Raw genomic sequence first — 47,317 nt, 5'->3', positions numbered from 1 at the left:
GCCCCCCGGCCCCCCCCGTCCCCCCCCCCGGGCGGGGGGAACGCGTGGGCGGGGCGGGCTCAGGCGCGACGCGGCGGACCCGAAGGTCGGCGGCGGCGGTTCATCAGCCGGATCTTGCGGACGGTGGTGATGACGCCCGCGACCAGCGTCCCGCCGTACAGCCACCCGGCCTGCACGGCCAGCGCGGTGACCACGGCCATGACCTGCCCGCCGATGCCGCCCGCCCCGCCGGAGATCGGCACGACCCCGACGGCGTAGGCGATGGGCACGCTGATCGGTGCCGTGACCAGGTCGGCGCCCCGTACCCACAGCGCGGTCAACGCACTCACGGGCAGGAAGAGCAGACCGTAGACGACCGCCGAGCCGTCGAACAGCAGCCAGTCCAGCGATCCGATCACCAGCATCACGGCCGAGGCGAAGAGCCCCGCGCCGAGTCCGGTCAGCCGCGGGTTCGGAAACCTGCGCAGGGCCTGCACCACCGGCGGCACGGGACGGCCCGGCCGGGGTTCGGGCCGTTGTCCCGGGCGCCCGGGAGTTCCGGGGCCTGGGCGCCCCGACTTCCCCGGACGGGCCGTGACGCGGTACACCGCGGCGCCCTCGATGAGGGCGCCCTGCGGGGAAACGGGGGCCTGCGGCCGCGGCCGCCTCGACGGGGTGCCTGTCCTCTGCTGCTCCACGGGACCAACGTAGGTCGCAAAGTGCGATGAGTACGTCGTAGGACACGCCCTTTGGGTGACCTTGGTGGAGAGTTCGACGTAACGGACGCGTGACGGGCTCCGGCGCGGCGCCCGTAAACTGGGGGATCGGCCCACCCCGGGCCCGGCTCCGGCCGTCAGCCAGTGCCCGTTCCCAGCAGTCCCCACTCCAGGAAGTCGCCAACGTGTCGCTCACGATCGGAATCGTCGGTCTGCCGAATGTCGGCAAGTCGACCCTGTTCAACGCCCTGACCAAGAACGACGTGCTGGCGGCCAACTACCCGTTCGCCACCATCGAGCCGAACGTCGGCGTCGTCGGCGTGCCCGACGGGCGTCTGACGAAGCTCGCCGAGATCTTCAGCTCCCAGCGGATCCTCCCGGCGACCGTCGACTTCGTGGACATCGCCGGCATCGTCCGCGGCGCCAGCGAGGGCGAGGGGCTCGGCAACAAGTTCCTGGCCAACATCCGCGAGTCCGACGCGATCTGCCAGGTCATCCGGGCCTTCAAGGACGAGAACGTCGTGCACGTCGACGGGAAGGTCTCGCCGAAGGACGACATCGAGACGATCAACACGGAGCTGATCCTCGCGGACCTCCAGACCATCGAGAAGGTCCTGCCGCGGCTGACGAAGGAAGCCCGTATCAAGAAGGACGTGGCTCCGAAGGTCGCAGCGGTCGAGGCGGCCAAGGAAATCCTCGAGAAGGGCGACACCCTCTTCTCCCAGGGCATCGTCCAGGGGTCCGAGAACGCCGAGCTCCTGCACGACCTCCACCTGCTGACCACCAAGCCGTTCCTCTACGTCTTCAACGTCGACGAGGACGAGCTGACGGACGAGGCCTTCAAGGACGAGCAGCGGGCCCTGGTCGCCCCGGCCGAGGCGATCTTCCTGAACGCCAAGCTGGAGGCGGACCTGGCAGAGCTCGACGAGGAGGACGCGATGGAGCTCCTCCAGTCGGTCGGCGCCGAGGAGCCCGGCCTGGCGACCCTCGCCCGTGTCGGCTTCAACACGCTGGGCCTGCAGACCTACCTCACGGCGGGCCCGAAGGAGTCCCGCGCCTGGACGATCAAGAAGGGCGCGACGGCACCGGAGGCGGCGGGCGTGATCCACACCGACTTCCAGAAGGGCTTCATCAAGGCCGAGGTCATCTCCTTCGCCGACCTGGTGGACACCGGCTCGGTCGCCGACGCGCGGTCGGCGGGCAAGGCCCGCATGGAGGGCAAGGACTACGTGATGCAGGACGGCGACGTGGTGGAGTTCCGCTTCAACGTCTAATCCACTCGACGAAAGGCCGTCTGACCTGCTGCGGAGCGGGTTGGGCGGCCTTTGCGGTCCGCACAGAGTCCGCAGCGTGCTGACTTCGGTCAGCGCGCGGGGGAGCGGCTACGCCGCTTCGTCGACCTGTGGCCGGGCATCGGCGGACTGGTCCGCGTACGCCTTGTCGACAGCGGCCCGGGTTCGCTCCTCGGAGTCGGGCCACAGGTGGGTGTAGATGTTCAGCGTCATGGCCGCGTTGGTGTGGCCGAGGCGCTCGGAGACCGTCTTCACGGATTCGCCGTGCTTGATGAGCAAGCTGGCGTAGTGATGCCGCAGGGCGTGAGGTCCGGTGCCCTTCGCTATGCCGGCCTTCGCGCAGGCGGGCCGCCAGGAGGCGTCCATGAAGTGCGTGTAGACCACGGGCCCGCCTTGCGGCGCCGTGAAGATCCAGCCCTCGGGCCCATCGGCGGGGAAGTCCCGAAGATGGGCCTTCATCGCATCCACCGCCATGCGAGGGAGCGGGACCGTGCGGTGCGAGCGAGCGGTCTTGGGCGGGCAGACGTACACGCCGTGCTTGGCGGTCTGCTGGATCTGCTGCTCGACCGAGACGGTCGCGTGCAGCAGGTCCACGTGTTGGAGCTGGAGGCCGAAGAGCTCGCCGGGGCGGAGCCCGGTGGCCGCGCCGAGTAGCACGAGGCCCTTGTAGCGGGTGGGTATCTCCTCGGACAGCGTCCGCACCTGCTCGACGGCCAGGGGCACGATCTTCTTCCGTGGTACCGAGGGCAGTTTCGCCTCGGCGCACGGGTTGTGGGGGATCATCCGGTCACGGACAGCCGCCCGGAAGACGGCGTTGACAGTGTTGAAGACCGTCCGTGAGGTGCTGGCAGCCAGCCCGTGCGTGGTGGTCAGGTTGGTGACCCAGCTCTGTACGTCGCCGGGCTTGATGGCGCCGAGTGCCCGCTTCTCCCAGGCTGGGTAGACGTAGCAGCGCAGGTGCTGGGCCACCGCCTTGGCCGTGGAAGGCCGGTGCGGCTGGATGGCCCGCCATTCCTCCGCGTACTCCTTGAAGGGCTTCTTCGCAGACCGCGGATCGACGTACTGGCCGGTGACCAGGCTAGCCGTGACCTCGTCGATCCACCGCTGGGCGTCGATCTTGCGGTCGAAGTGCCGGGCGTGCTCCTTGCCGTCGAGGTCGCGGTAGCGAGCACGCCATTTGCCGTTGGGGCGCTTCTGGATGTTGGCCAAGTGGCCTCTCCTTCGTGTCGGTTGTCAGTAGTGGCCGCCGTCCTCGATGTCGCTGCTGAGCGTGCGAGCGTCGCGCTCGTCGCCCATGAGGCGGAGGCACTGCTCGTGGATCGCCCGCGAGCTGTCGGGGTGGGCCTTGATGTGGTCGGCGATGGCGACCACGGCTTGGTGGAGGCGGTCGCGCGCGTCGCGGGTCTCGTAGAACGCTTCGACGGCCTCTTGGACGAGTCGCCGGCTGGCGATGTCGAGCCCCTCCAGGGGCGGTGACATGAGCTCTTCGAGGGGGAGCTCGAAGACGCGGGTGAAGGCGAGGGCCTCGTCGAGATTGATGCGCCGACGAGGCGTGCCGTTCTCGATGCGCCAGACGGCAGTCTGGTTCATCTTGACGCCGGCTCTGGTCACCCGCTCCGCCAGCTCGGTCGTGCTCCACCCTCTGACCTCGCGCTCCAGCGCCACGCGCGCGGCCACGTTCCCCTCGCTGTAGAGCAGCGGCACCTCGCCGCCCTCGGGCCTGTCGCCTGCCATCGAACCTCCATCGTCACCGTCGCTATCCCAATTGAAACATGAGCTTCCCGATTTGGGTAACCGTCGATCCTGGGGTACAACTTTATGCAGATCGAATCGCCACCTAGCCGAATGGGAATGCATGCGATACCTGACCACCGCCGAGGTCGCCGAGCGCTACCGCACAGCCGAAAGCACCGTCCGCTACTGGCGCCACATCAAGAAGGGGCCGCTCGGCATCAAGGTCGGCAAGCGGGTGCTGTACCCCGAGGTCGAGCTGCTGCGCTACGAGCGCACGCTGATCGACGGCCGAGACGAGTGGGGCCTGGCCTCGTGAGCCGCCGGCAGCCCCGGACACAGCAACGGCCCCCGGCGCGCCAACGCCGAGGGCCGGAGATTCCCCTGCACGTCGCCCATCCCTGAACGAACGAACCGGTGAGGGGCGGGACCTTGCCCGTCCCGTCCCTCACCTGAGAGGAACGTCTATGGAGGACTCTACGTCCCCCGCCACCTCGAACGGATCCGAGGTTGTCTGGCCCGCTGCCGCGGTCCCTGGCCAGGGCATTCCCTGGCGCGACGGGGACCGAGGCGGGGACCGAACGGGGTCACGGACCCCTGCCGCACGCGCCAGCGGCGATGCTTCGACGGGTATTCCGGTCGGGGACCGAAGCACCCCCAGCGCGGAACATGTGCTGGTCAGTGCCTTGGGGACCGGTCCCGCGGGAGCGGAAGTCGGGGACCGGGCGGAGACTTTCGGTTCCCTGGTCCCCGAACCCGGTCCCCGAATCCCAGGCGAGCACGCCGTGCTCCGAGCCGATGGTGAGGGCCACGGTCCCCACGCATCTGCGGGGACCGTGGCCCCCGACGGCGGATCGGGGGCCGGGGACCGCGCCGGTGCGGGCGGCGAGACGGCCGACGAAGGAGCCGCGCTGCTGGATGACCTACGTGCGGCTATCGGTCGGTACGTGGTGCTGCCGAGCGACGAGGCTCTGATGGCGGTCACGTTGTGGGTGGCGGCCTCCCATATCCAGCCCGCCCTCCAGCACGCGCCACGGCTGGCGGTCGTGGGGCCGACCAAGGGATGCGGCAAGTCCCGCGTCCTGGATGTACTCCACGAGACCGTGCACCAGCCGATGATGACGGTGAACACCTCGCCGGCAGTGGTCTTCCGCGTCATTGGCAAGAACCCGCCGACGCTGCTGGTGGACGAGGCCGACACCATCTTCGGCCCCAAGGCCGGCGACAAGGAGGACCTGCGTGGTCTGCTGAACGCCGGGCACCAGCGCAACCGGCCCGCCTGGCGAATCTCCGGGCCGGAACACAAGCCGACGGCGTTTCCCACCTTCGCCATGGCTGCGCTCGCTGGGATCGGCGACCTGCCGGACACGATCATGGACCGGGCGGTCGTCATCCGCATGCAGAAGCGCAAGCCGGGCGAGCGGATCGCCCCGTTCCGCTCGCGATACTCGCTGCCCGAACTGCACGCGCTGCGGGACCGGCTGACCGCCTGGCTGGCCCCGCTGCGGAGCACCGCCGCGGGCTTGGTTCCGCAGATGCCGGTCGAGGACCGCGCCGCCGACACGTGGGAGCCGCTGGTGATCGTCGCCGACCTGGCTGGCGGGCACTGGCCCTCGCGGGCCCGTGCCGCCTGCCTGGCAATGACGCGCAACGAGGTGGTCCAGGACGAGCAGACGACGCTGAAGACGCGGCTGCTGCGCGACGTCCGCCGCGTGTTCGAGCAGGACGGCCACAAGGTGGCTCTGCGCAGCCAGGACCTGCTCGCTGCCCTCGTCCAGGACGCCGAGGGGCCGTGGGCCGAGTACGGCACCAAGGGCCTGAACGCCTACCACCTGGCCAACCTGCTACGGGACTTCGGCATCAGCCCGGCCAACCACCGCTTCGAAAACGGCAGGCAGGCCAAGGCGTACGCCCGTAACCAGTTCCTCGACGCCTGGGCTCGCTACTGCCCCGACCCCGCTCAACCGGCCCCCGCAGCCGACGAGGTCGCGCTCGCACGGCCAACCCACGGCAAGCCGCCCGCCCATCCGTCCGGGACGCTGCCCATCGGCCCGCCCGGCGGCCCTGCTGGCCCCAAGCCCACTCGCTGACACCAGCTGCGTATCAATCCGTCGCATCCGTCCCCGCGCAGGTCAGCGCGGGGACGGAGTTCCTTGCCGATACGGATCACTCCGTACCTGCGACCGTCTCCGTACCTGCTCTGACCAGCTACGGGACGGATGCAACGGACGTGACTAAGCCCCACCCCACACGACTACCGGAGCACCATGCCCGAAACGAGCACCGACAACGCCCCCACCCGCCGCCGCAAGGGGCTGTTCGGCCTGCCCCGCCGATCAGCAGCAAGCTGGAGCGAACGAGCCTCTAACGAGGCTTCGTCCGCGCTTGCCCCCGCCCCAGGGGTGGCGGAGGAGAAGGTCGAGCGCCAGGGGGCGCCCGAGTCGGAGGAGGGTATAGCCGAGACCAGCTGTCAGCCCGCAGCCGACTCCGTCGCCCCTCGCACTCAGCCGCCGGCCGATGTTCAATCGCTCGCCGAGCAGCCCTCCTGGCGGGATCCCGACGCCCCCGTCCTGCCCGCACTGATGAACCGCAAGCGCACCGTGGAGAAGCGCGACCAGGAGAAGACCATCCGCTTCACGCGGACCGCGGTCCGCGTGATCAGCGCCGCCGCCCACCAGCGCGGTCAGAAGTTCGCCGGATTCGTCGGCGACGCCGCGCTCGCCGTCGCCCTCGGCAAGGCGGGGCTGGTCGGCAGCCCGGAGGACGATCCTCTCCGCCCGCTGATCGAGGCCGTCGAGGCACACACGGTCGCGCTCAACCGCATCGGCAGCAACCTCAACCAGATCACCGCAGCTATCCACCGAGGAACAGTGCCCGAGCGTGCCGAGGCGGTGCTGGACCGCGTTGAGCAGGCGGCCGAGAACAGCTACCGACTGATCGACCAGCTCCTGGCGGAGGGCTCCGCGCATGGTTCCTGACATCTCCACCGGTTCCGACACCCGCGGGCTGATCGCCTACCTCTTCGGCCCCGGCCGACGCGACGAACACACCGACCCACACATCGTCGCCGCCTGGGACATGGCCGGCGCCCCCGACCCCGGCCGCAACCCGACAGCCACCTACACCCAGCTCGCCAAGCGCCTCGACCACCACGTCGACCTGCGCACCCGCGAGCTCGACGGCAAGAAGCCCGCGCAGCACGTCTGGCACTGCCCCGTCCGCACCGCACCCGGCGACCGCTACCTCACCGACACCGAGTGGGCCGAAGTCGCCCGCCGCATCGTCCACGCCACAGGCATCGCCCCCGAAGGCAACGAGAAGGCATGCCGGTGGATCGCCGTGCGCCACGCCGACGACCACATCCACCTCATGGCCACCACTGTCCGCGCCGACGGGCGCCGCCCGCGTACCCACCGCGATGGACAGCGGGCCCAAGCCGAATGCCGCAAGATCGAAGCCGAGTTCGGCCTGCGCCGCCTGAAGTCCGGCGACCTCACCGCACCCCGCACCCCCACCGGCGCCGAACGCGCCAAGGCCGAGCGCCAAGGCCAGACGATCACGGCACGGCACTGGCTGCGCGAGCAGGCGTACGCGGTCGCCGCCGCCGTACGAACCGAAGCCGACTACTTCACTGTGCTGCAGTCCCTCGGCATCAAGGTCAAAACGCGCCTCGGACCTGAGACAGGTGACGTGATCGGCTACAGCCTCGCCGCCCCCGGCGACACCAACGCGGCCGGCGAAGCCGTCTGGTACGGCGGCTCGAAACTCGCCCCCGACCTCTCCATCAACCGCCTACGCGAACGCCTCCCCGACCAGGAGATGGCCGACCGCCCCCGGTACGTGGCGGACCGCACCGACCCATGGCGGCACACCACCACCGTCATACACGCGCCACGCACCGTCCTCGACTCCGGTGACGATGCCGCCGCCCAGGGCCACCTGGCCGCCTTCGGCGACGCCCTATGTAGCATCGCCAGCGCCACGACCGGCCCACACCGGGCGGAACTACGAGCGGCGGCAGTGGCGTTCAACCGCGCCCGCCGCTCCGCCACCCGCGCCGACCACCAGGCCGCCACCGCCCTGCGCAAGGCCGCCAAGGAACTCGCCTACGCCTCCAACGAGCCGGGCGGGCTCGCCATCGCCCTGCTCTTCGCCACCGTGCACCTGGCCCGCGCCGCCGCCAAGTGGCACGAACAGCGCGGCCACGAGCAGCAGGCCGTCGCGGCCGAAGAAGCCTTCCGCCACCTCCAGGCAGGCTACCAACAGGCCGCCACACCCGTCCTGGCGGACTTGGCCCGCCGCGCACCACGAGCAGCGACCGCCCGCCGCTACGAGCATGACGTTCGCGCGGCCCTCCCCGCCCACGCCGACCGGATCCTCGCCGACCCCACTTGGACTGCCCTGACCACCACCCTCGCCCACGCCGAGACCGCCGGCCACAACCCCCGACGCCTCCTGGCCGAGGTAGGCACACAACGAGAGCTCGACAGCGCCGAGCACCCCGCCGAGGTCCTCAACTGGCGAATCACCGCTCAGCCGAACCGGCGGACGCAAGCGGCTTGGATGCGAAGCACCACCAGCGGCACCTCGGCCATGTCCGCCACGCCACACCCTCCGGCCACACCAGTGGCCATGAGGCCCGAAGAGCGCAGTCGACAACGCTGACCCTGGTCAGATGCCCCGCCACGCCTCGTGGCGGGGCATCGGGTCCGGCTCAACGGCAGAGCTCCATGATGGTGTCGTCGAAGTCAGGAAACTCCTGTGCGGCCTGCGCGATGATCGCCGCTGCCGACGCACGGCGGTCCGGAGCGAATTGCTCCGCGATAGCCGCCAGGTCGCGATTGACCCGGGGAACCCAATCCGGCTCGGGCTCATACGAGGTGCCTGCTTCCCACGGGCCGAAGCCGTCAGCCAGCAGCCACAGGAAGGCGCCCAGGTCGCGAGCGACAACGCCGGTCTCTCCTTCGGAGCCCAGAAAGACAACCGGCTGCTCGACCAGTTCCCGACCTGGACGAACCAGCCAGAACGCTGCGTTCCCGCCGGTGCCGTCCTGGCCGAATACACGGAAGTCGTCGCCGTTCAGTTCGCCGTTGCCTGTCCATGCGCGGAACCACTCGGTGGTCTCATCGGCACTCAGGAAGGACTTGTACGGTTCGAAGTCGACACCGTCCTTGCCAATGCACTCGAGCCGGACCGCCATGGCAGCGGCAAGCGCGGCGGGGAACTGGCGATCTCCGTTCGCGATCATGCGAAGAGAGTAGCGATCGGCTTGGGCTTGGCAGCACCGCCTGCTCCAGGATCGCCTCGGCCGAAACGAGGCTGAACGACAAGGTCAGCCATCGTCGTCCACGCCTCCTCGCAGTCCCCAATCGTCAAGGCCGGAGTAGATCACTGCGATGCGGCCCCTGGGGAAGTCGAACGCCGTGGCCTCCCCGCTATAGAGGGCTACCAGCGAGTCGGGCCCTCTCCACCAGGTGTCCGCCAGGCCCATCACCTCGCGCACCGACGCATATCCGCTCAGGTCGATGCCATCGACGTCATCGCCGACAAGCTTGGTGACCTGCCTTGCCCACATGGATGCGTGGTGAGCCAAGGCAAGCGACTCCACCCAGCCCTCGATGGTCGCGTGGAGGGGCGCCCATTCATCTCCCTGGATACCGAACTCACCAGACGGACTGATCATGAATGAGTAGGGGACTGCGGTCCGCTGCATCCCGGCTTCGAACCACCACCCTGCGGAGTCTGCTTCGGGCGAGTTCGGATCGAGGTACTTGGGGCCTCCGTCGTACCGCGGTGCGGGTGGCAAGAGCAGACCGCCCCATCGCTCTTGGTAGGCCGCCATGCGATCGATCACCGCTGCTGGGATGTCCCGCTCAAGCCACCACTGCCTGTGCCCCTCGACGGGGCGAACGTCGACCTTGACGCCATGCGCGGAGACAAAGGATCGCGCTCGTCGGGTCAGGCCGTCGGGCACATTGTTGATGAGGTGAAGATTCACGCGAGGGACGCTACCCAGTAGCTGTGGGGAGAGCATGCCCGGGCCAGCCTCCGTACCCAGAAGCGGCTCTCCCCAGGTCCACGGCCCTATTCCGCACGTCTGAATGTCCGAAGCTGCCGGTAGACGCCAGCGGACAAACCCCGCGCTCCTCGGCGGTCGCCCACCGCCACCTACCCGGCCGGGCACTGACACCAGCCGGTCTTCCGGTATCCGCACGCACTACAACATCGCAGTGCAATAGTTCTGTGACCTGATCAACACAGCCAAACCCGCCACACTTCGGAGCCGTCATGCGTAAGCCAGCCCTGTCCGCTGCCGCCCTCGTCATCGCCTTCGCGGCCACGACGGCATGCGGGTCGGGGAGCGATCAGAAGAACGACCAGCCAAAGAACACCACCACTGCAACCGCTGGCGTCCCGACCAAGCCGGCGGCGAAGGAGCTCACCGCCAGCGACGCCTTCAAGGCCCTTTCCGGCAAGGTCGCGTCCGCCAAGCTCTCGGGTGTTGTTACCGAGGACGACGACCCGAACCACCTCCTCGGCCGCCCTAACCAGTACACCAGCAAGGTCACGTTCACGGACTCCCGCATCAAGGTCGACGACGTCGCCGGCGCGGAGCCCGGCAGCGTCGGGCTCGGAGGAGCGATCGAGGTCTTCACAACCGCAGCCGACTCCCAGGCCCGCGCCGACTACATCCAGAACGTCACCAAGGGCATGCCCATGCTCGCCGAGTACGACTTTGTCAGCGGCACCGTACTCATCCGCGTCAGCCACTACCTCACCCCGACCCAGGCCGCCGACTACAAGGCCGCTGCCGCCGTCCTCGGGTAGGCGTCACCACGCCGGCGGACCTGTCAATCGCTCCCCTCTGGGCGGACGCTGCAGGGAGCCCGAACGGCTCGTCGACACGATGAAGGCCGGACCCGACGAGGCAATGGCCCACGAAGTCGCCGTCGGCTTCGATAGCTGATCACGGGAGCAGATACGCCGGGGCACTCTGGCATGGCGCTCCGGCCCCTCTACGCCCCGCCCCTGACTCCTCGGGCGGGGCGCTGCCGCACGGTCCTGTCAGGAGCGGCGCTGACCATCCACATGCCGGGCGAGCTCGTGTATCGCGAGCTTTGCCTGGAAGAGCTCCCGGCGCTGCTCATGCGTCAGGTGTGCAGGCAGAAGGTCAACCTGGTCCCAAGCTGCGCTTCTCAGCTGGCGAGCCAAGCCGAGCTGCCGGTGCCTCAGGGCAACCTTCAGGCCGAGGAGGCTCGCATCCAACTGCTTGAGGACGGTCCGCTGTTTCTTCGGCAACTTCTTCCGCGGCGTCGGCTGTGCCGCAGATCGCCGCTCTTCCCAGGCCGGGCCCCCTGTGAGCAGATGAACTCGAGGTCGACCCCTGTGCGTCATGAACTCTCCTCGCAGGCCATGCGGCATGTCCGAGGCCAGTGTCCCCCGTACCAGTCGTCAGGCGGCGCGGGCTGTGGGTAACTGCGAGACCCACGTCGTGAGCTCGGTCAGGTGCCCGGGCTGCAGCCCATGATTTGGGTCGGGCTGAACGAGAAGAGTTGGCGCTCCCTTGGCAGTGCGCTCCGCCGCCCATTCATGGTCGAGGCCGGTGAAGTCGTCGTCGATCCAGACGGCGGGGGCGTCGCCCAGCCAGGCGTCAACGTGGTCACGCTTCCACAGGTAGCCGTTGGGGTGGCTGGTGGTGATCTGCGGATGCGGGAGATCGACGTACGACAGGGTTGGAAGGCCGAGGAGCGGGCCGATGAGGGTGGGGGCGTCCTGCCGCCAGCTGGTGCACCAGACCGGGGTGACCAGGCCGGTGCGGATCACGTCCATGAGCATGGGGCCGTGGGCAGGGTCGAGCCAGACGGTGACCGGGTTGTCGGCGCTCCGGCCGGTGGGGACGACGTCGTGGCGGGCGTGGGTGGCCGGGGTCGAGCCGTCCGCGTTGGGGAAGGGTATGAGGACGCCGTCGATGTCGAGGAGCAGGTAGGGCGGGCGCATCAGTTCCTCCGGGGGAAGCCGGGGCGAATGGCTGGTCAGAGCTTGCGGGCGCGGATCAGCAGGGTGGTGGGCCAGTGGCCCATGCGGGGGTCGTTGAACTCCTGGGCCGAAGTGAGCCAGAAGCCCGCCCGGCTGAGGTGCCTCTCCCAACGGTCGGTGTCGAACTCCCATCGGGCGATGGGGAGCCGGGTTCGGTCGGGGAGGGTGACGTGGTCGCGGCGGGGTCGGTCGTCGCCGGAGGGGCTGCGGCCGCCGCGCTGCGGGTGGGGGACAGAGAAGGCCAGCACTCGTCCGGGCGTGAGGCGTTGGGCGATGGCCGGGAGGAGGAGCTCGGGGGCGACGAGGCCGATGGCTCCGAAGACGGAGTAGATCGCGTCGAACTGCTCGTCGGTGGCGTGCAGGTAGTGCAGGGCGTGGCCGGCGACGAAGGTGAGGTTGTTCAGCCGTCCGTAGTGGGAGCGGGCGCGGCGGACCTGGAGGCCGACCAGGTCGACACCGGTGACGCGGGCGCCGTGGCGGGTGGCGAGGTGGGCCGCGTTGTGGCCGGGGCCGCAGCCGAGTTCCAGGAGCCGCTTGCCGTGCAGGTCAGGCCCGAGGACGTCGGCGCCGGGTCCTTGGCCGGGTCTCGTGGTCCACTCCATCCGTGCGGGTACGGCAAGCGGTTCGGCAAGCCCAGCGTTGGTGCTCTGGAGGGCATGGGCGTGCCAGGGGGATGCCTGGGCGAGCACGTCAGATCTCCAGGAGGCGGAGGACGTCGGTGAGGTGGCGGCGGACGGCCTTGAGGTAGGCGGGGTCGGTGGCCGGGTCGTTGATCCAGCGGACGGCCTGCTCCATGAACCACTCGACGGCCCACATGCGGTGCCAGCCCAGGGCCCAGGTCTCGGCGGTGAGCCCGCCGCGTGGGGCGAGGGCGTCGGGAGTGCCGCCAGCGGTGACGTACTGCTCCAGGAAGACGCGCAGGCGCACGGGGTGCGGGGGCTCGATGGTGCCGTGCCAGCTGGCGAGGTCGAGCAGGCCGGGGCCGGTGAAGGCGCGGGCGAAGTCGAGGAGCCGCCAGCCGCGCTCGCCGATGTGGAGGCTGGTGGGGTGGAACTCGGAGTGCACCCAGCCGAATGGTTCCAGCGTTGCTCCGGCCGAGCGGGCTTCGGCGGCCTTGGCGATCCGGTCGAGTGCGTCCTCGACGTCGTCGGCGTCCTGCCACCGGTCGGCCTTGCGCAGCTGTTCGAGATGTTCCAGCGCCCGGGCCGGAAGTGCGCGCAGGCGCTCCTGGCCGAGGACGGGCAAGGGCGGAGCCGTACGGGTGCCGTGCAGGATCACGGCCGCGGCGACGCCGTCCAGGTCGTCGGCCTCGCGTACGGACGGTCCGAGGTCCTCCATGAGCATGCCGAGCCAGCCATCCAGGACGGCGGAGGCGTGGACCTGGGGGACGGGTACGCCGAGGGTGTGGGCCAGGCGGAGGGCCTGGTCCTCGCTGTCGAAGGGCTTCTTGGCGTACTTGAAGATCGCCGTGGTGCCGTCGGGGAAGGTGACGCGCTCGACGCCGGACATGGACCACACGCGTACCTCCTCCCGTACGGCGGTGGTCTGGCCGGTCGCGGTGAGCAGGTTGTCGAGGAGTTCGGCGCTGGGGTTCGCGGTCACGGGAGGGCTCCGGGGAGGGTGGTGGCGTCCGGGGCGGGCGAGGGATGCCAGCCCGCCCCGGAGCCTGATCGGGTGGGTTACGGGGCGGGGTTCACGCGGTGGGCGTAGACCTGCTCGATCCAGCCCGCCTTGAACGCGGCGAGGTCGTCGCGGAAGTTCGCCATCGAGGCACCGTAGGGCGCGACGACGCCGCCGGACTGGTCCGGCACGGACTGGCAGCCGTGCACGAGCCGGCCGCCGAGGGCGGCGTGGGCCTTGATGGAATCGATCCGGCGGTGCTCGTTGAACCAGCCGCCGTGGTAGACCTCGTCGAGCATCCCGCCCATCTCGTCGTCCAGGTCGAAGACGACGGACGTGGCGGCGGGGAAGAACCAGCACGGGCCGACGTTGGAGATGTGCCCGTCCAGCTCGACCTTGTTGAGCGCCATGAGCGTGGCCGCCTCGCGGAGCATCCGCAGGTGGTCGGCGGTGATCTGCGGCAGGCCGAGGCTGGCCAGGTGCTCCTCGCGGAAGAGGTACGCGTACACCTCGTACGCGGTGGCCAGGACGCGAGCCGCGTCGGAGGTCGCCTCGCTGTGCTGCTTGATGAAGTCGAGCGCGAGCTGCTCGACCGCGCTCTCGGCCGTCTCGTCCACGTCCAGGAGCAGGGACTTGACCAGCTCCCAGTCGGCGACGAGCCAGGTGTTCGACTCGAAGCGGAAGAAGTACTCGACCGGGTCGATGGTGATGCGTCGGCCGTCGACCTGGATGCCGGGCAGGCGGCTCCAGCGCGGGTCGAACGCCTCGGGCAGCTCGACCGTGATGGCCGTGGTGTCGATGGTGGTCACCGTGTCTCCGTCTCTGATAGGCCGGGTTCGGGCACAGGAATGCCCGAGCCTGGTGTGGGCGTACGGAACTTCGGGGTGCCGCCCGGACCCAAGGGGGAGCCTGGATCACGGTCGCGCCGTTCCGGGCGGCTGCTGATAAGTGAACCGGTGGTCACGCTCAGTGGGTACGGTGGAAGGCAGTTGAAGCGGTATACGCGGTTTACAGCCCCGGAGTGGAGGCGATCGTGGCGGCGCAGAGAGATCCCAACTCCCTTCTGCGCGACGTCATCGCGGCGGTCGACTGCACCTACGAGGTCCTCGCCAGAGACGTGCGGCGCATCGCGGCCGAGAACGGCGAGATCCTCCAGACCAACAAGTCGGCTATCTCGCACTGGGTTAACGGCACCCGTGCCCCGTCCGGCCGGGTAGGTCAGTACCTGGCCGAAGCGCTGTCCCGCAGAGCAGGGCGCACGGTCACCCAGACCGAGATCGGCCTCCAGACAGGTGATGCCGAAGAGCCGGCGGAATCCGACCCTGTCCTCGCGGTCACCGACCTTGGCCGTGCCGACGTCGAGCGCCGCCGCTTCCTCGCCATCGCGGCCTTCACCACCGCCGGCGTCGCCATGCCGCTCGGCTACGACCACGAAGCCACCACCCGCATGCTCCGCGCCCGCACCGGCACGTCCCTGGTCGGCGCGGAGGACGTGGACGTCGTGCGCCACATCACCGCGGCCTTCAGCGCCGCCGACGAGCGCCTCGGCGGCGGGCATGGACTGACCACCGTCACCGCGTACCTCGCCGACACAGCCGCCCCCATGCTGCGCGGACGCTTCCCCAGCGAAGCCTTACGCCGGGCCGCCTTCGGCGCCGTCGCCGAACTCGCCTACCTCGCTGGCTGGAAGCACCATGACCTCGGCCAGGAAGGCGCCGCCCAGCGCTACTACCAGGTCGGCTACAAACTCGCCTGCGAAGCCGACCCCCACGGCCACGCCGCCTGGATGATGCGCGCCCTCGCCCACCAGGCCCTGAGCCTCAAGCAGCCACACCACTGCGTCGACCTCGTAGAAGGCGCCCTCCGCACAGGTCTCGGCCACGTCGACGGCCAGACAGAAGCGCTCCTCCACATCACCCACGCCCGCGCCTACGCCGCCACCGACGAGAACGCGTCGGCCGCACGCGCTCTGCTCGCAGCCGAGGACGCCCTCCTACGAGACGATGGCCCCCAACCCACCTACTCCCGCGTCAGCGGCCCCGCTGCCGGCACCGTGGCCAGCCACACCGCCCGCACCCTGACCGACCTGGCCGACCACATCGGCACCGAGCAGCAGCACCGCGACGCCCTCACCCGCTGGGACCCCGACAAGTACAAGCGCGTCCACGCCCTCACCCACGCCGACCTCGGCGACAGCCTCGCCGCCCAGGCCCGCGCCGACGAAGCCGTCGCCGCCTGGACCCAAGCCCTGGTCCTGATGGAGGGCATGACCTCCGACCGCACCCGCAAGGCGATCACCTCAATCCGCTCCACTCTCGCGGTCTACCAGCGCCGCCGCGTTCCCGGTGCTGTCGATCTCGCACGCCGCGCCCGCGAGGCCCTCGCCTAACATGCCCAACAACCCGCCCGACGAAGGGAACACCGTGACCCAGCAGACCGACGACCAGCCGAAGGCCCTCAAGCCGGCGCTCGAATCGATGACCCTGCTGGTCGCCGCGGTCATCGTCCATGACAAGGCCACCAACCGCGTCGTCCTCCTCCAGCGCAGCGAGAACGCCAAGTTCGCCCAGGGAATGTGGGACCTCCCCGTCGGCAAAAGCGAACCGGGCGAACCGATCACGGAGACGGCGGTCCGCGAGCTCTACGAGGAGACCGGCCTCACGGTGAAGCCCGAGTCCCTCAAGGTCGCCCACATCATCCACGGTGCCTGGGGCGTCGAGGCCCCCAACGGCTTCCTCACGGTCGTCTTCGCCGCCCACGACTGGACCGGCGAGCCCGAGAACCGCGAACCGCGCAAGCACGCCCAGGTCCGCTGGGTCGACACCGACGCCATCCCTGAAGCCTTCGTTGACACCACCGCCAGTGCCCTCCACCACTACCTGAATGACGGCTCGGAGGTCTCGCTGGACGGCTGGTCGGCAGCGTGAGCATCACGCTGCTTCACCTCATACCCAAGGACCCGCACTTTTCGCCTGCACCGGCTGCGAGCGAGGCTGCGCAAGCCCGGCTACGACAACTGGTTCCTGAGGCGTTGGGCGGTTACGACGTCTGGGACATCCCCGGCACAGCCTTCATTGATCCCGGGGAGAACTGGTGTGGTGTCCGGTGCCCCGTATGCGGCTCCGACATCGAAGACTGGTGGGGCGACGCGATGGACATGGCAACCCTTCCGGACGGCCATTTCGACGCGCTTGCCGTGACGATGCCCTGTTGCTCTGCCCAGACGGACTTGAACGCCCTCGACTACGTTGAGGCTGCGGGTTTCGCCAGGTACAGCCTCGTCACCACAGACCCAGAATGCGAGCTGCCACTACCACGAGCCAGCATCCAGGCGTTGGAGGACCTCTTGGGCACGGACCTGCGACAGGTCATCGCCCGGTACTGACGTCAAGCGCTGGCTTCGCTATGCGGGGCTGCTCGGAAACAGACGCTCGTACGGCAGGTGATCGTCGTCCGGTACGCGAGGCACGTAGTCCGGGGCCGTGCGCGCGGCCACAGCCAGCAGGCGAGCGGCAAGCTAGACGTTGCGAAGCACAGTGCGCAATGTGGCAGGAAGGCTGTCTCGTTGGACGCCGCTCTTCTCGTGCTGGCGTGCTCGCCGGCCTGTCTCGTGGCGCACCTCGACGCTGTAGCGGCCGCGTGCGTCCTGCACCGCGCAGACCGAGACTGCCTTCGCCGTATTGGTGGCGCCCCCTTCAAAGCACTGGTCGTGACCGTCGTGGGGTGTGACGCGGCGCCAAGACCTGTGAGGGCGTGAACATTGAGCGAGTTGGTTTGCGAGAGCTTGCGCGCTGTTGGGACGAGCAACTGGATCGAGGGAGAGTCCTCGTTCAACAACACTGCCGAGGCCCTGGGAGACATGCGGGGCGACATCGCGCAGTTTGTCGAACTGGCGGTGGAGAATTCGCTCCCTGCGGGCGTTTAGTCCCAGGGGTTTCGGCCCGTTCGGGTACTGCCCCGACAGGAGGTAGAACATGGTGGCAGCCAGCGAGTAGACGTCTGAGGCCACTGAGCATTTGCCTGTACTCAGTACCTCCGGAGCTACGGTGGCGTATGTTCCGTTCGCGGCGGTATGGCCGTCGGCATCCATCCGCGCGGCAAAACCAAGATCTCCCAGCAGGACATTGTTGCCGGTGTCGACGAACGCATTGCCTGGTTTGACGTCGCGATGCAGTAGGCCGGCGGCGTGGACGCGTTCAAGTCCGTGCCCGAGTTGCTGACCCCAGCGCACCGCCTTAGCGATGTCGACGCCGAACGGTGCTGAAGCTGATTCAAGATCGCCGTCCATGACGGGCATCGTGATGTAGCGGATGTCGGTCCCGCTGGCGATGTCAGCGTTGTAGACGGGGAGGAGGTACTGGCTCTGCAGCTCCTTGAGCGCTTGGGCCTCGTCCCACGTGGCTGGCTGACCTGACTGCGGTTCGAAGAGCTTGAGTGCCACCTCTGTGCGCAGATGCTCGTCCTCGACCCGATAGACCTGGCCACCAGCTCCGCCCCCAAGGCGTTCCAACACCTTGTAGCGATCACTGATGCGGTTCCCGACCTGACGGTTGCCGACCTGGGCGATGACCGTTCCCGACATGCCCGTCACTCTATAGTGCTGTGCATGGAGGTACTCGGGATCAGTGTGGGCTTTCCAGCGGCAGGGCGAGGCCCTGTAGTTACCTGCGTTGTCCTAGGGGGGTCGCAGGGCGAGCCCCAGATTCAGGAGGCTTGTGAGCTTCGAACGGCGGCGTTGGAGGTCATCGACCAGGTTGAAGACCTGGGGCGCATGCTCAGCAGCAAGCTCTCGGCCTTGAATCCCAACGCCGTAGTGATCTGCGTCGCGGACGTTAGCCCGGCCGGGAACCGCAAGGCGGCACCCCGCCATCGCCTCATGATCGAAGGTGCTCTCGGGTACGTGTGCCGTGATCACAAGATCCAGCAGGTTGTGTACCGCAACGGCAAGGAAGTCGGCGAGGCGCTTGGCCTGAGCAAGGCGGAGGCGCTCGCACGTGGTAAGGCGCTGGACTCTAGGCGATCGGCGGCCGCTGCTGCGGCCCTCACGGCTTTGCCCGCTGCATCTACTACAGACCCGAATCTGTAGTAGAAGACGAGCGGGTCGGCGGTCGTTCTCCGAGGACGTCCAACGTATCTACGCCGCAGTCCTCGGCCTGGGCTGCAACCGCGGTCAGTTGATGGAGGACGACTGCATGGATACGTCGTGCTCCGTGGCTGCGGGCGTGGCGGGCAGCCTGTGCCACCGAAGTGCCGCTGGCAAGGTTGACGTCCACGATCAGTACGTTCTGTGAGGCTGCGGCTGTCTGCGAGGACAAGCTGACCAAGTCGCTGCACGAAGACAGGAGTGCGCCGACCAGGCGCTCGGCAACGGGGCTGGCGGCAAGGACCGCTTGGGCGCCGCACTGGCGCGCGACAGTGATCACTTGCTCGGTTGCGTCGCGTAGTGCGCCTGGATCGGTGAGGCGCTCGATGTTGTTGCGAGCCGTGTCCACCGCGTACAGCAGGTCGCTCATCGGTACACCCCCATAGGAACGCTGGTCTTCGGTATGTGCAGTCTTGATGGGCAACGGCGGCGTGCCAATACCGACGCTGATTCCGTTACCAACGACACTGCCTTCGGCCGCTGTGCGCGGCAAGCCGAACGGCAACCCATCACCCGTCCTGAGGCGTGTCACGTCTCCAGGGAGCGTGCCGCCGATAGCCGATCAAGCGAGTGGGCGCAGCATTCAGAGGACATGCAAGGCTAGCTACTCCAGGGGGTGGCACTCGTAGAAGGGCTCGGGCGCCATGAAGCTCAGGCCGTTCTCGTCGAGCGCGTTGAAGACGGTGACCCGGCCGTGTGGGAAGACGAACCCGATAGCCACCATCCCTTGCGCCGCATCGGTGCCGCGCCATTCCAGGAGCTCGATCCCCTGTAGCGCCTGGCCATGGAGCGAGGTCAGGGCCGGCACCGCATCGTGGTGCCAACGCAGGTCGAACCCAGGCCAACGGACGGACCCGTAGGGGGCGAGGGAGTTCCAGCCCACTGAGATGTCGTCGAACCTCTGATGCTGGATCTCGACCTGCTCTCCGTCGAAGTCGAGCAGAACGGGACCGTCGGCGAACCATGTGCCGTCCGCGATGTCCCAAAGCAGCCAGGCACGTGTCAGCGTCTTCCCAACCAGTGCGCGCAGGCGGTCGCCATGGGCGGCGGTGATCGCGGGACGGCCGCGAAGCCACTCGGGGGCGTAGGTCTCGAGGTCGAAATCGAGCATCCGAGCATTGTGCCGGGTGAGCGGCGGGGCGCGCAGTCCGCAGCCAGTCCGCAGGACACCCGTAAGTGGCCGTCGGGAGCCAACGCATGCCAACCGGGAAATCCCAGGTCAGGGCCCTAGACTGGGCTCCGCCGCAGGTCAGGATCGGGCTTCAGGTATTCCGCTTCAACGTCTGATGCTATGTCAATGCCTGGGCTCGACCCGCCTGTTGCTGGGTCGGGCACAGCTGTGTGTCCGCAGTGAGCCCTCGATCCCGCGATGCGGTGACAGCGTTTGGCCGGGCGGCATGGCGGCGACGCGGTCTCAGACCTTGACGACCTCCACGGAAGGGCCGCACAGGAGTGTCAGGTCCTCGGGGTCGGAGGTGAGGACGGTGACCGGCTGGGGCGCGCTGCGGGCGATGGCGGCGAGAACGGCATCGATGGCGTACTTGTGACCGTGAAGGTGATGGGTGCGAAGGAGGACGGCGGCCCGGTCGGTGATCTCCTTGGTGACGTCGTGAACGTCGACGCGGGAGAGGACCCACTTGATGCGGGCCGGGTGGATGCGCTCGTAGTCGGCCTCAAGCGTGGTCATGGCGCTGGTGGCGACGCGTACGCCCTCCTCCGACGCCGCCTGGACGAGGGCCACGACGGTGCGGTCCTTGCGGTAGAGCTTCGAGAGTCCTTCGCTGTCGAGCAGGAGGGTGGCGGGCATCAGGCGGCGGCCCCGCCGGCCTGCCGGTGGTCGTGGCGCAGCAGCGCCCGGGCGGCCTCGACCTCCTCGCGGGTGAGAGCTTCGTTGTCGGTCTCGAAGTCGGCGACGATCTCCCGCAGCTTGTCCATGGCGACCCTCTGTTCGAGGGCCTCGGCGACGTAGGCGGAGAAACCGCCGGGCCCGACATGGGCGCGTACGGCCTCGGCGAGATCCTCGGGCAGGCTGATCGAATACTTCCTGCTACCGCTCATGGTGCTGATCCTACCGGTAGTCGTAAGTCTGGGGGTGTGAATGACTGCCCCGAGTTTCGGTCCACCCGCAGGGAGCCGCGAACGCCTGTCGAGGCCCGGTGAGGGCGGTGGGAGGATGCGAGGAGGGTGAGAGAGGGGCGGGGAGCGTGGGGCGTGGCGAGCGGGACACGGTCGCGAGGGGAGCGCGACTGCATGAGGCGGCTCAGGCAGTGGTCGGTGACCACGGAAGGGCAGTGGAGGCCGTACGGGCGGCACTGAAGCCGATCCACGATGCGGCGGTGAAGCGGGAGCTCGACACCATTCCCGTCGCCCGGCTGCAGGACGTCACCGAAGGGCGGCTGCGGCTGGGGAGCGTCGAGAAGAGCGGACTGCGCACCCTGGGCAGTGTTCTCGAAGCGGGCCCCTACCGGTTGCGGCAGATTCCCGGTGTCGGGCAGCGCACCGTCGACCAGATGCTCGCCGCCGCCCGCAGGCTCTCCGAGGCTGTGTACGAGACCGTGGCCGTCCACATCGACGTGGACCAGCCGGAGCAGCGCACCACCGCGCTCGTCTTGGCCCTGCACGTCCTGGTGGAGGCCGGCCCGGACGCCCGGCGTGCGGTCGACAAGGCCACCGCCCTGGCGGAACGGCTCGGTCCGTTGCTGGCCGACGCGAGGCCCGCCGCCGGAAGGGTCAGGATGCTTCTGGCCGGCCGGGAGAAGAAGGCTCGCGCGTGGGCGGCAGTCGCCGAGATCCGGTCGCTGGTGGACGAGGCGGAGCGGGCCGGTCTGCCCGAGCTGCTCGCCCAGGCGTCCGTGGACCTGCTCCGGGGGCTCTCGTCCGACGTCGCGGCCTGGGTGGACTTCGAACTCCGCTCCGCGGAGTACTACAGCCTGCTCGCCGAGATCTCCGGGCGGTTGCCGGACGCGGCTGCCGCGGAGGGCTTTCTGCCGGACGAGATCGCGGAGCGGGTACGGACCCAGCACCTCGACGACACGCACCGGCGGGTCTCCCTGCGCGGTTACCAGGCGTTCGGCGCACGGTTCGCGCTTGCGCAGCGCAAGGTGATACTCGGCGACGAGATGGGCCTCGGGAAGACCATCCAGGCGATCGCCGTCCTCGCCCACCTGGCTGCCGAGGGACAGAGTCACTTCATGGTCGTCTGCCCGGCGAGCGTCCTCGTGAACTGGACTCGGGAGATCGAGGACCGCAGCGCCCTGTGCGTCATGGTGCTCCACGGTCCTGACCGGCACTACGCGTTCGCCGACTGGAAGGGGCGGGGCGGGGTGGGGGTGACCACGTTCGACGCACTGCGCGGATTTCCGGCGCCGGGCGGCGGGGAGGTCGGACTCCTCGTCGTCGACGAAGCGCACTCCGTGAAGAACCCGAAGACCAAGCGGTCTCAGTCGGTCGCCCTGTGGACGGAGCGTTGTGAGCGCAGCCTCTTCATGACCGGGACCCCGATGGAGAACCGGGTCGTGGAGTTCCGCAACTTGGTCCAGATGCTCGATGGCGACGTCGCGGACTCCCTCGGTGAACGGGACGCGTTGGCCGGATCGGTCGCCTTCCGCAAGGCTGTGGCCCCGGTCTACCTGCGGCGCAACCAGGAGGACGTGCTGACGGAACTCCCGAGCCTTCAACAGACCGACGAGTGGGAGGAGCTGAGCGCTTCGGACGAGGAGGCGTACCGCGACGCCGTGCGCGCGGGCAACTTCATGGCCATGCGCAGGGCCGCGTACATGCGCCCTGAGAAGTCGGCCAAGCTGGACCGGCTCCGGGAGATACTCCAGGAGGCCGGCGAGAACGGGCAGAAGACGGTGGTCTTCTCCAACTTCAAGGACGTACTGGGCGTGGTGAAGGAGGCCCTCGCGGCCGGAACCGCCAGGGCCACTCCGGTGTTCGGTCCGTTGACCGGCGGCGTCCCGGCCCAGCGTCGCCAGGAGATCGTCGACGACTTCGCCGGTGTCCAGGGCCCGGCTGTGCTCCTAGGGCAGATCCAGGCAGCGGGTGTCGGCCTCAACATGCAGGCCGCCTCCGTCGTCGTCATCTGCGAACCCCAGATCAAGCCGACCATCGAACATCAGGCGGTGGCCCGGGCCCACCGTATGGGCCAGGTCAGGCCGGTTCGCGTGCACCGTATCCTCGCCACCGGAGGCGTGGACGAACGCATGGTGAAGATGCTGGAGACCAAGACGCGCCTGTTCGATGCCTATGCCCGCCGCAGCGCCGTGGCCGAAGCCACCCCGGACGCGGTCGACGTGTCGGACACCGAGCTGGCACGTCGCATCGTCGAGGAGGAACAGGCACGTCTGGGTATGACGGACGAGAGGCCCCCGTCGTCCGAGTGAGGGTGTCCTCCGGTCCGCAGCCAGTCCGCAGGACACCCGTAAACGGCTGTCGGGAGCCAACGCGTGCCAACGACGAAATACCAGGTCAGGGGCGTGTGCGAGGCTCCGCCGCAGGTCAGGATCAGCGTTCAGACATTCCGCTTCAATGTGTGATGAGTTCGTTACTGTGCGCTAGGTAGTTCGTCAAGCAGACACTTCAGAAGGGGTTGAGCTCGGGCGAGCCCGGCCCCTTCTGTGTTCCCGTGCTGCCTTGGTGCTGACTTCTAGTTGCCCCGCGGCGGGGTGAGCTTGTCGAGATCCAGGCTGATCTCGAAAGGTACAGGGCGCTTCAGGGTGCCCCGGAAGATGCCAGCAGGCGCGTAGATGCCAGTCGGTTCGTCGAGTTCATAGACGTGGACGACGGGGAGGCCGCCCTCGTCCTCGATGCACCAGTAGTGCGGGATGCCGGCCTCTGCGTACTTGCGAAGCTTTACCGTGCGGTCCCGGTGGGCGGATTCGGGGGACACAACCTCGATGACAAGTCGTACCTCGTCCGGTGTGAACCAGGTGCGATCGCCGTCGTAGTCGGCCGTCGTCACCAGCAGATCCGGTTCAGGTCGGTTGCGCTGGTCGAGCCTTATGGTCATCTCGCGGCCGACCCTGACATCGGCGGGCGTTTGCTCCATGAGGGCGACGGTGAGCATCGTGACGAGGTGGCCGTGCCACCACCGCTGGGGCGACATCATGAAGACGAGGGCTCCGTCGATCAGCTCGGTGTGGCGGGGCGCCTCGGGGAGGCGGTCCAGGTCCTCCGCGAACCAGCCCTCCGCGCGCGGCGGGCGCATCCAGTCGGGCAGTGCGGTCATGGCATCACCGTAGCGATTCGGATAGGTCAGGGCCATGAGATCACCGACGGATCACCCTCCCAATCGTCCTTGTCCGCATCCCCTGTCCGTGAATCCCCCGTGCTGGTTCTGTGCTGACTTGGATCGAACAGAAGCGCGTTTCCGAGGTGAGAGCGTTGTGGTGGACGTTCCGCTTCAACGTGTAGCGGCTGGCCTATCACCATGTCCCTGATCTGGTAAAAGTACAGGTCAGAAAGGGTCTGGCCCTTCGGAGCCGGGCCCTTGGTTTTCTCCCGTGCTGGGATGGCGCCTGGGATGGGCGTAGGGCGCGCATGCTGGGTTTCGGATGTTGCACTGCCCGGTGTGGGAGCGAGCGGGAGAGGCTCCATGTGTACCCCTTCTTCACCACTCTGAGGCTCCACGCAGGTCCGCGCGTAGCACTTTTCCTACTTGTTTGACACACTCGGGTTATGGGTGAGACGGCGTACAGCATCGGGGAAGGGCCAGCGACACGGGTGAGCTTGTCGCTGCCGGAGGGGACCGCGGAGGCGATCCGGGCGAGGGTCGGCAAGCGGGAGTTCTCCGCGTTCATCGCTGAGGCGGTCGAGCGTGAGCTGCGAGGGCAGGTCCTCGATGAGTATTTGGCGGACTACGAGAGCCGCAAGGGGCCGGTCTCCGAACAGGCTCGTCAGCGGGCGCGGCAGGTCTTCGACGAGGTGTTCGCCGAGGAGGGCGAGTGGCCCGCCGCAAGCTGAGTCACGAGGGGACGCTGGTCCTCGACAGCGAAGGTCTCTCGAAGATGCTCGCCGATGACGAGCAGGTGGTGGCTCTGGTCGCCGAGGCGCGCTCGCGCGGTATGGAGGTCGCGATCAGTGCGCTCACCATCATCGAGGCCGTTCACGCTCGTACGAACGAGTCCCGTCTGAACTGGGTGCTCTCCGGGCTGCGCGTGGTGCCGGTGGGCGACGAGGAGGCGAGGGCGGCTTCGAAGTTGCTGATGGATGCTGGTTTGCACGGGCATAAGTACGCGATCGATGCGGCGGTCGCCGAGGCCGCGCTGCGACAGCACCGACCTGTGGTCATGTTGACCTCCGATATCGACGACATGGTCAAGCTCTGCGGCGATCGGGTCCGGCTCGTGGCGGTCTGATTTCTGCGGTCGGGAGTGGTCCAGGGGGGTTGTTGGGCGGCTCTTGCCCCAGACGTCTGGCGCACTGTTATTCAAGCCGTACCAGGCCATTCTGGTAGGTGATGACGACGAGTTCTTCGGCGATCTCGCAGATGGGTGGCCTCCGGTGAGAGGAGGGCCCTGCCTGCGGCCGTTCGTGCGGATACTCGCGACAGTGCGTCGGTGATCGGACTCTGCATAGGTGACGGGGCCCGTGTTCCGTCGACGTTGTCGTGATCCGTTCATTTGCCACAGCGGAGCGCTCGGTTAGGCATTGGCCGAGAGGTCTTGTCACAGGTGGGAGCTGGATGCGGCCTGGTCGAGGAGCGGCAGCGTATGAGCGGGCAGGCGCGGCGCCGTGAGCAAGTCCCGGACCAGCTGAAGGAAGCGGCCCGGAAATCGCCCAACTTCGGGCGGCTCTACGCGATGCTCAGGCGCAGGACACGAGCGATCGCGGCCGTCGAGGAGGTGTCGTGCTCCTGATTCACCATCGCGCATGGACGTCGTTCGGATACTTGAAGCCGCCTCGCTGCTGGTGCCCGAAGGCGTTGCCACCGGCAACGACATAGCCGCTTCCGATGTCTGGGACTACCTCGCGCACGACGAGGGGCAAGTGGCGCTCGACCTGTTCGAGGAACTGGGTGACGGATGGACGGGCGCCGACGGGCTTCCGGGAGCAGCTGGGACGTGTGGCGGTGATGCTGGGGCTCGGGCGAAGCCGGGAGTGGTGCTGGTGGCGAGGTGCCGAGACGCGGGTGGGCGTCATCCGGGCCGATTTCGGTGGGAGCATTGTTGTGCGCGTTCCCCTTCCCTTCCCCTTCAACACCGGCACCGGCACCGGCGCCGAAGCTCCGGTCCGGTGGGGTGCAACGCTTCGCCCCGCAGCGGTGTTTCATTCGGTGATGGATGAGAAGGCCGAGCACGAGCAGCAGCTGACCGAGCTCCTGGCGGCGGACCTCGACGGCGGCTTCACCGAGTTGGTCAGGGTCCACGGCAGGGCCGTGTACACGTTTCTGCTCCGGGTCTCCGGCTCGGCCGCCGATGCGGACGACCTCGGGCAGGACGCCTTCCTGCGCGCCTACACGGCGTTACAGGACTACGGCCCCGAGCGTCGTCGCACGCTCAAACCACGTGCCTGGCTGCTCACCATCGCCGCCAACGTGTGGCGCAACCACCTGCGGACCTGCTCGCGGCGGCCCGTGCTGGCGGGGGTGCCCGTGGAGGAGGCCTCCGACGCCTGGGCCGACCAGGGGCCGGGACCCGAGGAATCGGCAGCCCTCGCCGACGACCGGCGGCGACTGGTCAATGCGTTGCTGGAGCTGCCGGAGCACCACCGAACGCCCGTGGTGCTCCGGCACGTGCTGGGGCTGAGCTACACGGAAGTGGCCGAGGTGCAGCAGTGCGCGGTCGGTACGGTCAAGGCACAGGTGTCCCGGGGTCTGAAGGGTTTGCGCCGACTGCTGGAACCGGAGACAGCCGTGCTGGAGGAGGTGACGACATGACGACGAGTGACCACGGGGCACCCCTTGTCGGCGCGGCCCGGTCCGGCCTGGCCGGGCTCGTCGCGGAACCACCGGCGGATTTCGCCGTGCGCGTGCTGCGCCGCGTCGGTGTCCCACGGGATGCCTATGACACCTATGTCCGACTCGACGCCGCTGTCGGCGGCCTCTTCGTGGCGGCGAGCCCGGAGGCGGTGACCGGCGCCGCGCTGGACACGGGTGGGCTGACCGCGGCGGCCTTCGAGGCGCTGCACCGCTCCCGGACCCGCCGCTCGGCCGTACGGTCCGTCAGGCCGTTCCCGGGGGTCGCCACTGCGCTGCGGACCGGCCGGGCACGGCGGTTGCCCATCGACCTGTCACCGCTCTCCCCGGTGGACCGGGCGGTGCTGCAGGCGGTGCGCACCGTTCCGTTCGGCCAGCTGCGGCCGGTCGGCTGGATCGCCAGGGAGGCTGCCGCGGCACCGGAGGCCGTGGCCGGCGCCCTGGCCCGGAACCCGGCCGCGGTGCTGGTCCCCTGCCACCGCGTGACGTACGACAACGGGTCACCCTGCGACGCCGGCCACCTCCCCGAGGTGGGTGACGCCCTGCGCGCCGCCGAGGGCATCGACCTCCAGCGGGCTGCGGAGCTGTACCGGGCGGGAGTGGTGTTGCTCGGCAGCGACACCACCCGGATCTACTGCCACCCCACGTGTGCACACGCCCGCCGGATAACCCCGCCCCACCAGGTGCCGTTCCGTACCGCCCGCGAAGCGGGGCGAGCCGGGTACCGCGCCTGCAAGAGCTGCCGGCCTGTCAGCGCATGACGGTCACCGGAACCCGCAGGCCACGCCACCCGCAGGCCAGGCCCCCCGAAGGCCACGACGAACACGGAGTTGCGTCTTGCCAACCAGTGAGAACCCCGGCGACACCGCGGCGGCGGTCGCGGTCCACCCCACGCCGCTGGGGCCGCTCGTACTCGCGGCCACGGCCGATGCGCTCGTGCTGTGCTGCTTCGGCACGGGCGAGGACGCCACCGCCCGCATCACCCGGGGCGGGCTCCACGCCGTCGAGGAAGAGCGTGCCGATGCCGGCGCGCAGAAGGTTCTGGAGGCGACGCGCACCCAGCTGGACGCCTATCTGACCGGCGCGCGGCGTGACGTCACGGTGCCGGTCGACCTACGGCTCGCCACCCCGTTCTGCCGGCGCACCGTCATGGCGCTGGACGCGTTCGTGCCGTACGGGCGCACCGCGACCTACGCGGAGCTGGCCGGCGAGCTGGACCGGCCGCGGGCCGCCCGGGCGGTCGGTACGGCCCTCGGCGCCAACCCCGTCTGCGTCGTGCTGCCGTGCCACCGGATCGTCGGTTCGGGGGGCAGCCTGAACGGATACGCGGGTGGCCTCGCCGCCAAGCGCTTCCTGCTCGGGCTGGAGGCGGAGAACGGCCCGACGGCCCCTTGACCGGTGGGCGCCGGAAAATCCCCCGTAACCGGCGCCCACCTCCTTTCCTTCCGCTACGGAGAAGAGCTGAGCGCGTGAACGCCTACGACACCCCGCACCTCCCCGGGCTCGCAGAGCCGGGGCCCACCGACTGGCCCGCCCCCGATACCGGTGGGTCGCTTCCCGCGCTGAGGGACCTCGACTGGACTTCCCTGGCGGCCGAGTTGGACGCGGAGGGCGTCGCGCTCACCCCGCCGCTGTTGTCCCCGGAGCAGTGCGCCGGGCTGCGGGAGGCGTTCGACGTACCGGGGCTCTTCCGCAGCACCGTGACGATGTCGAGGCACCGGTTCGGCGAGGGCTCGTACCGCTACTTCGCGCATCCGTTGCCTGAACCGGTCCTGGCCCTGCGCCGCCAGCTGTACGCGCCCCTGGCGCGCATCGCCAACACCTGGGCCGCTCGGCTCGGGGAGCCGGGGTTCCCCGATCGCCACGAGGACCTCGTCGCGGCGTGCGCCGCCGCGGGGCAGCACCGGCCGACCCCCCTGCTGCTGCGCTACGAGCGGGGTGGCTACAACTGCCTGCACCAGGACGTGTACGGCGAGCTCACGTTCCCGCTCCAGGTGGCCGTGCTGCTGGACCGGCCGGACGAGGACTTCACCGGCGGCGAAAGCGTGTTCGTGGAGCAGCGTCCGCGCGCCCAGTCCCGGCCGCTCGTCCGCCGTCCGACGCAGGGGCAGGGGCTGGTCTTCGCGGTCCACCACCGCCCGGTGCGCTCCGCGCGCGGCTGGAGCCGGGTGATGCTGCGCCACGGAGTGAGCGCCGTGCACAGCGGGCGGCGCCACGTGCTCGGGGTGATCTTCCACGACGCCCGCTGAACGAGGGAGCCCCGGGCCGCCGGTCGGGGACCGGTGGCGGTACGGGGACCGGGGATCGTCCCGGGGGAGGGGCCCCGGCGCCTGCCGCCCGGCGGGGTGACGCGGCAACCGCGCGGTGCGCGTGCCCCGCCCCGCCCCGCCGTGCTGCCCCGCCGCGCTCGGCGGGATCGTCGTGCCGGCCGTCGTACGTCCCGGTGCGCATGCGGGCGGAGCGCCCCGCGACGCGGCGAACCCGCGGACGACCGTTGCGCGGGCCTCGATCTGCCGCCTCGCTCCAGTGGACCGGCAGCCTCGACAACGGCCCTGGTCAGAGCCGTCTCCTCGGCCGTGGAACTGCCGCTGCGGCTGGAGAGCCGCTGGAGAAACGCAACAAACAGGGTCCCGTACGGTCGCTCTGCGAGGGCGGGACGGCGTGATGACCTGCCTCGTACCACTGTCAATCCGGCGAGACAGCGTAAGGAGCAGTGGCACACATGCGGCACGTACAAGAGGCGCGGGCCACGCCTGCAGAGCCAGGGCCAGGGGCCGGGCCGGACCCGGCGACCGTGCTGGCGAACGGCTCGCCGTACCGTCTCGGTGCGGCTCTGCTGCAGTCGTTCGCGCAGGAGATGAGCGCGGTCGCCGAGCAGGCGTCCGCATTCCTGAGCGCTCCACCGGACAGCCTGTCCCTGGACGACTTCGCCCAACTCGCCCGCAGGAACGTTCCACGCTGGCACTTCGCCATGCTCAATGACACAGAGCGCAACGACGCCCTCGTCACCGCGCTTCAGCGGGGCATCCCGGAGGGCGCGACCGTACTGGACATCGGCTCCGGCAGCGGACTGCTCGCGATGGCCGCTGCCCGGGCCGGTGCGAGCCGGGTGTTCACCTGTGAGATGAACCCGCTCCTGGCCGAGGTCGCCCGGAACGTCGTGGACGCGCACGGCCTCTCCGACGTCGTCACCGTGATCGGCAGGCCGTCCACCGAGCTGGACCCGGTGCGGGACCTCGGCGGACCGGTTGACGTCCTGGTGTCGGAGATCGTCGACTGCGCCCTGATCGGTGAAGGCCTGCTGCCCACGGTGCGCCACGCACGCGAGCATCTGCTCGTGCCGGGAGGGGTCGTACTGCCGTCGGCGGCCCGCCTGTACGGCAGGCTGGTCAGCAGCGACGCGGTGCTGAAGCTGAACCAGGTCACCACGGCCGGCGGATTCGACGTCTCGCTCATGAACGCGCTCGCGACCCGCGGCCACTTCCCGGTCCGGCTCAACACCTGGCCGCACCGATTCCTGTCCGAGGCCGCGCCGGTACTGGAGTTCGACCTGGTGCGCGACTCCCTGGAGCCCGGAGAACGCGCCCTCGCCCTTCCCGCCACGGCCGACGGGGAGGCACAGGCCCTCGTGGTCTGGTTCGAGCTCGACATGGGGAACGGCATCACGCTGTCCAACCCGCCGGACAACCCGGGCTCGCACTGGATGCAGGGCTGGATTCCGCTGGAGAAGCCCGTGCCGACGAAGGCGGGCGAGACGGTCGCCCTCCGGCTCTGCTGGAGCGACTTCACCTTCCGCGCGGGCCTCTGACACGGCTCCGCCCGGTGCCGGCAGCGCACCGGCGACCGGACACCCGACGAGAAGCAGGGAGCAAGCGATGAGTCACGTCCCACCGCACGTCCCGTTCGAACTCAGCGGCAAGGAACTGCGCGACGCGGTCGTGCAGTACGCCACCAACCCGATCTACCACGACAACCTGGACTGGGAGAACCACGACAACCCGTACCGCCGGCAGCTCAGGCCGCAGGTGCTGCCCCACCTCGACTACGACAGGATCCCGGGCCGGGAGAACATACTCGACTACACCAGCCTGGCCGTGCAGCGCCTGTTGACCACGATCTACGAAGCCGACCTCGTGTTCTTCCCGAAGGCCGGACTGGAAGGCAGCGAGGAGGACTTCCGGGCGTTCTACAGCCCGGGCAACCGGGCGCTCGGCGAGCGGATCCGGCCCGCGCTGGAGCGCTGTGCCTTCGGCTTCCTCGACGACGAGGTGGAGACGTCCGGCAAGTGGACCGCCGAGAGCCTCGACGCGTACCTGGACTCCCTCGCCACCGCCGGCGGCGAGGAGCAGACGCCGACGGAGAAGGCCATCCTGGGTTCCGCGGACCCGCAGCGCGCGGCCCGCATGTGGCTGGTCCAGTTCGCGCCGGACTTCCTGTCCGAAGCGTCGCCGATGATGCGCAACGTGTTGGGGTACTACGGCCCGGCCCAGTCCGAGTGGTTCAAGGTCGTCATCGACGAGTACGGCTACGGCGTCCACGAGACCAAGCACAGCACCCTGTTCGAGCGGACCCTGGAGTCGGTCGGCCTGGAGTCCGACCTCCACCGGTACTGGCAGTACTACCTCAACAGCAGCCTGCTGCTGAACAACTACTTCCACTACCTGGGCAAGAACCACGAGTTGTTCTTCCGCTACGTCGGGGCCCTCTACTACACCGAGAGCTCCCTGGTCGACTTCTGCCGCCGTGCCGACCGGCTGTTGCGCGACACCTTCGGCGACACGGTGGACACCACCTACTTCACCGAGCACGTCCACATCGACCAGCACCACGGCCGGATGGCTCGCGAGAAGATCATCAAGCCACTGGTGGAGGCCCACGGCGAGGGCGTCATCCAGGAGATCGTGCGGGGCATCGAGGAGTACCGGGTGCTCCTGGAGGTGGCCGACGCCGACTTCTCCGAGCAGATCGCGTGGATGGATGCCCAGCCCGAGCTGAAGAAGCTGCACGACCCGGTGTTCGAGGGGCTGAAGCAGGGCAAGGTCGAGGCGCCCGTGGCTCATCTCGTCGAACCGCGGGGCGAGTTGTCCAACACCCACTGCCACGACGGCGACGAACTGTGCCACATCGTCTCCGGGGTGATGCGCTTCGAGAGCGGTCTCGGCTCGTCCCTGACGCTGCGGGCGGGCGAGGGCGTCGTGATCAAGCGGAACCGCCTGCACGGCGCGAACATCGAGTCGGACGAGTGCGTCTACGAGATCCACTCGGTGGGGGACTACCGCGCGTGCCTGTCGTGACCTTCTCCGCCGCAGGGCGGGACAACTGCGTGGTCGTCGCCGGGACGCCGTACGTCTACGCGACGGTCGGCGGCCGGGGCTTCGTGATGCGGGCCATGTGCCCGCACCGCGGAGGGCCCCTGCACCTGGCCGACGTGGCCGAGGACGGCGTCCGGCTCGTGTGTCCGTGGCACGAGCGCAAGACCTCCGTGGCACGGATGCGCGGCGAGATCCCGGCCGTGCGCGTGGGCGGCCGGATCACCGCGGTCTTCCCGGACCGCCCGCCCGCCCGCGGCTGGGCCGCGACGCCGACGACCTGCGGCGGCGTGGACCTGGAGCACCGGCCGTTGGCCCCCGCCCTGACGGGCCCGCGCACGGCGGCCCCCTGACCCGCCGACGGCTGCAACGCCCCGGGGCCGGCCGGTGTTCTACAGACGGCCGGTACGTGCGCCGCGGCACGGGCCGCGGCGCACGTACCGGACTACGAGTGACCACATGCGAGGAGAGCAGAACATGGACAGGGACGGTGGGAAGCCGCTGCTGCTGCTGATCGGCAGCAGCGGTCGCCGCAGCCGGGAGTTCATCCTTCGGACGGTGAGTCGGCGCTATGCGCTGTGGCTGCTCCAGCCGGCACCGGTGACCTGGGAGGAGCCCTACGTCGTCGGCAGTACCCCGGTCGACAACACCCGTCCCGAACCCCTCGTCGAGGCGGCTCGGCAGGTCGCCGCCGAGCACGAGGTGACCGGAGTGTTCTGCTACGACGAGGGCCTGGTGAGCCCGGCCGCCCATGTGGCGCAGGCGCTCGGGCTGCCGGGCAACTCCCCCGAGATGGTCGCCGCGTGCCGGGACAAGAACGCCACGCGCAACGTGCTGGAGCGCGCCGGGGTCGCCCAACCCGCTTCCATCGGCGTCCGGTCGCTGGCGGAGGCACGTGAAGCCGCCGAGAAGCTGGGCTTCCCGGTCGTCCTCAAGCCCCGCGGACTGGCCGGCGGCATGGGGGTGCGCAGGGCGGACGGGCCCGACGACGTGGAGAGCGCCTACCGGGCGGCGTCCGGTGCCTCCTACCCGGGTGTTCCGGTCTTCGAGGTGTCCGTGCTCGTCGAGGAGTACGTCGACGGTCCGGAGATCAGCGTCGACGCCGTGTTCTTCGAGGGCGAGTGCACCCCCCTGACGCTGGCCCGCAAGCAGGTCGGACTCGCGCCCTTCTTCGAGGAGGTCGGCCACGAGATCGACGGCGGCGACCCGCTGCTGTCGGATCCGCAACTGATCGAGGCGCTGCGGGCCAGTCACGCCGCCCTGGGCTTCCACACGGGTGTCAGCCACACGGAGTTCCGCCTCACCCCGAACGGCCCGTACCTCATGGAGGTCAACGCCCGTCTCGGCGGCGACATGATCCCCTACCTCGGGGAACTGGCCACCGGGGTCGACGTCGCGATGGCGGCTGCCGACGTCGCTGCGGGCCGACGTCCCGAGACGGCGCCGACCCGGCGCCGCGCCGCGGCGATCACCTTCCTGTACCCGGAGCAGGACGTCGAGATCGAGTCGGTGACCGTGCACGAGGACCGTTTCACACCGGACGTCCACAGCGCGGACGCGATGACCGACCCGGGGGCCGTGCTGCGCCTGCCGCCGCGCGGGTACATCTCCCGGTACGCCAGGGTCGTCTCCGTCGCGGACTCGATGGAGCGGGCCCGGGCCGCCCTGCTGAAGGCGCCGGAGATCGTCGAACTCGCGGGCCGCCCGGTGGAGGAGTCCTCCCGATGACCCCGACCGGACAGAAGTCCCCCGAGTCCGGGAAGGCCGCTCGCCCGTCGATCCTGCAGACCATGCGGGGCATCCCGGGACCCATCTGGCTCGTGCTGGTCGGCATGCTGGTCAACCGGCTCGGCAACTTCCTCCAGATCTACCTGGTCCTCTACCTCACCGCCAAGGGCTTCTCCGCGACCGAGGCGGGCCTGGCGCTCGGCGCCTACGGCGTGGGCTCGGTGGTCGGGGTGCTCGTCGGCGGCTCGGCCTCCGACCGCATCGGCTATGCGTGGACGATCGTCGGCTCCATGGCTCTCGCCGGGTTGGGCACGCTGAGCCTGCCCCACCTGGGTAGCCTGCCCCTGGTGGTCGTGGTGGCCGCGCTCATCGGACTCCTGGCCCAGATGTACCGGCCGGCGTCCTCGGCCCTGCTGGTGGAGCGAACCCCCGAGGACAACCACGTGATGGTGTTCGCCGTGTACCGCATGGCGTTCAACCTCGGTACCACGGTCGGCCCGCTGCTCGGCGCACTGCTGATCAGCCACTCGTACGACCTGATCTTCTACATCGAGGCGACGGCCCAGCTGTCCTTCGCCGCCTTCGCCCTGATCCTGGCGCGCTCCGGGGGCGCGGCGAGGCCGGCCGGGCACGACGCGGACGGCACGAGCCGCTCGTACGCCACCGTGCTGCGGGACACCCGCTACGTGCTGTTCCTGCTGGCGCTCTTCCTCAACGCCGTCGTCTACATCCAGCACACGTCGGCCCTGCCGCTCCAGCTGAAGGCCGACGGGCACGGCGTGGCCTTCTACTCCAGCCTGCTGTCGCTGAACGCCGTCATGGTCATCTGTCTGGAGCTGCTGTTCACGAAGTACGTGCAGCACCTTCCCGCCAAGGTCACGGTGGCGCTCGGCGTCGGCCTGGTCGGCGTCGGGATGAACCTGTACGTGGCCGGGCCCGGCATGGCGCTTTACGTCGTGGCCACCGTGGTGTGGACGGCCGGCGAGATGATCGGTACCCCGACGGCGTCGGCCTGGCCCGGCAGGGTCGCCCCCGAGCACCTGCGGGGCCGTTACATCGCTGCCGCCGCCTTCCCCATGCAGATCGGCTACGCGATCGGCCCCGTGCTCGGCGTCGCCGCGTGGCAGGCGTCGGCGGCGTCCGTGTGGTGGCTGTGCGGGTTGCTGACCGTGGGTGCCGTGGTCGCCGCCCTCGCCGGCATGCGTGAGCCCGCTGCGGACGCGGAAACCGCCACGGACGTGGACACCGCCGCGGACGCGGTCGACGAGTCGGCCGGGCGGGCCGGACCGGTCGCCGCGGACACCCCCTGACCGTCCCACCCCTCGGACCGTGCCGCGCGTTCCGGCACCCTGGATTCGGAAGTGAGCTAGCCGCACATGGCGTACGCAGATGGCATAGAGAAGTTCGTGGACACGGTGAACGGCGCGTTGCCGCCGGACTTCTACACCTATCCCGTCGAACGGCAGCGCGTCCTGTACGACTCGCTGACCGAGGTCCTCCCCATCCCCGTCCCCGAAGGCGTCCGGCACCGGGACGCCGCCGTCGTCCACGAAGGCCGCACGGCCCGCATCCGCATCTACGAGCCGGCCGAACGAGCCGGCCACGCCGTGCTCTTCTACATCCGTGGCGGCGGTTTCGTCATCGGCTCGCTGCACAGTCACCACAGCCTGGTCGCCGAACTGGCCGACCGAACCGGCCTGGTGACGGTGGCACTGGACTTCGACATGGCGCCGGAGAACCCCTTCCCCGGTCCCCTGGAAGACTGCTACGCGGGCTTGTGCGGCACCCTCGCCGACCTGCCCGGACTCGGACTGGGCGGCATCGATCCCGGCGGCGCCGTGCTCTGCGGGGAGAGCTCCGGCGCCAACATGGCGGTGGTGCTGTCGATGATGGCGCGCGACCGCGGCGGCCCCCGGCTGCGCGGTCAGGCGGTGATCAGTCCCGTCCTCGACTTCACCCGCTGGCGGCACGGCGGCGAGGACGCGCCCCTGCTCTCCGGGGGCGAGATGGAGTTCTACACGGCCTGCTACTGCCCGAAGCCGGAACAGGCCGCCGAACCGTACGTCTCGCCGCTGCTGGGAGGTTCCTTCCACGACCTGCCGCAGGCCTACGTCGTCGGCTGCGAAATGGACTCCCTGTGCGTGGACGCGGAGAAGTACACCGCCCTCCTCAAGGAGAACGGCACCCCCGTGACCTACGTGCGGGAGGAAGGGATGGTGCACGCCCCGGTGCGCGCGCGGCGGGTGAGCGCACCCGCTGCCGACTTCTTCGCCCGCTACTGCACCGCCGTCCGTGCTCTGGCCGGGAAGGACGACGCCGATGGGGGGCGCTGACGCGCGCACGGGGCGCCGGCACGGCCCCTGCGTCATCGTGGACCCCTATTCCTCCGGGGCCCTGTTCGCGGAGGCGCTGCGCAGCCGGGGAGTCCCGGTCGCGGCCGTCGTGAGCAGCCCGCGTCCGCCCGAGGCGTTCGCCTCCTCGTACCGGCCGCAGGACTTCCCCGACGTCATCGTGCAGGACGGGGACCTGGACGACGTTGTTCGGCGGGTGCGGGCGCTGGACCCGTGCTGTGTGCTGGCCGGCTGCGAGTCTGGAGTGGAACTGGCCGAGCAGCTCGGTCCCCGGGTCCTGCCCGATCTGAGCAACGTGCCGGAGCTGGCCGGGGCCCGCCGGGACAAGAGCCTCATGGCCGCGGCCGTGCGGACGGCCGGGATGCCGGTCATCCCGCAGATCTGCACCGCTGACGTCGAGGAGGCGGCCGACTGGCTGCGGCGCGAGGGCCTGGCCGGGGCCGACCTCGTCATCAAGCCGCCGAAGAGCGCCAGCACGGACGGTGTCATCAAGGTGGCGGGCGGGACCGACTGGCGAGCCGTGTTCGAGCGGCAGATCGGCCGGGTCAACCAGTTCGGGGAGGTCGACGACCGGCTCATCGTGCAGGAGTTCGTCACCGGCACCGAATACGTGGTCGACACCTTCAGCCATGACGGCAAGCACTCGCTGGTCGACGTGTGCGCCTACGGAAAGATCGACAACGGCCCCCACATGGCCGTCTACGACACCATGCGATGGCTGCCCCCGGACTCTCCCGCCGTCCCCGAGCTCGCCGACTACGTCTTCGGCGTCCTGGACGCGGTGGGCGTCCGCTTCGGCTCCGCCCACGTCGAGGTGATGGGCACGGCGGACGGACCGCTGCTGATCGAGCTGGGCGCCCGTCCGCACGGCGGCGGTCAGCCGCGGTTCAACCGCAACGCCACGGGCGACAGCCAGATCGACCGTACGGTGCGCTGGCTGGCGGGTGGCGAACTGCCGCAGAGCTACGAGCTGCTGACCCACCAGATGTGCGTCTTCCACGTGGCCCGCCGTTCCGGGACCGTACGCAACACCGCGGTGCTGGAGGGCATCCGGACACTGCCCAGTCACCACTTCTCCGTGCAGAACCTGTCCGATGGGGACCATGTCGACGTCACCAAGGACCTCGTCGACAGCCTCAATTTCGGGTTCGTGATCCTCGCCCACCCGGACGACGAGCAGATCAGGCGGGACTACCAGGCCGTGCGCGCCCTGGAACGGCGGCTGGTCATCGGAGAGCCGTGATCAACGCGCTCGCCTTCCTGACGAGTTCACTGGTGGTGATCATGGCACCGGGGCCCGATCTGGCCCTGATCACCCGCCTGGTGCTGACCGGCTCGCCACGGACGGCGGCCCCAGCAGCGTTCGGGATGATCACGGCGGGTGCCGCCCAAGCGGCCCTGGGGGCCCTGGGTCTCGCCGCGCTGCTCGCCGCGCGCCCGGACCTGTTCACCGCGTTCCGCTGGGCGGGGGCAGCGGTCCTGCTCGTCTGGGCGTGCCAGGCGGCGCGCACGGCACTGCGTCCGACGGCCCCCGGCCCGGTGGCACCGGCGGAAGCCACCCCGCACGGTCGGCGGCGCGCCTTCGCGCTGGGGCTGTTGTGCACCGGCTCCAACCCCAAGGTCGGCATCTTCCTGATGGCGTTCCTGCCGCAGTTCGTGCCGCCCGGCGTGCCCCCGGTCCCCGGGGTCGCGGTCCTGGCCTGCTGCTACCTCGCCCTCGGGCTGGCCTGGTTGCTGGTGTGGATGAGGCTGGTGCACCGCCTGGCCAGGCACCTGCGCTCCGTGTCGACGCTGCGCCTCAGCAACGGGCTCACCGCCGCGGTCTTCGCCGTGTTCGCGGTGCGCCTGGCGGTCGGCTGATGGAAACCTCCATCGGCCCGGTGGGGACCGGACACCGCGCCCGGCCGGCGGTCGGTGCCCTTCAGGTCGTCCGGAGCCGTTCCACCCCCTCCTGCTGGAGCAGCGCCTTCGCGTACCGGAGGAGCAGGGCGGGCATGCCGAACCGGCCGTGCGCGTGCTCCCTCAGCAGACTGGCGTCGGCCAGGCGACACAGGGTCCACCGGGCCTCGGCCGGCGTCGTGCCGGCGAGTTCGGCCACGGTGTACGCGGAGATGTCGTCGCCCCTGGTCCGGCCGAGCAGCCGGAACATCCGGCGCGCCGGCTCCGGCAGCGCCGCGTAGGACAGCTCGAAGGCCGCCTGGACCGTGGACAGCAGGCGGTCCCCCGGGTCGGACGGCTGCCGGAAGAGCCCGGTCTCCTGCAACTCGGCGTAGTACTTGGCGATACTGAGGCAGGGGTACTGCACCAGGCGCGTCGCGAGGATCCTCAGCGCCAGCGGCAGACCGTCGCAGTACCGCCCCAGAGCCATGGCGGAGAGGAGTTCCCTGCCGACCCGTTCCGGCCCCAGCAGCCGCCCGAGCAGGGCCAGCGTCTCGTCGTCGTCGAGCGCGTCGACGACGACCCGCTGGATGCCCTCCTTGGCTGCGAGGCCGGGCAGCGCGTTGCGGCTCGTGATGAGCATGGTGCACCCCGCGTCGCCAGGGATCAGGGGTCGTATCTGGTCCTCGTCCCACGCGTTGTCGACGACCACCAGGACCCGCTTGCCGGACAGTTGGGTGCGGTAGAGGTTCGTCGCCTCGTCGAGGGTGTGGGGGATCCGGGCCCCGGGAACGCCGAGGGCACGCAGGAACGACGCCAGGGCCTCGCGGGCGCCGAGGGGGCGCCGGCGGGCGTGGCCGTGCAGGTCGATGTGGAGCTGCCCGTCCGGGAAGCGGTCGAGCACCCGGTGCGCCCACCGCAGCGCGATCGCCGTCTTGCCCACTCCGGGCGGCCCGGTGATCAGTGCCGCCGGGACCTGCCCGTCCCCCTCGCCGGGAGTGAGGAGCGCTTGGTCGAGCTCCCTGATGTAGGCGGTGCGCCCGACGAAGTGCCGGGTCAGGCCGGGAAGCTGGGACGGCCTGCTCCCGGGCGGCGGGGGAGGAGCCTGCCGCGCGGCGTCCCAGTGGGTCGCCCTCTGCTGCGTGGGCACTTCCCTCCTGGGCCAGTCCAACTCCTGTTGGAGGACCTGCAGATGCGCCTGGCGCACTTCCTGCCCCGGCTGGAGGCCCAGCTCCGCGTCGAGCCTGTGCGTGACGTCGGCGAACACCCTGAGCGCCTCAGACTGTTCGCCGCTGCTGGCCAGTGCCAGCATGAGCCGCGCCTGCAGCCGCTCGTTCAGCGGCTCGTCCTCGGCGGCGGCGCGTAACGGGGCGACGGCGTGCTCCGGTTGCTGGAACCGCAGGGCGAGGTCCGCGTAGAGCAGCAGGTTCTCGATCTGCTGGCGGGCCCCGGCCGTGGCCGCCGGATGCTGTGCCAGCTGGGGCTCGTCCGCCAGGATCTGGCCGCGCCAACAGCGCTGGGCGAGGGAGGCGAACTCGTAGGCGGCCGAGGGGTCTCCGGCGGTGTGGGCCTGCCTCGCCCGGTCCGCCAGGTCCTGGAAGAGGGTCAGATCGACCTGGTCGCGCCCGAGGGACAGCGCATAGCCGATCGGGGTGCGGATCAGGTACGAGACGGCCTGGTCCGCGGGACCCGAAGCGGGGGAGCGCAGCAGCCCGCGCGCCTGGCTCACGTAGGTGTGGATCAGGTGCTGGTACGACCGGGGCGGTTCCTTGGGCCAGAGGGTGCGGCCGATCTCGTCGAAGCTGGCGGCATCGGGGTGGCGCAGCGCCAGCAGGGAGAGCAGTCTCCTCAACTTGAAGGCGCGTACGTCGATCGCCACGCCGCCGCGGTCGATGATCAGCGCGCCGAGGATGCCGATGCGAGGGCCCGGTTCGGCCTGGGCCACGGAACCCCGACCGTTCGTGAGGGAGCGGCGGATGTCGTCGACGTCGAGCCCGAGCACTCCAGCAAGGCTCCGCAAGGTCCGCACCTGCGGCAGTTCCACACGGCCGCTCTCGATGTCGCGCAGCGCCCGCACGCTGATGCCGGACAGCCCGGCGAACTCGCGCTGGGTCAGTCCCGTACGTTCCCGGAACGTCCGGACCTGGATGCGGAAGGGGGGCGATTGCCCCCGGTCGAGACGGTGGTCCGTGGCCATTGGGGCACTTCGAAGATTCGGCATGATCCCCCCGGGCGTCGAGTGATGGCTCGGCGCCCCATCAACGTGTTTCCGGGGGTGATTTCGAGACTTGAGATCCCTTGCTCCCCCGGCACGGCTCCATCGCCGGTGATCGTAGATCGAGTGGCTCGATGTCGCAATTGACGCTTCAGTGAACTTCGAGCACCCGGCGGATATTTCCAGTGGCGGAAACTATTCGGTCGATGGGGATGTCCGAAAAGAGGTGGGTGGGTTGACCGTCCGACCTTCGCCGGTGGGAGGTATTCCGGTCACGCTGGGCGTCGTCTGAGCGCCGCTTACCGAGTCGGCGTCGAAGGGCGGGCGCCTCCCTCTTCGCGACGCGCCGGGAGCGTGGGTCGGGGGCGGCTCGTGATTGCGGTGCGGTTCAGCCCCGTCGTGGGGCTGCGGTCGCCCTCTGCGGCAGCACACGTCGTCGCCGGCGTGCAGGGAGGGCGACCGCGCGCTTCGCAGCGGCAACGGGAATTCCTCGCCAATGAGTTGCTCGTCGTCGACTCGAGGTTGGAGAGCTGGGGAAACGGACCGTCCAGAAGTGTTCCGGGTATTTGCTCCTCGATTCCCCGAGTTGATCGCACGTCGCGTGAGGAGTTTGACCGTCGAGAGCCCGGCTTTTCTCTGTTCGGGGCCCGCGGGGTGGGCGTGCCGGCGATTCGGCTCGGGCGGGAGAATTGCCCGTGCCGTCCCCTCGTGAGGGGGCGCGGGTCGATGCCGCCGCCGGGTCCGTGCCCGTCCGCCGTGGGGCCGTCACCGGCGGCCCGGCTCGAACGGTGCGGTGAACGTCCGCCCGTGTCCGGGGATGTCGGCGCGCTTCGGTGGCCGGGTGGGCGTATCGGTGACCGCGGATGCCGACGCCCGCCGGGCCGCCCTGGGCCCGGCCGCCCGTCGCAGATCAACTCCTCGGAGGGAGTCCGGTCTTCGCACCCGCCCCGCACAGCGGTACCACGGCGCTACGTCCGTCCAACCCGTGCGCGCGGGCGGCCGCCCAGCAGGCCGCGCCCGTGGACTCCACGTACAGCCCGCGTCCCGCGAGATCCAGCTGGGCGGCTCGGATCTGCTCCTCCGTCACCGTGTGGAAGGTACCGCCGGAGGTGCGCACGGCGTCGAGGACCTGCCGGGCGCGCGGTGGGTCGGGGATGGCGATGCCCTCGGCGAGGGTGGGGACGGCGGCGGCCGGCGCGAGGACGTCGTCCGCGCCCGCACGGAAGGCGGTGGCCAGTGGGGCAACGGCCTCCGCCTGTACGGCGATCAGTGCCGGTTGCTCGTCGATGAGACCGTGTGCGAGCAGCTCGCCGATGGCGAGGGACGCGCCGAGCAGTAGCGTTCCGTTCCCGACGGGCACCACGAGCGCCTGGGGCAGCCGGCCGCCGAGGTCCTCCCACACCTCGTAGACGTACGTCTTCGTGCCGTGCAGGAAGTACGGGTTGTAGACGTGCGAGGCGTAGAAGACCCCGCCCTTCCCGGCGGCCGCGCGGGCCGCCCGCGCCGCCGCCTCGCGGCCGCCGGGCACGATCTCGAGCCGGGCACCGTGCGCGGAGATCTGCTCCACCTTCTTCCGCGAGGTGGTGTCGGGGACGTACACGGTGCAGTCCAGTCCGGCGCGCGCGCAGTACGCGGCGATGGCCGTTCCCGCGTTGCCGCTGCTGTCGGCGATCACTCGGCGCGGCTCGATCCGGCGGGCGAGTTCGGCGAGCACCACCGCACCGCGGTCCTTGAAGGACAGCGTCGGCATCAGGAAGTCGAGCTTCGCCGTGACGTGGTCGGTGAGCGGTACGAGCGGGGTCCGTCCCTCACCGAGCGAGACCGCTCCGAGCCCCCGCGTGGCGTCGGCGGCGGTCAGGGGCAGCGCCTCTTCGTAACGCCAGAGCGAATTGACCCGTTGGGGGAGGACGTCGAGGGGAACCGGGGACGCGGTGTAGTCCAGGTCCCAGGGGCCCCGGCACTCGGGGCAGGACCACTCGGCTTCCCCGACGGGGGAGCGTACGTCGCACATCGGACAGTGGTAATCCGTCATGTGATCCAGGATGTCAGCGGTGTGGCGTGCGGGGGCGTGCGCCGGCAGAGGCTCGTGGCGCTCCTGGGGCCCCTCGGTCCGGCAGACGGGCGGTCTTTCGGCCGGCGTGCGGGGACAACTGTCCGGAGTGCACCGCTGTCCCTCCGGCGCGCGCTGCCCACGGCGCGCGGCGACCGAGGCGAGGTGTGCGCACCCGCAATCGTTCGCCGATCCGATGTACAGGTGCCCGGGACCCCAGGAACTACCTGTAGTAACTGCCTGCACATCTGCGTCTCGTCGCCGTGGGTGAATCGTTGGCCCATGCTTGCGGGGGCAACCGACGGTTGCCACGCTGTTGCTGTCTGTCAACCTGATGGGAGTGGCCAGTGACATTCGGTGAGCAGCCGGCCTATTTGCGCGTTGCGAGCGATCTCCGCCGAAAGATCGTCAATGGTTCGCTGCCGCCGCACACCCGCCTTCCCTCGCAGGCCAGGATCCGCGAGGAGTACGGCGTCTCGGATACGGTCGCACTCGAGGCGCGCAAGGTGCTGATGGCCGAGGGGCTGGTCGAGGGGCGCTCGGGTTCGGGGACGTACGTGCGCGAGCGGCCGGTGCCCCGCCGGATCGCCCGCTCCGGCTATCGACCCCCGTCCGGTGCCAATCCCTTCCGGCAGGAGCAGTCGGCCGACGACGCCCGCGGGACCTGGGAGTCCAGCAGCAGGCAGGAGCCGGCGGCGGCGGCGATCGCCGCACGGCTGGGGATCGACGGCGGCGAGCGCGTGATGCGCACGCGGTACGTCTTCCGTGACGCGGGAGAAGTGATGATGCTCTCCACCTCCTGGGAGCCCCTCGTGATCACGGGGCGCACGCCGGTGATGCTTCCGGAGGAGGGTCCGCTCGGCGGCTGTGGCGTCGTCGAGCGCATGGGGGCGATCGACGTCGTCGTGGACAACGTGGTGGAGGAGGTCGGGGCGCGCCCCGGCCTCGCGGACGAGCTGCTGACGCTCGGCGGGGTTCCGGGGCACGTGGTGATGGTCATCCAGCGGACGTACTACGCGTCGGGGCGCGCGGTGGAGACGGCGGACGTGGTCGTTCCGGCGGACCGCTACCGGATCGCCTACCACCTCCCCGTGCGGTGACCGGCCCGGGCGCGGGGTCGGCCCGGAGCGTGCGACCGCGGTGCGGATCCCGTGCTGCACGGCCCGACCTCGCCGTGCCGGGGCGCTCAGGTGGCGTGCGGGCTCGAGCCGGCGGGGGAGTGCCGTGTCCCGCGCCGCGGTCGCCCGGTGTGGGTGCCCGTCCGGCACGGCCGCGCCCCCGGCGGCGTCCTTCCGCGCCCGTGCCCTCCATGTCGGGGCGACCGTTGTCGCTGTGTCATCCCCGGTTCGTGCCCTGGTCGTTGACGGTTTCCGGGCCGTCGGCGTGGCGCTGCCGCATGGCTGCCTGCGCCCGCCCCGTCGCATGGTGCGGCGGGGCGGGCGGTGGTGTGGTGTCAGGTCCCGGGTCGCGGTGGGACGGCTGCCGCACGGTGACTTTCCCCGGGCGCGGTGGTCGGCGCGGCACGGGACCGCACGCCTCCGGCGGGGGCGCACTCGGCCAGCTGCGCCCGTCTGGTCGGCCGGGTCGCTGGCCGGATCCGTACCTCTTCGTGAAAACGCGTAACCGCTGAGTAAATGTCAGGCGTAAGCTCAGGCATATGCAGAGTGCGGTTTCCTGGGGATCGTCGATGACGTGCAGGTCGGTAGGGGGAGGGGTGCGATGAGCGACAGCGGCGCGGTGCTCCCCTGGCTCGTGATCCGCCAGGACGACAACGGCAATCGCTATCGCGTCGGCACGTACGCCACGCAGGACGAGGCTCAGAGGATCGCCGATAGCCTCGACGGGCGCGGTCACGAACAGCTCTACTGGGTCGAGCACATCGGGCAGACAACGCCTTCCTGATCGGGTCTGACGGGACCGGCAGGGCGGACGTCGCCGCGGCGGGGGCTACGCTCCGGCGCATGACCGATCGCGTGAACCTCCGTGTCGTGGTGGCCGGGGCCGTGTACGACCAGGGGCGACTGCTGGCCGCACGCCGCAGTGCGCCGCCCGAGCTCGCGGGCGGCTGGGAACTGCCCGGCGGCAAGCTGGAGGCGGGTGAGACCCCCGAGCAGGGCCTCGTGCGCGAGCTGCGTGAAGAGCTGGGCATCGAGGCGGAGCCCGTCGAACGGGTGCCCGGCGAGTGGCCGCTGGGTCCCGGCCATGTGTTGCAGGTCTGGACGGCGCGGCTGGTCTCCGGCGAGCCGCAACCGCTGGAGGATCACGACGCGCTGCGCTGGCTGGGCGCGGACGAGCTGGATGCGGTCGACTGGCTGCCGCAGGACCGGCCAGCCGTCGAGGCGGCCGTGGGGCGACTGCCCCTGGAGCCCGCGGGTCGCGGCGATGCCCCATCGCCTCCCCGGCCGTCCTGGCCTTCCGGGGCCGCGGGACCTCCGGATGCCTCCGCCGTCTAGGGTCGCTGGGGCGTCCCGGGTCCTCAAGGTCGTCCGTCCCGAGGGGGGCCGTGAGCTTGGGAACGGTGCCCGCCCCTCAGGCGCATCCGGCTCCGCGGGGTGGTGCGCTGCTGGAGTCGTACGCCGTTCGTACCACCGCGCGCCCCTTGTTGCGATAGTCATCCCGTATATCGGGTATGGGGTCACTAACCCTCCGAAAGTGGACGCGGCTCCGCGGTGGTCCGGGAAGTGGTCGACGTGATCGACGGCGACGGCGAGTGCGCCGAGTGGATCTTCCCTGCTGAGCCCGACGCGGTGCGCGCTGCCCGGCATGCCGTCCGCGACACCCTGAGAGCCTGGGATCTGCCCGGCGCCGTCTGCGACGTGACGGTGCTCCTGGTCAGCGAACTGGTGACCAATTCTCTCCGGTACGCCTCCGGGCCCATCGGTGTCCGGCTGGTCCGGCCGGTCATCGACGGGGCGTCCCGACCGCTCCCGCCCGCCCTCCTGGTGGAGGTCTCCGATCCGCTTCCGGATCCGCCCCTGGAGCGTCCCGCGGGACCCGATGACGAGGGCGGTCGGGGGCTGCAGCTGGTGGCCTGTACGGCGAGGCGTTGGGGGACACGCCGAGGCAGGACGGGCAAGACCGTGTGGTTCGAGCTGCCGCTGCCTGGTTAGAAGTCTGGAAGAACGACGATCATTGGGTCCTCGGCTCAAAACGACCGAGACCGTGCTGTGATCGTGAACGCCGTGTCGCCGGCAGCCGTAGTGCTGAATACTGCGGGCATGGCCGGTCCGGTGCGGTGAGCTGGAGGGGACGGTCGCGTGAGCGAGATACCTGAGACGGCGAGCGGCGTGGTGTGGCAGAGCAGTCCGCCGGGCTCGATCTACGACTACATCAACGTCGCGTCGTTCTCGATCGGCCCGAACGGGCTGGTCGATCAGTGGAGTCGGCGTGCCGCAGAGCAGTTCGGCATCGCGGCCGACGCGGTCAGGGGCAAGGATCCGGTCGATGTCTTCATGCCGGCCGAGCTGCGCTCGCGGGGCCATCGCAAGCTCGCCGATGTCCTGGACGGCAAGGAGTGGACGGGGCTGGTCCCCTTCCGCATGCCGGACGGCGGCGGGGCGCACGGCCTGGCGGAGGTCTACGTCATGCCGAGTGAGACGGAACACGGCGAACGCGCCGCGCTCTGTATCGTCGTCGACGTACGTGCCCTGCGCCGCATAGAGACGGACCTCGCGGCGTCTCAGGCCATATTCGGCCAATCTCCTTTTGGCTTTCTCCTGTTCGACACCGACTTGAAAGTGCTGCGCGCCAACGAGCGCTTCGCGGCTGTCTTCGGGGGCGCCGCGAACGACCACCGCGGGCGCACCGTCCACGACTACCTCTCCCGACCCGAGGCCGAGAGGATGACCGCCTCGCTCCAACGCGTCCTGGAAACCGGGGAGTCCGTCACCGACCTGCAGATCGTCGGCGCCATTCCCGGGGGCACCGAGCGCCGCCACTGGTCCGTCAACCTCTACCGCGTGCACAGCGGATCCGGCCGTCCCGTCGGCGTCGCCGGACTCGGCATCGACGTCACCCGGCGTCAGATCGCCGCCAGGGAAGCCGCGAGCGCCCGCCGCAACCTCGCGCTCCTCAACGAGGCCAGTGCCCGGATCGGCAACTCCCTGGACCTGGAGACGACCGCCCGCGAACTGCTCGACGTCGCCGTACCCGGTTTCTGCGACCTCGCCTCCGTCGATCTCTACCAAGGACTGCTCACCGGTGAAGAAGCCCCGCCGGGGCGCGGGGGGACCGGCCACCCCGAAGGCTACGGAGGCAGTGCCGAGCTGCGCCGTGTCGCGTTCGCCAGCGCCGTCTCCGACGCCCTGATCACCGGCTCCGGTGCGGGGGCGTCGGCCACTCCGCAGGTCGGCGCGGTCCACCACTACCCCTTCAGCTCGGCCTGCGCCAACGCCCTGCGCACCGCCCGGGTCCGGGCCCTCCCGGGAGAGGAAGGAAGCCTCGTCCAGTCCACCCTCGCCGTGCCGATGGTCGCGCACGACACGGTGGTCGGGCTCGTCCAGTTCTCCCGGGCGAAGGGCAGCGAACCCTTCGGGGAGCGGGACCGGGCGCTCGCCGTCGAACTCGCGGCCCGTGCCGCGGTCTGCATGGACAACGCGCGGCTCTACCGGCGCGAGCACGAGCGGGCCCTGATCCTCCAGCGCAGCCTCCTGCCGCCCGGGGACCCCGAAGCCGCAGGTCTCGACATCGCCTGCCGGTACCTCCCCGGCAACACCGCGACCGAGGTGGGCGGCGACTGGTTCGACGTCATCGAACTGCCCGGACACCGCACCGCTCTGGTCGTCGGTGACGTCATGGGGCGCGGGCTGCGCGCCGCTGTGGCCATGGGCGAACTGCGCACCGCGGTGCGGACCTTGGCCCTGCTCGACATGGAACCCGCGGAGGTGCTCTCCGCGCTCGACGAGATCGCCCGGGGACTGGGCGCCCCGAGCGGCGCCCAGCAGGCGTCCCGGGTCGCCCACAAGGCCCGCGGCCCCGAACTGTCCGAGGTCTATCTGGCGACCTGCGTGTACGCCGTGTACGACCCGGTGACCAGACGCTGTACGTTCGCCAACGCCGGCCATCTGCCGCCGGTCCTCGTGGAGCCGGGCGAGGAGCCGCTGCTGCTCGACGTACCGCCCGGGATGCCGCTCGGCGTGGGTGGTGAGCCGTTCGAGGAGGTGCAGGTCGAGCTGCCGGAGGGCGCGCTGCTCGCGCTCTACACGGACGGGCTCGTCGAATCCCGGGACCATCCGCTCGACGAGGGCCTCAGCGCCTTCCGCAGGGCGTTGGCGGCTCCCGAGCCGCGGAGCGTCCCGGCTCCCGGATCCGGGCCGGAGGCGGCGGAGGGTGCCGGGATCCCGGCACCCTC

47 protein-coding genes and 1 pseudogene (1 of these 48 only partly in view) are annotated in these 47,317 nt (G+C 69.9%); 31 read left to right on the top strand and 17 right to left on the bottom strand.

Annotation, left to right across the window (positions count from 1 at the left end; translation table 11 throughout):
• Positions 1–59: 59 nt before the first annotated feature.
• Positions 60–479 carry a DUF6542 domain-containing protein gene (locus ACFXOM_RS01380; protein ID WP_384932760.1) on the bottom strand — a complete coding sequence of 140 codons (420 nt, stop codon included), beginning with the start codon at positions 477–479 and terminating at the stop codon, positions 60–62.
• Positions 480–880: 401 nt separating this feature from the next.
• On the opposite strand from ACFXOM_RS01380, the gene ychF reads away from it, so the two are divergent.
• Positions 881–1,969 (top strand): redox-regulated ATPase YchF, encoded by a 1,089-nt coding sequence (ychF, locus tag ACFXOM_RS01375; protein ID WP_384932757.1) that lies wholly within the window; start codon positions 881–883, stop codon positions 1,967–1,969.
• A 108-nt stretch (positions 1,970–2,077) separates the two neighbouring features.
• Here ychF and ACFXOM_RS01370 read toward each other — a convergent pair whose 3' ends face one another.
• Positions 2,078–3,196, bottom strand: coding sequence for a tyrosine-type recombinase/integrase (locus tag ACFXOM_RS01370; RefSeq protein WP_384947854.1), 1,119 nt, complete (start codon positions 3,194–3,196; stop codon positions 2,078–2,080).
• A 24-nt stretch (positions 3,197–3,220) separates the two neighbouring features.
• Positions 3,221–3,721 (bottom strand): helix-turn-helix transcriptional regulator, encoded by a 501-nt coding sequence (locus ACFXOM_RS01365; protein ID WP_384932751.1) that lies wholly within the window; start codon positions 3,719–3,721, stop codon positions 3,221–3,223.
• A gap of 121 nt (positions 3,722–3,842) precedes the next feature.
• Here ACFXOM_RS01365 and ACFXOM_RS01360 point away from each other — a divergent pair, with 121 nt between their 5' ends.
• The 4 genes from ACFXOM_RS01360 (at position 3,843) to ACFXOM_RS01345 (ending at position 8,383) form a co-directional block, all read left to right on the top strand.
• Positions 3,843–4,037 (top strand): helix-turn-helix domain-containing protein, encoded by a 195-nt coding sequence (locus ACFXOM_RS01360; protein ID WP_384932748.1) that lies wholly within the window; start codon positions 3,843–3,845, stop codon positions 4,035–4,037.
• Between the two features lie 517 nt (positions 4,038–4,554).
• Complete coding sequence (locus tag ACFXOM_RS01355) at positions 4,555–5,808, top strand: DUF3631 domain-containing protein (RefSeq protein WP_384932745.1); 1,254 nt, start codon at positions 4,555–4,557, stop codon at positions 5,806–5,808.
• A 312-nt stretch (positions 5,809–6,120) separates the two neighbouring features.
• A complete protein-coding gene (locus ACFXOM_RS01350) occupies positions 6,121–6,696 on the top strand; it encodes a hypothetical protein (protein ID WP_384933152.1) in 576 nt (191 codons plus the stop codon).
• Positions 6,686–8,383 (top strand): relaxase/mobilization nuclease domain-containing protein, encoded by a 1,698-nt coding sequence (locus tag ACFXOM_RS01345; protein ID WP_384932742.1) that lies wholly within the window; start codon positions 6,686–6,688, stop codon positions 8,381–8,383. The genes ACFXOM_RS01350 and ACFXOM_RS01345 overlap by 11 nt, the downstream gene beginning before the upstream one ends.
• Positions 8,384–8,432: 49 nt before the next feature.
• Here the strand turns inward: ACFXOM_RS01345 and ACFXOM_RS01340 are convergent, their stop codons facing one another.
• Both ACFXOM_RS01340 and ACFXOM_RS01335 read right to left on the bottom strand, forming a co-directional pair.
• Entirely contained in the window at positions 8,433–8,966 is a 534-nt protein-coding gene (locus ACFXOM_RS01340) for an SMI1/KNR4 family protein (protein ID WP_384932738.1), read from the bottom strand.
• Positions 8,967–9,050: 84 nt separating this feature from the next.
• Positions 9,051–9,716: a hypothetical protein gene (locus ACFXOM_RS01335; protein WP_384932737.1), complete on the bottom strand. Its 666-nt coding sequence runs from the start codon at positions 9,714–9,716 to the stop codon at positions 9,051–9,053.
• 290 nt (positions 9,717–10,006) lie between these two features.
• Here ACFXOM_RS01335 and ACFXOM_RS01330 point away from each other — a divergent pair, with 290 nt between their 5' ends.
• Positions 10,007–10,546 (top strand): hypothetical protein, encoded by a 540-nt coding sequence (locus tag ACFXOM_RS01330; protein ID WP_384932734.1) that lies wholly within the window; start codon positions 10,007–10,009, stop codon positions 10,544–10,546.
• Between the two features lie 624 nt (positions 10,547–11,170).
• Here ACFXOM_RS01330 and ACFXOM_RS01325 read toward each other — a convergent pair.
• The 4 genes from ACFXOM_RS01325 to ACFXOM_RS01310 all read right to left on the bottom strand — a co-directional run bounded on the left by ACFXOM_RS01325 (position 11,171) and on the right by ACFXOM_RS01310 (position 14,184).
• Positions 11,171–11,716 carry an HAD domain-containing protein gene (locus ACFXOM_RS01325; RefSeq protein WP_384932731.1) on the bottom strand — a complete coding sequence of 182 codons (546 nt, stop codon included), beginning with the start codon at positions 11,714–11,716 and terminating at the stop codon, positions 11,171–11,173.
• A gap of 35 nt (positions 11,717–11,751) precedes the next feature.
• A complete protein-coding gene (locus ACFXOM_RS01320) occupies positions 11,752–12,444 on the bottom strand; it encodes a class I SAM-dependent methyltransferase (RefSeq protein WP_384932729.1) in 693 nt (230 codons plus the stop codon).
• A 1-nt stretch (position 12,445) separates the two neighbouring features.
• Positions 12,446–13,357, bottom strand: a complete 912-nt coding sequence (locus ACFXOM_RS01315) for a phosphotransferase family protein (RefSeq protein WP_384932726.1) — start codon at positions 13,355–13,357, stop codon at positions 12,446–12,448.
• Positions 13,358–13,434: 77 nt separating this feature from the next.
• Positions 13,435–14,184: a hypothetical protein gene (locus tag ACFXOM_RS01310; protein ID WP_384932724.1), complete on the bottom strand. Its 750-nt coding sequence runs from the start codon at positions 14,182–14,184 to the stop codon at positions 13,435–13,437.
• Between the two features lie 224 nt (positions 14,185–14,408).
• On the opposite strand from ACFXOM_RS01310, the gene ACFXOM_RS01305 reads away from it, so the two are divergent.
• Genes ACFXOM_RS01305 through ACFXOM_RS01295 form a run of 3 tightly spaced genes read left to right on the top strand, consistent with a single transcriptional unit; the run spans position 14,409 to position 16,760 of the window.
• Positions 14,409–15,764 (top strand): tetratricopeptide repeat protein, encoded by a 1,356-nt coding sequence (locus ACFXOM_RS01305; RefSeq protein ID WP_384932721.1) that lies wholly within the window; start codon positions 14,409–14,411, stop codon positions 15,762–15,764.
• 1 nt (position 15,765) lies between these two features.
• Positions 15,766–16,302, top strand: a complete 537-nt coding sequence (locus ACFXOM_RS01300; RefSeq protein ID WP_181802336.1) for an NUDIX domain-containing protein — start codon at positions 15,766–15,768, stop codon at positions 16,300–16,302.
• Complete coding sequence (locus ACFXOM_RS01295; protein ID WP_384932718.1) at positions 16,299–16,760, top strand: hypothetical protein; 462 nt, start codon at positions 16,299–16,301, stop codon at positions 16,758–16,760. The genes ACFXOM_RS01300 and ACFXOM_RS01295 overlap by 4 nt, the downstream gene beginning before the upstream one ends.
• 132 nt (positions 16,761–16,892) lie before the next feature.
• Here ACFXOM_RS01295 and ACFXOM_RS01290 read toward each other — a convergent pair whose 3' ends face one another.
• A complete protein-coding gene (locus ACFXOM_RS01290; protein ID WP_384932716.1) occupies positions 16,893–17,957 on the bottom strand; it encodes a serine/threonine-protein kinase in 1,065 nt (354 codons plus the stop codon).
• Positions 17,958–18,110: 153 nt separating this feature from the next.
• On the opposite strand from ACFXOM_RS01290, the gene ACFXOM_RS01285 reads away from it, so the two are divergent.
• On the top strand, positions 18,111–18,461 hold the full coding sequence (locus ACFXOM_RS01285) for a hypothetical protein (protein WP_384932714.1): 351 nt from the start codon (positions 18,111–18,113) through the stop codon (positions 18,459–18,461).
• Here the strand turns inward: ACFXOM_RS01285 and ACFXOM_RS01280 are convergent.
• The 4 genes from ACFXOM_RS01280 to ACFXOM_RS01265 all read right to left on the bottom strand — a co-directional run bounded on the left by ACFXOM_RS01280 (position 18,442) and on the right by ACFXOM_RS01265 (position 20,576).
• A complete protein-coding gene (locus ACFXOM_RS01280) occupies positions 18,442–19,050 on the bottom strand; it encodes a phosphoribosyltransferase (RefSeq protein WP_384932711.1) in 609 nt (202 codons plus the stop codon). The two genes, ACFXOM_RS01285 and ACFXOM_RS01280, sit on opposite strands and share 20 nt — an antisense overlap.
• 72 nt (positions 19,051–19,122) lie before the next feature.
• Positions 19,123–19,629, bottom strand: coding sequence for a hypothetical protein (locus tag ACFXOM_RS01275; protein WP_384932708.1), 507 nt, complete (start codon positions 19,627–19,629; stop codon positions 19,123–19,125).
• 303 nt (positions 19,630–19,932) lie between these two features.
• Positions 19,933–20,325 (bottom strand): type II toxin-antitoxin system VapC family toxin, encoded by a 393-nt coding sequence (locus ACFXOM_RS01270; RefSeq protein ID WP_384932705.1) that lies wholly within the window; start codon positions 20,323–20,325, stop codon positions 19,933–19,935.
• Entirely contained in the window at positions 20,325–20,576 is a 252-nt protein-coding gene (locus ACFXOM_RS01265) for a hypothetical protein (RefSeq protein WP_018845686.1), read from the bottom strand. Before ACFXOM_RS01265 ends, ACFXOM_RS01270 begins: the two co-directional genes overlap by 1 nt.
• A gap of 146 nt (positions 20,577–20,722) precedes the next feature.
• On the opposite strand from ACFXOM_RS01265, the gene ACFXOM_RS01260 reads away from it, so the two are divergent.
• The gene (locus tag ACFXOM_RS01260) at positions 20,723–22,903 is read left to right on the top strand and encodes a DEAD/DEAH box helicase (protein WP_385036710.1); all 2,181 of its coding nucleotides are present in this window, start codon (positions 20,723–20,725) and stop codon (positions 22,901–22,903) included.
• Between the two features lie 263 nt (positions 22,904–23,166).
• On the opposite strand, the gene ACFXOM_RS01255 is transcribed toward ACFXOM_RS01260, so the two are convergent.
• On the bottom strand, positions 23,167–23,748 hold the full coding sequence (locus ACFXOM_RS01255) for a Uma2 family endonuclease (protein ID WP_384932699.1): 582 nt from the start codon (positions 23,746–23,748) through the stop codon (positions 23,167–23,169).
• Between the two features lie 449 nt (positions 23,749–24,197).
• Here ACFXOM_RS01255 and ACFXOM_RS01250 point away from each other — a divergent pair, with 449 nt between their 5' ends.
• The 15 genes from ACFXOM_RS01250 (at position 24,198) to ACFXOM_RS01180 (ending at position 37,684) form a co-directional block, all read left to right on the top strand.
• Positions 24,198–24,482, top strand: coding sequence for a hypothetical protein (locus ACFXOM_RS01250; protein ID WP_384932697.1), 285 nt, complete (start codon positions 24,198–24,200; stop codon positions 24,480–24,482).
• Entirely contained in the window at positions 24,464–24,877 is a 414-nt protein-coding gene (locus tag ACFXOM_RS01245) for a DNA-binding protein (protein ID WP_384932694.1), read from the top strand. The genes ACFXOM_RS01250 and ACFXOM_RS01245 overlap by 19 nt, the downstream gene beginning before the upstream one ends.
• A gap of 354 nt (positions 24,878–25,231) precedes the next feature.
• Positions 25,232–25,378 (top strand): hypothetical protein, encoded by a 147-nt coding sequence (locus ACFXOM_RS01240; RefSeq protein WP_384932691.1) that lies wholly within the window; start codon positions 25,232–25,234, stop codon positions 25,376–25,378.
• Between the two features lie 419 nt (positions 25,379–25,797).
• A complete protein-coding gene (locus tag ACFXOM_RS01235) occupies positions 25,798–26,397 on the top strand; it encodes an RNA polymerase sigma factor (protein ID WP_384932688.1) in 600 nt (199 codons plus the stop codon).
• On the top strand, positions 26,394–27,197 hold the full coding sequence (locus tag ACFXOM_RS01230; RefSeq protein WP_385036708.1) for an MGMT family protein: 804 nt from the start codon (positions 26,394–26,396) through the stop codon (positions 27,195–27,197). Before ACFXOM_RS01235 ends, ACFXOM_RS01230 begins: the two co-directional genes overlap by 4 nt.
• 76 nt (positions 27,198–27,273) lie before the next feature.
• Positions 27,274–27,831: a methylated-DNA--[protein]-cysteine S-methyltransferase gene (locus ACFXOM_RS01225; protein ID WP_384932682.1), complete on the top strand. Its 558-nt coding sequence runs from the start codon at positions 27,274–27,276 to the stop codon at positions 27,829–27,831.
• 74 nt (positions 27,832–27,905) lie between these two features.
• The gene (locus ACFXOM_RS01220; protein ID WP_384932679.1) at positions 27,906–28,685 is read left to right on the top strand and encodes a 2OG-Fe(II) oxygenase; all 780 of its coding nucleotides are present in this window, start codon (positions 27,906–27,908) and stop codon (positions 28,683–28,685) included.
• Positions 28,686–29,158: 473 nt separating this feature from the next.
• A complete protein-coding gene (locus tag ACFXOM_RS01215) occupies positions 29,159–30,244 on the top strand; it encodes a 50S ribosomal protein L11 methyltransferase (RefSeq protein ID WP_384932677.1) in 1,086 nt (361 codons plus the stop codon).
• 67 nt (positions 30,245–30,311) lie between these two features.
• On the top strand, positions 30,312–31,730 hold the full coding sequence (locus ACFXOM_RS01210) for an iron-containing redox enzyme family protein (protein WP_384932673.1): 1,419 nt from the start codon (positions 30,312–30,314) through the stop codon (positions 31,728–31,730).
• A complete protein-coding gene (locus ACFXOM_RS01205; protein ID WP_385036706.1) occupies positions 31,718–32,098 on the top strand; it encodes a Rieske 2Fe-2S domain-containing protein in 381 nt (126 codons plus the stop codon). The genes ACFXOM_RS01210 and ACFXOM_RS01205 overlap by 13 nt, the downstream gene beginning before the upstream one ends.
• A 124-nt stretch (positions 32,099–32,222) precedes the next feature.
• Positions 32,223–33,473, top strand: coding sequence for an acetyl-CoA carboxylase biotin carboxylase subunit family protein (locus tag ACFXOM_RS01200; RefSeq protein ID WP_384932667.1), 1,251 nt, complete (start codon positions 32,223–32,225; stop codon positions 33,471–33,473).
• Entirely contained in the window at positions 33,470–34,783 is a 1,314-nt protein-coding gene (locus ACFXOM_RS01195) for an MFS transporter (RefSeq protein WP_385036704.1), read from the top strand. The genes ACFXOM_RS01200 and ACFXOM_RS01195 overlap by 4 nt, the downstream gene beginning before the upstream one ends.
• 66 nt (positions 34,784–34,849) lie before the next feature.
• A complete protein-coding gene (locus ACFXOM_RS01190; RefSeq protein ID WP_384932661.1) occupies positions 34,850–35,806 on the top strand; it encodes an alpha/beta hydrolase in 957 nt (318 codons plus the stop codon).
• Positions 35,793–37,067, top strand: coding sequence for an ATP-grasp domain-containing protein (locus ACFXOM_RS01185; RefSeq protein WP_385036702.1), 1,275 nt, complete (start codon positions 35,793–35,795; stop codon positions 37,065–37,067). The genes ACFXOM_RS01190 and ACFXOM_RS01185 overlap by 14 nt, the downstream gene beginning before the upstream one ends.
• Positions 37,064–37,684, top strand: coding sequence for a LysE family translocator (locus ACFXOM_RS01180; RefSeq protein WP_384932655.1), 621 nt, complete (start codon positions 37,064–37,066; stop codon positions 37,682–37,684). Before ACFXOM_RS01185 ends, ACFXOM_RS01180 begins: the two co-directional genes overlap by 4 nt.
• A gap of 61 nt (positions 37,685–37,745) precedes the next feature.
• Here ACFXOM_RS01180 and ACFXOM_RS01175 read toward each other — a convergent pair whose 3' ends face one another.
• Positions 37,746–39,899, bottom strand: coding sequence for a BTAD domain-containing putative transcriptional regulator (locus tag ACFXOM_RS01175; RefSeq protein ID WP_385036701.1), 2,154 nt, complete (start codon positions 39,897–39,899; stop codon positions 37,746–37,748).
• Between the two features lie 928 nt (positions 39,900–40,827).
• Positions 40,828–41,949 (bottom strand): threonine synthase, encoded by a 1,122-nt coding sequence (locus ACFXOM_RS01170; RefSeq protein WP_384932649.1) that lies wholly within the window; start codon positions 41,947–41,949, stop codon positions 40,828–40,830.
• Positions 41,950–42,314: 365 nt separating this feature from the next.
• Here ACFXOM_RS01170 and ACFXOM_RS01165 point away from each other — a divergent pair, with 365 nt between their 5' ends.
• The 5 genes and pseudogenes from ACFXOM_RS01165 to ACFXOM_RS01145 all read left to right on the top strand — a co-directional run.
• Complete coding sequence (locus tag ACFXOM_RS01165; RefSeq protein WP_384932646.1) at positions 42,315–43,067, top strand: GntR family transcriptional regulator; 753 nt, start codon at positions 42,315–42,317, stop codon at positions 43,065–43,067.
• Positions 43,068–43,686: 619 nt separating this feature from the next.
• Positions 43,687–43,869, top strand: coding sequence for an SPOR domain-containing protein (locus ACFXOM_RS01160; protein WP_384932643.1), 183 nt, complete (start codon positions 43,687–43,689; stop codon positions 43,867–43,869).
• A gap of 59 nt (positions 43,870–43,928) precedes the next feature.
• Positions 43,929–44,420, top strand: coding sequence for a (deoxy)nucleoside triphosphate pyrophosphohydrolase (locus ACFXOM_RS01155; RefSeq protein WP_384932640.1), 492 nt, complete (start codon positions 43,929–43,931; stop codon positions 44,418–44,420).
• 228 nt (positions 44,421–44,648) lie between these two features.
• Positions 44,649–45,077, top strand: coding sequence for an ATP-binding protein (locus ACFXOM_RS01150; protein WP_384933148.1), 429 nt, complete (start codon positions 44,649–44,651; stop codon positions 45,075–45,077).
• A 180-nt stretch (positions 45,078–45,257) separates the two neighbouring features.
• Positions 45,258–47,317 (top strand): annotated as a pseudogene (locus tag ACFXOM_RS01145) (SpoIIE family protein phosphatase) (it continues 605 nt past the right edge of the window).

Source organism: Streptomyces sp. NPDC059169, assembly GCF_042755225.1.
Classification (GTDB): Bacteria; Actinomycetota; Actinomycetes; order Streptomycetales; family Streptomycetaceae; genus Streptomyces.
The sequence above is the reverse complement of the archived record's forward strand: the minus strand, read 5'-3'. Positions and strand labels throughout refer to the sequence as shown.

Coding starts and splice junctions, on each gene's coding strand:
- ACFXOM_RS01365 (WP_384932751.1), bottom strand. CDS start 3,721: ATGGCAGGCGACAGGCCCGAGGGCGGCGAGGTGCCGCTGCTCTACAGC.
- ACFXOM_RS01360 (WP_384932748.1), top strand. CDS start 3,843: ATGCGATACCTGACCACCGCCGAGGTCGCCGAGCGCTACCGCACAGCC.
- ACFXOM_RS01345 (WP_384932742.1), top strand. CDS start 6,686: ATGGTTCCTGACATCTCCACCGGTTCCGACACCCGCGGGCTGATCGCC.
- ACFXOM_RS01340 (WP_384932738.1), bottom strand. CDS start 8,966: ATGATCGCGAACGGAGATCGCCAGTTCCCCGCCGCGCTTGCCGCTGCC.
- ACFXOM_RS01330 (WP_384932734.1), top strand. CDS start 10,007: ATGCGTAAGCCAGCCCTGTCCGCTGCCGCCCTCGTCATCGCCTTCGCG.
- ACFXOM_RS01325 (WP_384932731.1), bottom strand. CDS start 11,716: ATGCGCCCGCCCTACCTGCTCCTCGACATCGACGGCGTCCTCATACCC.
- ACFXOM_RS01300 (WP_181802336.1), top strand. CDS start 15,766: ATGCCCAACAACCCGCCCGACGAAGGGAACACCGTGACCCAGCAGACC.
- ACFXOM_RS01290 (WP_384932716.1), bottom strand. CDS start 17,957: ATGTCGGGAACGGTCATCGCCCAGGTCGGCAACCGTCAGGTCGGGAAC.
- ACFXOM_RS01275 (WP_384932708.1), bottom strand. CDS start 19,629: ATGCTCGATTTCGACCTCGAGACCTACGCCCCCGAGTGGCTTCGCGGC.
- ACFXOM_RS01270 (WP_384932705.1), bottom strand. CDS start 20,325: ATGCCCGCCACCCTCCTGCTCGACAGCGAAGGACTCTCGAAGCTCTAC.
- ACFXOM_RS01265 (WP_018845686.1), bottom strand. CDS start 20,576: ATGAGCGGTAGCAGGAAGTATTCGATCAGCCTGCCCGAGGATCTCGCC.
- ACFXOM_RS01255 (WP_384932699.1), bottom strand. CDS start 23,748: ATGACCGCACTGCCCGACTGGATGCGCCCGCCGCGCGCGGAGGGCTGG.
- ACFXOM_RS01250 (WP_384932697.1), top strand. CDS start 24,198: ATGGGTGAGACGGCGTACAGCATCGGGGAAGGGCCAGCGACACGGGTG.
- ACFXOM_RS01240 (WP_384932691.1), top strand. CDS start 25,232: ATGAGCGGGCAGGCGCGGCGCCGTGAGCAAGTCCCGGACCAGCTGAAG.
- ACFXOM_RS01235 (WP_384932688.1), top strand. CDS start 25,798: ATGGATGAGAAGGCCGAGCACGAGCAGCAGCTGACCGAGCTCCTGGCG.
- ACFXOM_RS01230 (WP_385036708.1), top strand. CDS start 26,394: ATGACGACGAGTGACCACGGGGCACCCCTTGTCGGCGCGGCCCGGTCC.
- ACFXOM_RS01215 (WP_384932677.1), top strand. CDS start 29,159: ATGCGGCACGTACAAGAGGCGCGGGCCACGCCTGCAGAGCCAGGGCCA.
- ACFXOM_RS01210 (WP_384932673.1), top strand. CDS start 30,312: ATGAGTCACGTCCCACCGCACGTCCCGTTCGAACTCAGCGGCAAGGAA.
- ACFXOM_RS01200 (WP_384932667.1), top strand. CDS start 32,223: ATGGACAGGGACGGTGGGAAGCCGCTGCTGCTGCTGATCGGCAGCAGC.
- ACFXOM_RS01195 (WP_385036704.1), top strand. CDS start 33,470: ATGACCCCGACCGGACAGAAGTCCCCCGAGTCCGGGAAGGCCGCTCGC.
- ACFXOM_RS01190 (WP_384932661.1), top strand. CDS start 34,850: ATGGCGTACGCAGATGGCATAGAGAAGTTCGTGGACACGGTGAACGGC.
- ACFXOM_RS01185 (WP_385036702.1), top strand. CDS start 35,793: ATGGGGGGCGCTGACGCGCGCACGGGGCGCCGGCACGGCCCCTGCGTC.
- ACFXOM_RS01175 (WP_385036701.1), bottom strand. CDS start 39,899: ATGGCCACGGACCACCGTCTCGACCGGGGGCAATCGCCCCCCTTCCGC.
- ACFXOM_RS01170 (WP_384932649.1), bottom strand. CDS start 41,949: ATGACGGATTACCACTGTCCGATGTGCGACGTACGCTCCCCCGTCGGG.
- ACFXOM_RS01160 (WP_384932643.1), top strand. CDS start 43,687: ATGAGCGACAGCGGCGCGGTGCTCCCCTGGCTCGTGATCCGCCAGGAC.
- ACFXOM_RS01155 (WP_384932640.1), top strand. CDS start 43,929: ATGACCGATCGCGTGAACCTCCGTGTCGTGGTGGCCGGGGCCGTGTAC.